The organism is Prosthecobacter sp. (genome assembly GCF_034366625.1).
Taxonomy (GTDB): domain Bacteria; phylum Verrucomicrobiota; class Verrucomicrobiia; order Verrucomicrobiales; family Verrucomicrobiaceae; genus Prosthecobacter.
On the sequence record NZ_JAXMIH010000014.1, the window covers coordinates 115,343 to 173,013 of the forward strand.

General features: G+C 59.8%; 46 protein-coding genes and 1 tRNA gene (2 of these 47 running past the window's edge). 19 read left to right on the plus strand and 28 right to left on the minus strand.

The window, feature by feature from the left end; all coding sequences use genetic code 11:
* The 3 genes in view from U1A53_RS16260 to U1A53_RS16270 are tightly spaced (at most 10 nt apart) and all read left to right on the plus strand, a layout consistent with a single transcriptional unit that may run on beyond the window.
* Positions 1-542, plus strand: partial view of an RNA polymerase sigma factor gene (locus U1A53_RS16260; protein ID WP_322282548.1) — the 3' portion only. The gene continues 34 nt to the left of window position 1, outside the view; 542 of the gene's 576 nt are visible here — the last part of the coding sequence; its start codon lies off the left edge, out of view; it ends in the stop codon at positions 540-542.
* The gene (locus tag U1A53_RS16265; protein WP_322282549.1) at positions 539-3,412 is read left to right on the plus strand and encodes a DUF1549 domain-containing protein; all 2,874 of its coding nucleotides are present in this window, start codon (positions 539-541) and stop codon (positions 3,410-3,412) included. Before U1A53_RS16260 ends, U1A53_RS16265 begins: the two co-directional genes overlap by 4 nt.
* Before the next feature lie 10 nt (positions 3,413-3,422).
* Positions 3,423-4,715 (plus strand): DUF1501 domain-containing protein, encoded by a 1,293-nt coding sequence (locus U1A53_RS16270; protein ID WP_322282551.1) that lies wholly within the window; start codon positions 3,423-3,425, stop codon positions 4,713-4,715.
* Between the two features lie 21 nt (positions 4,716-4,736).
* On the opposite strand, the gene U1A53_RS16275 is transcribed toward U1A53_RS16270, so the two are convergent.
* A complete protein-coding gene (locus U1A53_RS16275) occupies positions 4,737-5,465 on the minus strand; it encodes a metallophosphoesterase family protein (RefSeq protein WP_322282552.1) in 729 nt (242 codons plus the stop codon).
* Positions 5,466-5,566: 101 nt separating this feature from the next.
* On the opposite strand from U1A53_RS16275, the gene U1A53_RS16280 reads away from it, so the two are divergent.
* Complete coding sequence (locus U1A53_RS16280) at positions 5,567-6,157, plus strand: sigma-70 family RNA polymerase sigma factor (RefSeq protein ID WP_322282554.1); 591 nt, start codon at positions 5,567-5,569, stop codon at positions 6,155-6,157.
* A 58-nt stretch (positions 6,158-6,215) separates the two neighbouring features.
* On the opposite strand, the gene U1A53_RS16285 is transcribed toward U1A53_RS16280, so the two are convergent.
* From U1A53_RS16285 to mntR, 5 genes are all read right to left on the minus strand, one after another.
* Positions 6,216-6,719 (minus strand): hypothetical protein, encoded by a 504-nt coding sequence (locus tag U1A53_RS16285; RefSeq protein ID WP_322282556.1) that lies wholly within the window; start codon positions 6,717-6,719, stop codon positions 6,216-6,218.
* A 26-nt stretch (positions 6,720-6,745) separates the two neighbouring features.
* Entirely contained in the window at positions 6,746-10,273 is a 3,528-nt protein-coding gene (locus tag U1A53_RS16290; protein ID WP_322282558.1) for a protein kinase, read from the minus strand.
* Between the two features lie 15 nt (positions 10,274-10,288).
* On the minus strand, positions 10,289-11,572 hold the full coding sequence (locus U1A53_RS16295; protein WP_322282559.1) for an FHA domain-containing serine/threonine-protein kinase: 1,284 nt from the start codon (positions 11,570-11,572) through the stop codon (positions 10,289-10,291).
* Between the two features lie 7 nt (positions 11,573-11,579).
* A complete protein-coding gene (locus U1A53_RS16300; protein ID WP_322282561.1) occupies positions 11,580-12,416 on the minus strand; it encodes a hypothetical protein in 837 nt (278 codons plus the stop codon).
* 142 nt (positions 12,417-12,558) lie between these two features.
* Positions 12,559-13,011 carry a transcriptional regulator MntR gene (gene mntR / locus U1A53_RS16305; RefSeq protein ID WP_322282563.1) on the minus strand — a complete coding sequence of 151 codons (453 nt, stop codon included), beginning with the start codon at positions 13,009-13,011 and terminating at the stop codon, positions 12,559-12,561.
* 159 nt (positions 13,012-13,170) lie between these two features.
* Here mntR and U1A53_RS16310 point away from each other — a divergent pair, with 159 nt between their 5' ends.
* From U1A53_RS16310 to trpS, 7 genes are all read left to right on the plus strand, one after another.
* Entirely contained in the window at positions 13,171-14,031 is an 861-nt protein-coding gene (locus U1A53_RS16310; protein ID WP_322282565.1) for a transporter, read from the plus strand.
* Between the two features lie 21 nt (positions 14,032-14,052).
* A complete protein-coding gene (locus tag U1A53_RS16315) occupies positions 14,053-14,952 on the plus strand; it encodes a metal ABC transporter substrate-binding protein (RefSeq protein WP_322282567.1) in 900 nt (299 codons plus the stop codon).
* Positions 14,953-14,954: 2 nt separating this feature from the next.
* A complete protein-coding gene (locus tag U1A53_RS16320; protein ID WP_322282569.1) occupies positions 14,955-15,863 on the plus strand; it encodes a manganese/iron ABC transporter ATP-binding protein in 909 nt (302 codons plus the stop codon).
* Positions 15,864-16,005: 142 nt separating this feature from the next.
* Positions 16,006-16,857: a metal ABC transporter permease gene (locus tag U1A53_RS16325; protein ID WP_322282571.1), complete on the plus strand. Its 852-nt coding sequence runs from the start codon at positions 16,006-16,008 to the stop codon at positions 16,855-16,857.
* Entirely contained in the window at positions 16,854-17,687 is an 834-nt protein-coding gene (locus U1A53_RS16330) for a metal ABC transporter permease (protein ID WP_322282573.1), read from the plus strand. Before U1A53_RS16325 ends, U1A53_RS16330 begins: the two co-directional genes overlap by 4 nt.
* A 64-nt stretch (positions 17,688-17,751) precedes the next feature.
* Positions 17,752-21,789 (plus strand): DUF3857 domain-containing protein, encoded by a 4,038-nt coding sequence (locus tag U1A53_RS16335; RefSeq protein ID WP_322282575.1) that lies wholly within the window; start codon positions 17,752-17,754, stop codon positions 21,787-21,789.
* 181 nt (positions 21,790-21,970) lie between these two features.
* On the plus strand, positions 21,971-22,936 hold the full coding sequence (gene trpS, locus U1A53_RS16340; protein ID WP_322282576.1) for a tryptophan--tRNA ligase: 966 nt from the start codon (positions 21,971-21,973) through the stop codon (positions 22,934-22,936).
* A gap of 141 nt (positions 22,937-23,077) precedes the next feature.
* Here the strand turns inward: trpS and rnr are convergent, their stop codons facing one another.
* From rnr to prfB, 6 genes are all read right to left on the minus strand, one after another.
* Positions 23,078-25,300, minus strand: coding sequence for a ribonuclease R (gene rnr / locus U1A53_RS16345; protein ID WP_322282577.1), 2,223 nt, complete (start codon positions 25,298-25,300; stop codon positions 23,078-23,080).
* Positions 25,301-25,341: 41 nt separating this feature from the next.
* On the minus strand, positions 25,342-25,878 hold the full coding sequence (locus U1A53_RS16350; RefSeq protein ID WP_322282579.1) for a YkgJ family cysteine cluster protein: 537 nt from the start codon (positions 25,876-25,878) through the stop codon (positions 25,342-25,344).
* A 6-nt stretch (positions 25,879-25,884) separates the two neighbouring features.
* Positions 25,885-26,970, minus strand: a complete 1,086-nt coding sequence (locus tag U1A53_RS16355) for a glycosyltransferase family 4 protein (RefSeq protein ID WP_322282580.1) — start codon at positions 26,968-26,970, stop codon at positions 25,885-25,887.
* A gap of 55 nt (positions 26,971-27,025) precedes the next feature.
* Positions 27,026-27,823 carry an Hsp33 family molecular chaperone HslO gene (locus tag U1A53_RS16360; protein WP_322282582.1) on the minus strand — a complete coding sequence of 266 codons (798 nt, stop codon included), beginning with the start codon at positions 27,821-27,823 and terminating at the stop codon, positions 27,026-27,028.
* A gap of 47 nt (positions 27,824-27,870) precedes the next feature.
* Positions 27,871-28,737 carry an AraC family transcriptional regulator gene (locus U1A53_RS16365; RefSeq protein WP_322282584.1) on the minus strand — a complete coding sequence of 289 codons (867 nt, stop codon included), beginning with the start codon at positions 28,735-28,737 and terminating at the stop codon, positions 27,871-27,873.
* 98 nt (positions 28,738-28,835) lie between these two features.
* A protein-coding gene (prfB, locus tag U1A53_RS16370) for a peptide chain release factor 2 (protein ID WP_322282586.1) occupies positions 28,836-29,985 on the minus strand; the annotation gives its coding sequence in 2 pieces (ribosomal slippage) (positions 28,836-29,897 and positions 29,899-29,985; 1,149 coding nt in all).
* A 47-nt stretch (positions 29,986-30,032) separates the two neighbouring features.
* Here prfB and recO point away from each other — a divergent pair.
* Positions 30,033-30,578, plus strand: a complete 546-nt coding sequence (gene recO / locus U1A53_RS16375; RefSeq protein ID WP_322282587.1) for a DNA repair protein RecO — start codon at positions 30,033-30,035, stop codon at positions 30,576-30,578.
* Positions 30,579-30,651: 73 nt separating this feature from the next.
* Here the strand turns inward: recO and U1A53_RS16380 are convergent, their stop codons facing one another.
* Genes U1A53_RS16380 through U1A53_RS16390 form a run of 3 tightly spaced genes read right to left on the minus strand, consistent with a single transcriptional unit; the run spans position 30,652 to position 32,788 of the window.
* On the minus strand, positions 30,652-31,176 hold the full coding sequence (locus U1A53_RS16380) for a glutathione peroxidase (RefSeq protein WP_322282589.1): 525 nt from the start codon (positions 31,174-31,176) through the stop codon (positions 30,652-30,654).
* 40 nt (positions 31,177-31,216) lie between these two features.
* Positions 31,217-31,939: an ABC transporter ATP-binding protein gene (locus U1A53_RS16385; protein WP_322282591.1), complete on the minus strand. Its 723-nt coding sequence runs from the start codon at positions 31,937-31,939 to the stop codon at positions 31,217-31,219.
* Positions 31,940-31,957: 18 nt separating this feature from the next.
* Positions 31,958-32,788 carry a hypothetical protein gene (locus U1A53_RS16390; protein WP_322282592.1) on the minus strand — a complete coding sequence of 277 codons (831 nt, stop codon included), beginning with the start codon at positions 32,786-32,788 and terminating at the stop codon, positions 31,958-31,960.
* A 25-nt stretch (positions 32,789-32,813) separates the two neighbouring features.
* Between U1A53_RS16390 and U1A53_RS16395 the strand changes: the two genes are divergently transcribed.
* Complete coding sequence (locus U1A53_RS16395; protein WP_322282593.1) at positions 32,814-34,298, plus strand: sulfatase; 1,485 nt, start codon at positions 32,814-32,816, stop codon at positions 34,296-34,298.
* Positions 34,299-34,322: 24 nt separating this feature from the next.
* Here the strand turns inward: U1A53_RS16395 and U1A53_RS16400 are convergent, their stop codons facing one another.
* On the minus strand, positions 34,323-35,180 hold the full coding sequence (locus tag U1A53_RS16400) for a M48 family metallopeptidase (RefSeq protein WP_322282594.1): 858 nt from the start codon (positions 35,178-35,180) through the stop codon (positions 34,323-34,325).
* 62 nt (positions 35,181-35,242) lie between these two features.
* On the opposite strand from U1A53_RS16400, the gene U1A53_RS16405 reads away from it, so the two are divergent.
* Positions 35,243-36,430, plus strand: coding sequence for an AI-2E family transporter (locus U1A53_RS16405; RefSeq protein WP_322282596.1), 1,188 nt, complete (start codon positions 35,243-35,245; stop codon positions 36,428-36,430).
* 189 nt (positions 36,431-36,619) lie between these two features.
* Positions 36,620-39,205, plus strand: a complete 2,586-nt coding sequence (gene clpB, locus U1A53_RS16410; protein ID WP_322282597.1) for an ATP-dependent chaperone ClpB — start codon at positions 36,620-36,622, stop codon at positions 39,203-39,205.
* Between the two features lie 45 nt (positions 39,206-39,250).
* On the opposite strand, the gene U1A53_RS16415 is transcribed toward clpB, so the two are convergent.
* The 5 genes from U1A53_RS16415 to U1A53_RS16435 form a co-directional block, all read right to left on the minus strand.
* Complete coding sequence (locus U1A53_RS16415) at positions 39,251-40,585, minus strand: putative sensor domain DACNV-containing protein (protein ID WP_322282599.1); 1,335 nt, start codon at positions 40,583-40,585, stop codon at positions 39,251-39,253.
* 59 nt (positions 40,586-40,644) lie between these two features.
* Complete coding sequence (locus U1A53_RS16420; RefSeq protein ID WP_322282602.1) at positions 40,645-40,893, minus strand: hypothetical protein; 249 nt, start codon at positions 40,891-40,893, stop codon at positions 40,645-40,647.
* 100 nt (positions 40,894-40,993) lie between these two features.
* Entirely contained in the window at positions 40,994-41,557 is a 564-nt protein-coding gene (gene aac(6'), locus U1A53_RS16425) for an aminoglycoside 6'-N-acetyltransferase (protein ID WP_322282604.1), read from the minus strand.
* Positions 41,520-42,347 carry a carbon-nitrogen hydrolase family protein gene (locus U1A53_RS16430; RefSeq protein ID WP_322282606.1) on the minus strand — a complete coding sequence of 276 codons (828 nt, stop codon included), beginning with the start codon at positions 42,345-42,347 and terminating at the stop codon, positions 41,520-41,522. The genes aac(6') and U1A53_RS16430 overlap by 38 nt, the downstream gene beginning before the upstream one ends.
* A gap of 2 nt (positions 42,348-42,349) precedes the next feature.
* Entirely contained in the window at positions 42,350-43,213 is an 864-nt protein-coding gene (locus U1A53_RS16435; protein WP_322282607.1) for a hypothetical protein, read from the minus strand.
* Positions 43,214-43,288: 75 nt separating this feature from the next.
* Here U1A53_RS16435 and U1A53_RS16440 point away from each other — a divergent pair, with 75 nt between their 5' ends.
* Both U1A53_RS16440 and U1A53_RS16445 read left to right on the plus strand, forming a co-directional pair.
* Positions 43,289-44,698: a DUF1501 domain-containing protein gene (locus tag U1A53_RS16440; RefSeq protein WP_322282610.1), complete on the plus strand. Its 1,410-nt coding sequence runs from the start codon at positions 43,289-43,291 to the stop codon at positions 44,696-44,698.
* Positions 44,699-45,214: 516 nt separating this feature from the next.
* The gene (locus U1A53_RS16445; protein WP_322282612.1) at positions 45,215-46,648 is read left to right on the plus strand and encodes an arylsulfatase; all 1,434 of its coding nucleotides are present in this window, start codon (positions 45,215-45,217) and stop codon (positions 46,646-46,648) included.
* Here the strand turns inward: U1A53_RS16445 and U1A53_RS16450 are convergent.
* Positions 46,631-47,128: a DUF3592 domain-containing protein gene (locus U1A53_RS16450; RefSeq protein ID WP_322282614.1), complete on the minus strand. Its 498-nt coding sequence runs from the start codon at positions 47,126-47,128 to the stop codon at positions 46,631-46,633. The two genes, U1A53_RS16445 and U1A53_RS16450, sit on opposite strands and share 18 nt — an antisense overlap.
* A 78-nt stretch (positions 47,129-47,206) precedes the next feature.
* Between U1A53_RS16450 and recJ the strand changes: the two genes are divergently transcribed.
* Positions 47,207-48,922 carry a single-stranded-DNA-specific exonuclease RecJ gene (gene recJ / locus U1A53_RS16455; protein ID WP_322282616.1) on the plus strand — a complete coding sequence of 572 codons (1,716 nt, stop codon included), beginning with the start codon at positions 47,207-47,209 and terminating at the stop codon, positions 48,920-48,922.
* Between the two features lie 10 nt (positions 48,923-48,932).
* Here the strand turns inward: recJ and U1A53_RS16460 are convergent, their stop codons facing one another.
* Genes U1A53_RS16460 through U1A53_RS16470 form a run of 3 tightly spaced genes read right to left on the minus strand, consistent with a single transcriptional unit; the run spans position 48,933 to position 51,878 of the window.
* On the minus strand, positions 48,933-49,523 hold the full coding sequence (locus U1A53_RS16460; protein ID WP_322282617.1) for a DUF1287 domain-containing protein: 591 nt from the start codon (positions 49,521-49,523) through the stop codon (positions 48,933-48,935).
* 1 nt (position 49,524) lies between these two features.
* Entirely contained in the window at positions 49,525-50,733 is a 1,209-nt protein-coding gene (locus tag U1A53_RS16465) for an amidohydrolase family protein (RefSeq protein ID WP_322282618.1), read from the minus strand.
* A complete protein-coding gene (locus U1A53_RS16470; RefSeq protein WP_322282619.1) occupies positions 50,730-51,878 on the minus strand; it encodes a Gfo/Idh/MocA family oxidoreductase in 1,149 nt (382 codons plus the stop codon). Before U1A53_RS16470 ends, U1A53_RS16465 begins: the two co-directional genes overlap by 4 nt.
* Positions 51,879-52,059: 181 nt before the next feature.
* On the opposite strand from U1A53_RS16470, the gene U1A53_RS16475 reads away from it, so the two are divergent.
* Entirely contained in the window at positions 52,060-54,987 is a 2,928-nt protein-coding gene (locus U1A53_RS16475) for a PAS domain S-box protein (protein ID WP_322282622.1), read from the plus strand.
* Between the two features lies 1 nt (position 54,988).
* On the opposite strand, the gene U1A53_RS16480 is transcribed toward U1A53_RS16475, so the two are convergent.
* From U1A53_RS16480 to araD, 3 genes are all read right to left on the minus strand, one after another.
* Entirely contained in the window at positions 54,989-56,350 is a 1,362-nt protein-coding gene (locus U1A53_RS16480) for a response regulator (RefSeq protein ID WP_322282625.1), read from the minus strand.
* 6 nt (positions 56,351-56,356) lie between these two features.
* Positions 56,357-56,433 (minus strand) — tRNA-Pro (locus tag U1A53_RS16485).
* Positions 56,434-56,519: 86 nt separating this feature from the next.
* Positions 56,520-57,671 carry the 3' portion of an L-arabinonate dehydratase gene (gene araD, locus U1A53_RS16490; RefSeq protein WP_322282627.1) on the minus strand. 591 nt of this gene lie beyond the right edge of the window, so 1,152 of the gene's 1,743 nt are visible here — the last part of the coding sequence; its start codon lies beyond the right edge, outside the window; the stop codon is at positions 56,520-56,522.

Genomic DNA, 57,671 nt, shown 5'->3' on the forward strand with positions numbered 1-57,671 from the left:
ACGCCCAACTGGCCAGACGGGTCGAACAAGGGGATGACACAGCGTTCCGCAGGCTGATGGAGCGACATGTGCAACGGCTGCGATCCTTTCTCGCGCTGCGCGCTCCCGTTCCTGACCTCATCGACGAGGTGGCGCACGATGCCTTTGTCTTCGCGTATCAAAACCTGGGCGATTTCAACGAGGGCTCGATGCAGCCCTGGCTGCGCAGCATCGCACACAACCTGCTGCGCGACCGGCTGAAGGCCTATGCCCGGGAATCCATCAAGCATGAGCGCTACTCCGAGATGGTGCGCTGGGAAATGGCACTGGAGGCTGCGGACAAGCCGGTGAGCGACGAATCGGATCACCTTGCCGCCTGCATCGAAAAATTGCGGCATCACCAGCGCACCGTTTTGGACCTGCGCTATGAAGCACAGCTCAGCAGCGAGGAGATCGCCAAACGCACCGGACGCAGCACGCTGGCGGTGCGCACGCTGCTGATGCGCGTGCGCCAGCAACTGCGCAAGTGCATCGAATCCCAACTCCAGCAAACCCCGGCATGAAAGACGACGAAGCCATCGACAAGGCCCTGGAGGGAGTTCTTTCCAATGAAGAATGGCAGGCGCTGATGAGCGATCCTGAGACGCTCAAGGAACTGGAGCAACAACTCGGCATGGACGCGCTTCTGCGCGTAGCTCTTGAGAAGACCGGCACGCCGGAAGCGCTGACAGAAGCCATCGAAGCCAGCGTGGGCGTGTCACCCGTCGAAGATCTCATGTTCAGCATCGAAGCGGCGACGACTGGCACGCGCAAACGGCGGCGCTGGTTCACTTCATTGCCGCGCTGGACGACAGCCGCCGCAGCGGTGCTCATCGGATTCATCAGCGGCAGTTTCGCGTGGCCGGATGTGTTTCTGTGGCTCGATCTCGGCCCCACCGTCGCCCAGCGCACCGGCAAACGCGTGATCCTGCACGGCCACATCATCGCCGAGCCGCCGAAGCCCGCCCCAGTCATCACCTTCTCATTCCCATCGCCCAAACCGGCCCCGACAGCACCAGCGACCACCGAAACGCCCAAGTCGGAGCCAGTTGCGCAAGTGGTGGCAGCTCCATCACCAGCTCCGGCACCCATGGCGGCGGTGCCAAAGCCAGAACCCGAAAAGAAGCCCGCTGCCCCGCCCTCCACACCCGCGATGGCGCAATCCACGTTGCCGCCGCCGATGAATCTAGCGTCAAAACCCCCGGGCGACATGACACTGGTCATTCCCGACGCCTCCACGAAAGTCGATTTCGAAAAACATGTGCTGCCGATCCTCGAACGTTCCTGTTTCGAATGCCACAGCGGCAAACTGAAGAAGCCCAAAGGCGGCATTCGCTTCGACGACCTCGAATTGATCCGCGAAAAAAGCCGCTCGGACAATCTCGTGCTGCCGCACAAGCCGGACAAAAGCACGCTGGTGAAATCCATCTCCCTCAAGAAGGACGATGACGATCTCATGCCGCCGCCGAACGAGAGCAAGCCGCTCAGCGCGGACGAGATCGCCCTCATCCGCCGCTGGGTCGATGAAGGCGCGAATTTCGGCTACTGGACCTCGATGCGCGCGAAAGAAGTCATCATCTCGACGCAAAACGAGGCGGTGGATGTTTCCAAACTGCAGGCCGTCGCCGCGCGCATTGATCAACTTATCGAAGCCGACCTGACCAAGCACGCGCAGGAACCGCGACCACTCGCCAACGATGCCACCTGGCTGCGCCGCGTTTATCTCGATCTCGTCGGCCGCATTCCCAGCGGTGATGAGACGAAGCGCTTCTTCACCGCGAAGGAACCCGACAAGCGCGCCCGCCTGATCAACGAATTGCTCGTCTCCAACGGCCACGTCAGCCACATGTTCAACTACTGGTGCGATCTGCTGCGTGCGAAGGACGATCTCGCCGAGGGCGTGCAGGGAGATTTTTATCTCGCATGGATCAAACAGAGCGTCCGCGACAACAAACCCTTCGACGAATGGACACGCGAACTGCTCAGTCCCGAAGGCTACGGCTGGCGAGCGCCTGCGGCGGGTTATTACCTGCGCGATGGCGAAAACCGCGCCGCGAACATCGAGAGCACCGCCACGCTCTTTCTCGGCACACAAATCTCCTGCGCGCAGTGTCACGATCATCCCTACAGCCGCTGGACGCGGAAAGATTACCATCAATTCCTCGCCTGGACCTCCGGCATCAAGACCGCCTCGAAAGAGGATGCCGTCGGCACCGTCGAAGCCGAAAAAATCCGTGAAGCCGCGGAACGTTACGACCGGCTGGCGATGGCCGGCATGAGCTATGAGCGCAAACAGAAGTATGAACGCATCAAGGAAGCGCTGCTGGCCCTCCAGCGCGCGGCAGGTGGCGCAGGCATCGTGAATGACGAAGGCAGTCCCGCGATGCTGCCAGATGATTACCAATACCCAGATGGCAAGCCCGGCGATGCCATTCCCGCTGCCGTGCTGTATGGCGAACCACCCCCTGCGACCGCCCGACCGGCGGAAACACTGGCCGCGTGGGTCACTTCACCGCAAAACACGCGCTTCAGCCTCACACTCGCGAATCGTCTCTGGGCCAAACTTTTCGGCCTGCCCTTCGCCGGACGCGTCGATCAGGTGCGTGAGATTGCCGACTGCGCGAATCCCGACCTCGCGCAGTACCTCGCTCATGTCGTGCGCGAGGCGAAATACGACGTGCGGCAGATTCTGCGCATCCTCTGCCTCACCCGCGCCTACCAGCGCGAGGCAGGACTGCCGCCAGTGGATAGCGAAGTCATTTACCGCTTCCCCGGTCCCGTCGTGCGGCGTTTGAGCGCCGAGCAGGTGTGGGACTCGATGATGGCGCTCGCGGTCAAAGATCTCGATGTGAAGCTGAACTTCGATCCTCCCGGCGTCGCCGCGCTCGAATCCGCCGTCGGAGCCAAAAAAACCAGCGATGTCACCGGCGTGGCACGCAAGATGGCCGGCGAGGAGGAGCGCGAGATGAAAGCGGACCAGCGCCGCGCACGGCTGCGCAAAGAAATGGCGAAGGAATTCGCCGGTGGCGGACTGGAGCGTGCCTCCGAGCTGCCGCAGCCCGCGCCGGACGGTCATTTCCTGCGCATGTTCGGCCAGGGCAATCGTGATTTCATCGGCGACGCGTGGAGCGCCTCCACTGTGCCGCAGGCGCTGCTCATGCTGAACAGCGACTTCTTCGATCACGTCGCACGTTCCGGCAGCCCGCTTGCTGACAACCTGCGCGGCCTCAACAACATTCGCGAAGCCGCCCGTGGCGCCTTTCTCGCCGTGCTCACACGCGAACCGACGCAGGAGGAGCTCGACGCGTGTCAGGAAACGCTCGGCGACACCCGCAACGCCAAGGCCCTCGCACGCATGCTGCTCTCCACCGCCGAATTCATGTTTCAAAAATAACCGCCCCCCCATGAATCATCCCCTCAACCGACTCGACGACCTCGCACGCCGTGAATTCATCACCCGCATGGCAAAGACCTGCCTCGGCGTCAGCCTTGTTCCGCCCGTTGGTCTCGCACGAGCTCTGGAAACCAACGCGCCGAAATTCGCCGGTCACGTCATTTATCTCTACATGCGCGGCGGCATGAGCCACCTCGACACCTTTGACACGAAGCCGGATGCGCCGGCGGGCTATCAAGGCTCCACACGCACCATCAAGACGAAGTCCGAGGATTTGCAGATCTCCGGATTCTTCCCCAAACTCGCGGAGCATGGCAAAAAAGTCGCCGTCGTGCGCTCCATGCATCACACGCAGGGCGCGCATGAGCCGGGCATGTACAAAGTGCTCACCGGCTACGAAGTCTCCGCCTCGATGAAACATCCCGCGCTCGGCTCCTGGGTTGCGCGACAGGTCACGCAGGGTGCCTCCACCCTGCCCGCTTATATCCGTCTCGCTGATCTTGCCGGTCATCCAAGCAGCGGCTTCATGGACGCCCGTTTCGCGCCCGTCCCCGTGCTGGATGCCAACAAAGGCCTGGAGCACACCCAGCTTCAAAACGGCGACTCCATGACCAACCTGCGCAAACGCACCGGACTCGCCGAAAAGCTCAACAGCGACTTCCTCAAACGTTTCCCAATGGATGGAGTGAAGGCGCACTCCGATGTTTTTGCCGATGCCATCAAGCTCATGACCAGCAAGGATCTCGACGCCTTCGACATCACCCAGGAAAAAGGCAATCTCGTGAACGACTACGGGGCCAACTACTTCGGCCAGGGCGTGCTGCTGGCCCGCCGACTGGTGGAACGCGGCACCAAGTTTGTCGAGATCGAGCTCGGCGGGTGGGACACGCATTCCAACAACTTCACGCAGGTCGAGGCGCTCGCCAAAGTCGTGGATGATGCCGTGAGCACGCTGCTAGAGGATTTGGAAGCCCGCGGCCTGCTGGAAAGCACGCTGGTGGTGCTCACCACCGAGTTCGGCCGCTCGCCGAAAATCAACGGTTCCGGCCGCGATCATCATCCCATCGCCTTTTCATCGTTCATCGCCGGTGGCGGTGTCAAAGGCGGCCAAGCCTACGGCAAAACCGACGAAACCGGCACCCGTGTCATCGAAAATCCCGTCACTGTGCTCGACTTTCATGCCACCATCGGCGCGCTGATGGGCGTCTCGCCGCACGACCTCATCCCCGCCGGCAGCGGCAGCTTCAACATCTACGGCGGCACGGGAGCCAAACGCGGCGTGCCGATTGCGCCCTTCGTCTGAAGCAACTCAGTCGCTGTTTCATCACTTCCCCAGCTCCAGCCGTTGCGCAAAGTAAGCTGGCAGACCGGCCTGGATGATCGCCTGCTGCGCACCGGCAATGTCATAGGGCACGCGCCGCCACAGGATGTCCTGGGTGTCGCGACGATAGATGGCGTAGCAGGCGCGTTCGTCGCGATCACGCGGCTGGCCGACGGCTCCCACATTCACGAGGCACTTGCGGTTTGGCCTCAAAGCTTCAATCGAAGTGATGTCCACGCCAAGTTCATCGCCCTCTACCCAGAATGCAGGCGAGTGCGTATGCCCGATGAAGCAGACCATTCTTGTTTGATGCGGAAAACTCTGCGCGGCAGCGTCCGCCCTCAGCACATAAGTCCACTCGCCAGGATGATGCAGGGAGGCATGCACAGCCTCATAGTCTTCGGCCTGCATCGTCATGGGCAACGCCGTCAGCCAGCCTTTCTGCCCCGGAGTCAGCACGCCCCGTGTCCACTCGATGGACTGGCGCGTGGCGTCCTTCACGCCATCCAGTCCCGCACCGGTGGTCACCATCGCATCGTGATTGCCCTGCACACAGGGAATGCCGTACTCCATCAGAAGATCGATGCAGTCACCGGGGCTGCCGCCATAGCCCACCACGTCGCCGAGACACACACGTTCGTTGATGTCGTGGTCTGCCAAGTCTTGCAGCACGGCGCGCAGGGCATGGGCATTGCCATGGATGTCGCTGAGGATCGCCACCGAGTTGTTCATGCCCGCACCTACCGGTTACGCGGGAAATCGTCAACCCAGCAGCACAGACTCGGTGCATCCCGGCGATTGCCGAACCATGCATCCCGTGCCAGACATCGCCCATGCCCGATGCTGATACACTGTTTCGTGAGGCGCTGCCGCTGGCCGACAAGATCGCGGGCGGCTACGCGAACATTCCCGGCATGACGGCGGATGACGTGCGTGCCGTGGCGCATGCGGCGCTGCATCGGGCGGCGCTGGCGTTTGATCCGGCACGCGGGGCGTTTGCGGCGTATGCGGCGCGGGCCATTCGGAATGCGCTGAACTCGCTGCATCAAAAGGAGGCCCAACATGCCCGGCAGGTTGGGCCGGAGGCGGATCTCGCCCTCGCAGCGTTCACTACGACTGGCAGCACCGCGCCCAGCCAGCGGCTGCCGGACGAGTTTCAGGATGTGCTGAGTCAGGTCCGCTCGCAGGAAAGTCGGCGCGTGCTGGAACACCTGCTGGCCTCACTGCCTGCACGCACCCGGCAAATCCTCGCTCTTGTCGCCGAAGGACACAGCTACGCCGAGATTGGCGAGCGGCTCAACGTCTCGAAGCAAGCGGTCCACAAGGCCGCCGCTGCGGCCTTGAACAGCCTCCGGGAACAACTGGCGACACAGGGTTTCGGCGGACTCGACTCCAAAGGTTTTTTGCAGACGGCGACTGACTAACAACGCCCAAGGTATCTGAGATTCCGCAAGGCAAAGAATAGAATTGTTCATTCGGAGGCTAGATCCTGCACGCAATCCACGCATCAACAGTGAACAGCGGAGTAGGGCGCAAACTGACACATGCGGCAAAGCGGTGGTTTCCATCTAAAATGTGATAACCAAGCGAATCCTCAAGGAGGACCAATGGTGTATGCAGCCGTCCTGTGCTTTTTATGAACTGCCGAGAGCGCAGAAAACTCTCACGACCTTTTCCATTTTTAATCTTCGTTACTGGTGTGGGACGGCCATGAACATACGATAAAATGATCCAGTTTATGATCTGTTGTGAGTTTGGATGAAGGCGGCTGCCAAGCAGAGGGATTTGCTGGCTGTGCCAGACGAGATTGCTAATTGTTTGGATCGAATTGCCGCCAAAATATTGGAACCAATTCCTGTTGCTGTGTAGTGAATGGATTGACTCAAACGGCCATCCGTTGCTTTCAATCAGCGGTCGAATCCAAATGTTAAATACATCCTCGGGCATTTTTGGAAGCATTCCTTTAGCTTTCTCCAAGAGATTCATGAACCCTCTGTAGCAGTGCGTAATATTTACTCAAACTCGGAATGATACTCCCAATCCAGCTCCCAAAGACGAAGTGTGTAATCTCTCTCTGGATAACCGCCACTTCCTGACAGTGCAAAGCGGTCGTTCGGCGAAAATGCCACAGAGTTCACGCTATCGGCGTGTCCCTCGAAGACACGCAGGCATTTACCAGTCGCCACTTCCCATAATCGCAGAGTTTTGTCTTTGCCGTGACTGTGGTCTCCACTTCCAGAGAGTGCAAACCGACCATCATGCGAAAACGCGACCGAGTAAACTTGTCCTGTGTGCCCCTCGAAGGTGCGCAAGCATCGACCTGTGGCTATGTCCCATAGATGAAGCTGTTGAATTTTTTGAAAAATGTTACCGCTGCCGGAGAGCGCAAACCGGCTGTCTGGCGAGAATGCTATCGAGTTAATCCCAGTCAGACTGGCACCATCGAAAGTGCGAATGCATTTCAGGGTTTCTACATCGCATAAAAATATATCAGAAGCGCAGCCACAGAGGGTGAAATGTCCGTCAGGTGAAAACGCTACACAGTTGATCGGGCCATTATTTTCTGCATCAAAAGAGTGCAGACAGCACCCGCTGGCTATATCCCATAAACGCATGGTGTGGTCGCAATCAGCTTGATTCCTACTGTCCACACCACTCCCTGACATGACAAAGCGGCCGTCGGGCGAAAATGCTACCGAGTTTACACAGTTAGTATGGCCCAAGAAAATCCGAAGGCATTCTCCAGTAGAGACTTGCCATAGCCGTAGAGTTTTGTCGGCTGCTCCTGAAACTACGAAGCACCCATCGGGCGAGAATGCAACGGAGACAACGTATCCAGTATGCCCCTCAAAGGACCGCAAGCATCTCCCCGTTGATACGTCCCAAAGCCGAGGCATGCCGTTGCCGCCAGAAAACACGAATAGGCCGTCAGGCGAAAAACTGACAGAAGTAACATATGACGTGTGGGTCTCGAATGTGCGTTTCAACCATCCGCCACCATAGGACTTGCTGCGCACGCACGCACCGGCTCGGGCCTGGAGATTAAGGCATTCCTCACTCTTACCGAACCCTGGAATCTTTCGCGCAAGCTTCAGCGAGTTCAGCGCCTCGTGGATTTGGCCTCCATCAAGGGCAGTGTGTGCGCGAGCTAATAATGCTTCGTGTGAATTCTGACGTTGAATGGCCTCGTCAGCAGTAACGACTACCGAGTAAATCCAAGGTGCCTGACGGCGCCGCTCTATGACCGTTTCAATGTCCCACAGTCGTACCGTGTTATCCGTGCTATTATTGTTTTGACCGCTTCCTGAAATTGCAGTGCGTCCATCCGGTGCAAACGCCACACAATTGATGCCATTATCGTGCCCTTCGAATGTCCGCAAACAACGTCCGAGAACCAAATCCCATAGGCGCACCTTTTTGTCCATGCATCCAGACACGGCATAACGGCCGTCGTTCGAGTAAGATACAGAAGTGATTGCGTTCAAGTGACCATCAAACCTCCGCAAAAGACGACCAGAGTCCAGATCCCACAAACGTAACGCTTTGTCTTTGCAATCATGACTTGAACCGCTGCCAGTAAGAGCGTAGCGACCATCAGGTGAAAATGCCACTGCGCTGATTTTATCATTCAAACCATCAAATTTGAGTATGCATTGGCGGGTGGACAAATCCCACAATCGTAGCGCATTGTCACTGCTGCCAGAGAGCATGAATTTGCTGTCGGATGAAATCGCTACAGCGGTGACACAGCTCATGGGCAGCGGAAAATCATATAGCCGTCGTCCTGTCGCCATGTCCCATAGGTATAGGCCAGCACTTGAGCCACCGGTAACCACATGATGGCAATCAGGCGAGACTGCCATGCAATAAGTGTGTTGCGGGCTTTCCTCAAACGTGCGCAAACATTGGCCAGTGGCAAGATCCCAAAGACTCAGGTCCGATAAACAACCGGATGAAATGGCATGCTGACCATCAGGCAAAAATGAAACCAACGTTCCGCTACCACTCTCTCCAAAAATGAGTTCGCACTCTCCAGATTCTGTTTCCCACAGTCGAATGGGGTCCGTCTTGGAACTGAAATCCCTCCCTGCGGACAGGATGTGGCGTCCATCAGGCGAGAACGACACGGAATTAACACCGTCGTCAGTGTGCCCCTCGAAAATATTCAAACATTGCCCTGAACCAAATTGCGCTAATGCGCGAGTCTTTTCCAGAACCCCTTGAGCAGTGTCACCACCACCTAGTTTGATGGCTTCGTCGAAATGATAGAGCGCTTTTGTAAAATCCGCATTTTCATTCCTAACCCAGCCCAAGGCGCATTCCAAGTTTGTATTGTTGACGTCATCCCCTCTAATTTCTTCGAGATTCACCAACACTTCCTCATCAGTGAGCTTCCCTTCTCTCCAAAGCATGATGCTTCGGTTGTAGGTCGATGCCAGGTGGTGTTTGTCTAGATTTAGGGCTTGGATAAAAAATTTCTCTGCATCGTCGAACTTGCCCAAGTCAATCAAGGAGAGCGCTCGATTGTTGAGAGCATCTGGGGTGTCGGCGGCGGCTATTGGCTCGTGGCGTGGGTGAGGAACACCAATTTCTGCGACATAAACTTCGCGGAAAGCTATGGCACAATCCAGGAGACTTCTGGGACGCAATGCCGAATTCTGTTGTAAGCACCGCCTTAGCAAGGCCACCACTCCATCAGGCATAGAGGGTATTCCTTCTTCCGTCCCTCCATTTTCAATGAAAAACTCGAGCGCTGCACCCGCAACACTGCCTGAGTGCCATGTAACATCTCCTTGAAACATCTGGAGAACGCTGACAGCCCAAGACCAAATATCTGTGCGGCGGTCAAGCGTTTGTCCTTCGGACTGCTCTGGTGAGCAATAGGGTGGACTCATCCCGCCCGTCGAAGCCATTATGGAATTCTTGCCATATAGAGCAGCCGCAGCAGTGTTCAAAGAACCTACCGCGACCTTCGCGCCAGCAAGACCAAAATCACTTACTTTGACAGTTCCATCTTCCCACATCAATGCATTGAGTGGTTTCACGTCTTGGTGGATGACGCCTCTCTCGTGGGAATAGTGTAACCCCCAAGCGAACTGTATCGACACATCAAGAATTCGAGCCAAGGAGGTCAGCTCGTCGCCTTCATAAAGTCGTCTAGCTCGTATCCATTCTTCAAGTGTGCCTGCGTCCGCGTATTCCGAAAACACTCGCGGCAGCCCGCCGAGTTCGCGCACATAATGACAGGCGGCTATGTGTTGGTGCAGTCCCAAGTTAATCCAAGTTTGGCATTCTTTTGAGAATGAATCCTTCTGCTCTTGTGTGTTAAAAACGTGCGCACGGGGTGTTTTAACAGCCAGCTCGCGCCGCCAGGTTCTGTGGTAGACTTTGTAAACTCGGCCAAAACCTCCCTCGTGGTAGTTCTTCTGATGTGCCTCAGCGCCGAAACCCTCGGTGACGGGACACACCTCATAGAGGTCGAGAATCACATCTCCAAGCTGCCATTCTGATGGGACTTCATCTGGATCAAGGTAATTCATGGAGGCCGGATGCGGTTACAAAACTGAGCGAGCGGCTGCCAACATTTCACCCGCCGACTGACTACGCCTCTTGAGATCGACTGAAAGGGTTGCATTCAGCCACGCAGCTAATTTCGGCGAGATCGTTTTGTCACGCTTCTCAAGAGGAACGATCTCCTCGTTCAGGATGACATCAATCGGGTCGCGCTTCTCTGTAAACGGATACGGGAAAGTGCCAGTGAGCATGAAGTAGAACGTCGCTGCCATGCTCCAGACATCGGAGACGGGTTTGAGATGCTTGAAATTGATGAGCTGTTCGCGTGGCATGAACAGTGGGGTGCCAGCGTAGTTGCCGGTGACGCTGAGACCGCTGAGACCGGCCTGCTGGAAGTTCTTGGCGAGGCCGAAGTCGGAGATGCGGGCCACGCCGCAGTCGAGGAGGATGTTATGCGGCTTGAGGTCGCGGTGCACGATTCCCTGCTGATGCGCGTGGGCGAGGCCCTCCAACGCGGCGAGCATGATGGGCTGGGCGACCTTGAGCGGGAGCTTGCCGCCGTGTTTCATGATCAAGTCCCACAGGCTGCCGCCCTCGCAGTATTCCATGATGAACCATGGGATGCCGTTGCAATGGCCCTGGTCGAACAACTTGACGATGTTCGCATGGCGTAGCTGCGCAGTGATGGTCATCTCCCGCAGAAATTTTTCGATCTCGACTGGAGGAACAGCAACTCGAGGAAGCATCACCTTGATGGCGACGGTGACGCCATCAGCGATGCGCCGCGCACGGAAGACGACGCCAAAACCGCCACGGCCAAGTTCCTTCTCGATCTGATAGCCGGGGACGTCGAGCCGGGGTGCTTCGCCTTTCTTCGCGGCCTTGAGCAGGAGATCGGCAAGCTGTTTGGGATTGAGTTCATCAAAGCTGGGCACGGGAACGGCGGGCGGTGGCCCAGCCTGCTTCTCCGCCTGCGTGACGTGGACTTCGAGAGCAGTGTCGCCCACCTGGATGCGGTCACCGTGCTTGAGGGTGACTTCGGGATAGGCGCGGCGTGCGCCTTCTTCGGGTGATTCGCCTTCCTTGCGTCCGCCGACCTTGCGCCCGTTGACGTAAGTGCCATTGCGGCTGCCGAGATCGCGCACGCAGGCCTGTGGCGGGCAGGCTTCCAGAATGAAATGGTGGCGCGAGACGCAGGTGTCATCCGGCAGATGCATATGGCAGTCAGGATGCCGCCCGAGGAAGAAAGTGTCGTGCGCGGCGAAGGTGAAGACCTTGCCCTTGGCAGTGCCTTCGGTGATGCGGAGCTGGACGGAGGCGGACATGATGAATTCAGGCGCATTCTCCGCTGGTGGCAGTGTGGATGGCAAGAGCTTTGCCCACGGCATGCTCAAAAGATTGCCAAGCCTCCTGTCGCACGGCATCGTACCATGTCTGAAAGGTGGCCTGCTGTGCTGGCGTGGCATCAGGGCGTGGCACCCAGGTCATGGTGGCAAGGTTGAGGCACAGGAACCGGCGCAAGCCGGGAGGCACATGGCCGATGCTCTCGAAGCTGAGCGGGCAGCGCAGCCCGGCAACGAGCGAACGATGATGGTGCGTCGCCAGTGTCCGCAGCGCAGCGATCTCCTCGTCAGTCGGCGCTTCGCACCGCAAATGCTCCCAGAGTGGTGCAAAATCGAGGTCGCTGAACAGATCACCGCCGAAGGACTCGTCGCAGCAGTCGAAGAAACCTCTCAGGTAGCGGAGGCTGCGGCCAAACTGGTGGCACTGCGAGGCAAAGGCAGCGGCTGAGAACCACACATGCGGACTCTGCTGAAATGTCGCATGCCTGAGTGCCTGGCGGCACAGGTTCAACGCAGACAGCGGCCCCTGCACCACATTCAACGCTCGCGAGGTCTGCACGACAAGCGACACCGAATAGAACCGCATACGCTTCAAAGCCTGCATCCCCACGACGACGGCCTCTTCCGCCCGGTTCATAGCGATCAGCAAGGCGATCCTGCCCGCCGAAGCCCGGATATCCCAGCGGCCACCGGTCGGTTTGACGTCGGCATACCATTCGAGCGCAGTGACATGACGGCCGGCATTCTGAAAAGAGATGCCGTTCTCGAAGGCAATCTGGTCGTCGCCTTTGGCGGCGGATTCACGGGAGTGTTTGGCGGTTTGCATGGTGATGAAGGGTGGTTTCACCAGCACCTACGGAGTTCGTCAAAAATCGTCAACCTGCCCACGGGAAACCGGCAGCTTCAACATCTATGGCGGCACGGGAGCCAAACGCGGCGTGCCGATTGCTCCCTTCGTCTGAAGCAACTCAGTCGCTGTTTTTCGCCAGTTTTCGCTTCAGTTTGCGCAGCAGGTCGGAGTTGCCCTCCAGTTCCTCCATCAGGAGTGTCAGAACCTCCAAAGTCTGGCGGCTGATGTGATGCTCCATGCCCTCCACATCTTCGTGAACGGTTTTGGGATCGAGACCGAAACTGGCGAGCAGACGCGTGAGCACCTCATGACGGCGGGCGATCTCGGCACCGACCTTGCGGCCCTCCTCGGTCAGTACCACGCCGCGGTAGCGCTCATAGACGACAAAGCCCTCGGCATCGAGCTTCTGGATCATGTTCGTCACGCTGGCCTGCGAAATGCCGAGGTTCTGCGCGATGTCCACCACGCGCGCATAGCCCTTTCCGGCGATGAGATTATGAATCTGTTCGAGGTAGTCCTCGATGGCAGGCGAGCCGAGATGGCTGGTATGTTCCTTGCGTTTGGCGGGCATGAAGGCTGATGCCATAGCAGGAGCGCGGCACTTCTGAAAATGTTTTTTCAGAAGTGAAAAATAAAAGTTAGCCACGGCTAACTTTTTAAGTTGCGGATATGGCATTCCGATGAAATTAGGCCAGACTAATTTTAATAACCCAAGCAATAGTTCAACCTCATGCACCTCCGACCACCACCCCGCCTCGCATTCACGACGCTCATCCCCCTTTTCCTCGGCGTCATCAGTCTTCCCGCCGCGACCGAAGACAAGAGCTCCTGGCACCTGTTCAATCCCACTCCGGTCGATCAGATGCGGGAGATGGTCACAGACCGGCCTGACACGACGGAGGCCCCCTACACGGTGCCCGCCGGACATTTTCAGCTTGAGATGAGCTTCTTCGACTACAGCCGTGATCTCAGTCCTGACCTCACAAGCAGCATCCGCAACCAGGCGTGGATCTACGGTCAGATGAACTTCAAGGCAGGCCTGTCGCACGATGTGGATCTCCAGATCATGTTCGACACCTACACGCAGGGACGGTCCACGACCGACGAAGTCACGGACAAGCTGTCCGGTTTCAGCGATGTCACCCTGCGCTTGAAGATGAACGTCTGGGGAAACGACGAGGGCATCACGGCCCTGGCCATCATGCCGTATGTGAAAATTCCCACCGGCACACGCCTGAGCAACAACGAATGGGAGGGCGGCTTGATCGTTCCTTTGTCGGTCACGCTCAGTGATCGTGTGAGCCTGGGATTGATGACTCAAATGGATCTGGTGAGCGATGCAAACACAGGCGGCTACGACCTGGAGTGGCTGCATTCCGTCACCATCGGCGTCAGCCTCACCGAAAAGCTGGGCATGTATGTGGAACTGGTCGGCGTCGCGGGTGCCTCGACGGACTTCCGGGCGCTGCTGGACGGCGGCCTGACTTTCGCTGTCACGGACAATCTGGTATTCGACGCCGGGGTGCGCATTGGCCTGAACCGCGCCGCCGAGGACATCGGCGTCTTCAGCGGCATGAGTTTTCGTTATTAAAAATCACCAAGACCACACACGATGAAAACACGTCTTTCCCTCGCCATTCTATGCGTCGCATTGGTCGCATGCGGCCCGTCGGCTGAAAAATCCAAAACAGGCCCGAAGCGCATTCTGACCACCTTCACCATCATCCAGGACATTGCGCAGAATGTCGCGGGCACAGCGGCCATCGTGGAATCCATCACGAAGCCGGGTGCAGAGATTCACGACTATGAGCCGACGCCACTCGATCTCGTGAAGGCGCAGGACGCCGATCTCGTGCTCTGGAACGGCCTGGGGCTGGAGCGCTGGTTTGAAAAATTCCTCCAGCAGGTGAAGGACGTGCCCAGCGTGGTGCTGACCGAAGGCGTCGAGCCAATGGGCATCGGCGAGGGGCCTTACACGGGCAAGCCGAACCCGCATTCCTGGATGTCTCCCGCAAATGCGATCATCTACGTGGAAAACATCCGCAAAGCGCTGGTGAAACTGGACCCCGCCAACGAGGCCACCTACACGAAGAACGCCGCCGCCTACACCGCCGAACTCCGCGCTGTGGATGAACCCGTGCGCAAGGCGCTGGAGGCCATTCCTGCGGACCAGCGCTGGCTCGTGAGCTGCGAAGGCGCGTTTTCCTATCTGACACGCAACTACGCCATGAAGGAGCTTTATCTCTGGCCCATCAACGCGGACCAGGAGGGCACGCCGCAGCAGGTGCAGAAGGTCGTGGACACCGTGCGCTCAAACAAAATCCCGGTCGTGTTCTCGGAAAGCACGATCAGCGACAAGGCCATGCTGCAAGTGGCGAAGGAAACCGGTGCGCGTTACGGCGGTGTGCTGTATGTGGACTCGCTCACCAGCGACGACGGCCCCGCGCCGACGTATCTGAAGCTGCTGCAATACAACGCCGACACCATCGTGAAGGCGTTCGCCAATCCCTGACAATGCACGACACCGCCCCGCCGCTCTCCATTGAAGTCGCCGATGTCACCGTGGCGTACACCAACGGTCACATCGCGCTGCGGGACGCCTCATTCACGCTCGGAGCTGGCACCATCTGCGCCCTGGTCGGCGTGAACGGCAGCGGCAAGAGCACGCTTTTCAAAGCCATCATGGGCTTCCTCCGCCCGGCGAAAGGCAGTGTGAGCATTGCGGGGCTCACAGTCGAAGCTTCACGGAAACGCAAACTCGTCGCCTATGTGCCGCAAAGCGAGGAGGTGGACTGGACTTTCCCCGTCAGCGTCTGGGACGTGGTGATGATGGGCCGCTACGGCCACATGAGCTTCATGCGGATCCCGCGTGTCGAGGACAAACGCATCGCGCAAGAGTGCCTCGAACGTGTGGGCATGAGCGACTTCACCGACCGCCAGATCGGCGAACTCTCCGGCGGGCAGAAGAAACGCGTCTTCCTCGCCCGAGCCCTGGCTCAACGTGGCCGCATCATGCTGCTAGACGAGCCTTTCACCGGCGTGGATGTGCAGACGGAGTCCGCCATCATCGAACTGCTGCGCGACTTGCGCGAGGAAGGCCACATCATCCTCGTTTCAACCCACAACCTCGGCAGCGTGCCCGAGTTCTGCGACCAAGTCGTGCTCGTGAACCGCACCGTGCTCGCCTTCGGGCCCACGGAGCAGGTGTTCACGGAGGACAACCTCTCCCGCGCCTTCGGCGGCGTGCTGCGGCAGTTCCGCTTCGAGCAATCGACCATCCAGGAGCACGATGGCAGAACCGTGAAGCTGCTCACCGACGATGAACGCCCGCTGGTCTTCGGCAAAGACGGACATTTGGAGTACACGGATCGCCACGGCAGGGAGAAACTGGTGAAGGAGCGGGAGAAGGAGGTGGGCGAGTGAACAATGACGAAATCCGAATGACGAATGACGAATGTCCAGACAAAGGCATTCAGGCACTTCAATGCTTTAGAACATCGTCATTCGGACTTCATCATTCTTTCGTCATTCGTCATTCGTCATTCGTCATTCCAAGGAGGTTCTCATGTCCAGCCTCCTGACACCCTTTGAATACGAATACATGCTCAAGGCCATCGTCGTGAGCGGCCTCATCGGCGGCGTGTGCGCGTTCTTGTCGTGTTTCATCACGCTGAAAGGCTGGTCGCTGATGGGCGATGCGCTGTCTCATGCAGTGGTACCCGGCGTCTCGCTGGCGTGGCTTCTGGGGCTGCCGTTTTCCGTGGGGGCCTTCGTCGCAGGCATTTTGGCGGCGCTGAGCATGGGCTGGGTGAAGAACCACTCACGTCTGCGCGAGGACGCGGTGATCGGCGTGGTTTTCACCAGCTTTTTTGCGCTCGGCCTGCTGTTACTCTCGCTGTTTCCGAGCAATCTCAACCTGCGCACGATCATCTTTGGCAACATCCTCGCCATCTCCGACCCGGACATCCTGCAGGTGCTCATCATCTCCGCGCTGTCCATCCTCGTGCTCAGCGTGAAGTGGCGCGACCTGCTGCTCTACTGCTTCGATGAAAGTCACGCGCGCAGCCTTGGCCTGAACACACGCTTCCTGCACTTCCTGCTGCTCGCGCTGCTCTCCGCCACGGCGGTCGCGGCCTTGCAAACCGTGGGCGCATGCTTGGTGGTGGCCATGCTCGTCACACCGGGTGCCACAGCCTACCTGCTCACGGATCGTTTTGGCAAAATGCTCGTCATCGCCACCGTCACCGGTGTGGTGTGTGGTGTGGTGGGCGCGTATGCCAGCTACTTCCTGAACGGCTCCACCGGCGGCTGCATCGTGGTTTTACAAACACTCGTCTTCCTCGTCGCACTCGTGCTCGCCCCGAAACACGGCCTTCTCGCCGCACGCACTCAGCGCCGCGCCGCCGCCATGTCATGAACCTGCTCGCCCCCTTCCAATACAGCTTCATGATCGAAGCGCTGCTCGTCGGCGCTCTCGTCGGAGCCGTGTGCGCGGTGCTGTCTTGCTATTTGGTTCTCAAAGGCTGGTCGCTGATGGGTGACGCCATCTCCCACGCTGTGCTGCCCGGCGTGGTCGGCGCCTACATGCTCGGTCTGCCACTGGCCGTGGGCGCGTTTGCCTCCGGCCTGTTCTGCGCCACGGCCACCGGTTGGATCAAATCCAACACCCGCATCAAAGAAGACACCGTCATGGGCATCGTCTTCACCGGACTGTTCGCCTTCGGCCTCGTGCTCTTCACGAAAGTAGAGACCGAGGCACACCTCAACCACATCCTGTTCGGCAACATCCTCGGCATTGAGCGTGCTGACATGATCCAGACCATCACGGCCTCGCTGCTGACACTGGTGGTCATCCTGTTCATGCGCAAAGACCTGCTGCTGTTCTGCTTCGACGCCGCCCATGCGCGCGCCATCGGCCTGAACACCAATCTGCTCTACTATGTGCTGCTCGCCCTGCTCGCGGCTACCATCGTTGCCTCGCTCCAGGCCGTCGGCATCATCCTCGTCGTGGCCATGCTCATCACCCCCGGCTGCACCGCCCGGCTGCTCACCGACCGCTTCGACCACATGCTCATAATCGCCGCCAGTTCCTCCGTGCTGGCAAGCTGCCTCGGCGTCTATGTCAGCTTCTTCATCAACGGCGCCACCGGCGCCTGCATCGTCCTCGCGCAGGCCGCATTGTTCGTGCTGGCCTTTATTTTTGGCCCGAAACACGGGCTGATCGCGGCCCGCAAACGGCTGGCTTGAAGACTCGTCTTTGCCGCCTTTTCGATTGCCAGAAACACGCGCCATGCCCTAAAAGCATGCGCGTATGATTTTTAACACACTCGCGGACGCCAGTTCGGACGCCTACCAGTCGGGACAAGCCGTTGGACTTTTCATCATCGTGCTTCCCACGCTGATCGGCATCGTCAAATGCCTCAGCATGCTCAAGCGCCCGACCACCAGCAAACTCTGCGTCATCGCGCTGACACTCATGCTGGCCGGCTGGCTCGGCGCGGCTCTCGGTCAAGGTGTGGGTCTCTTTATGCCTGCTTGGGCAGGCATCGCGGGAACCATCGCGGGACTGATCGCCGCATTCTTGTTTCTCGGCGCCTTCGTGCTCGCGATTGTCGGCCTGGCCTGCTATGACCGCACCCGTCTCACACAAGGACGTGCCCAGGCCGTCTGGACGCTGGTCATCGGCGGCATTTTTTTGCTGATCGCCGGCGCTGGTGCCGTGGTGGCGCTGCGCACCCGGATCCTGGCTGAAGAACTGGCGGCCCAAAATTCACCGGACAAAACCGCCACCAGCGAAGAGTTCAACTGCTCGCTGACCTGTCCGCCGCGCTGGGTGAAGATGAACGCCACCTCGCTCAACAAACTCGCCTGCATCGCTTTCCGTCGTTCCGCGCCCGAAGGCTACGTCATGGTGCTCGGCGAGCATCTGGAGTCGGACATGACCGTCGAGGATCTGATGGACGCAGTGAAGGCAAACCTCGCCTCCGCCGCCACCAGCGTTGAGGATGACAAGACGGAAAAACTCACCCTCAACGGGACCGACTTCATGCGCCGCACCTGCATCGTGCGCACGGCGGAATCACTGGGCATTCCGATGTATTTCGACCAGTGGGTCACAACACGTCCCGGCTTTTCCTGGCAGATCACCTGCTGGGGGCCGTCCGCAGGCCGGGAACGGCTCGCGCCGGAGTTCCGCACGTTGATGGAATCATTCAAGGTGCTCGATGAAAAGCGCATCGGTTCGCCCAGTGCGGTCATTGCGAATGTGACGCGGCCCGCCTGGGGTTACCGCACGCAGCTTCCGGTCAACGACTGGAAACAATGGCCCGCCCATGGCCAGGCGCTCGCCGATTTCGCCGCGCTGCGCCCGCTGGAGGCACTGCTGGTCATTCCCTTCGACCTCGGTGAGAAAGCCCCGGACCTCGAATCCGTCGCCACCGCTCTGCTGGATCGCCTGGACATTCCGTATCCTTCTGATGAAGGCTGGGTCGCCAAACCCTGGCCTTGCGCCTGGGGTGACGGGTTGGAAATCACCGGCAGCCGAACCGTTGACGATGCCGAGTACGACTATGTCCTGCGTGTGGCCGTGAAGGATCGTTTGGCTCACCTGCATGCCGGCTGGGCGACAAAAAAGAAAGGTGACATCACCCGCGTACGCACTGCGCTTGATGCCATTGAGCTGCTGCCTCCCCAGGGCCAGCCGCCCACGCTACAGTCATCCCAGCGTCAGGATGCTGGACTCGTCCTCAATGACATCGGCATCGCCCTCTACCAGCGTGACCAGTTCAAGGAAGCTGCGCCGTGGTTCAAACGCAGCTTTCAGCAGACCTCCAAGGACGCCGCCATTCTCGGCAACGTCGCCGACGCCATGGAGCAGGCCGGGCAGTTTAAGGAGGCACTGCAATTCCTCACCCCGCACCTGCCGGCCTTTCCCAAGAGTCCCACCCTGCACCTGCGCCACGCCTACATTCTCTCAGGCAACAACGACGACGATGCCGCCAACACCGCCTTCCAGCAGGCCGTCAGCACCGGTCTCAAAGATGAAAACAAAGTCCTCGAATGGCTCCAGCACCTCAATACGAAGGAAAAGTACCAGCTTGCGATGCAGGCCGCCGAAGCGTGGATGAAAAAGTTTCCCGGCGTCACCTCCCGCCGCTGGCACGCACAGACCGTCTCCTCCGCCGGGGATGCCAAGCGCGGCATCCAGTTGTTCGAAGAACTCGCCGCCGAGTTCCCCGACGACCGTCGCGTCAGCTACGACTTCGGCGAAGCGCTCAACGACGCCGACGAGCATGCGCGTGCCGCCGCCGTGGCTGAAAAACTCCTCGCAGATGGCAAAGATGCGCCACGCGCCCTCATGATCCTCGGCTGGAGCCAGATGGGGCGGAAATGGTACCGCGAAGCCAAGCTCACCTTTGAAAAAGTCGCCAAGAAAGACCCCGACAACGAAACCGTGCAGGACGCCGTGCGCCGCGCCTCCGCCATGCTCGGCCAGGGCAACAACTCTGACATCAAGACGCCTGTCGAGGCCGTCGCCCTGCCCGCTGCCGTGCAGCAGGCGCTCACGGCGCATCCCGCCGCCAAAGATTACGGCAGTGATCAGCCCTGCGCGTGGCTGCTCACCACCAAAGGCTACCACTTCGACCCCGCCAAACCTATGCGCCGCACCTGGCACCGCCGGGCGCGCATCTACACCACCGAAGGTGCCAACGACCTCAGCAGCATCGAGTTTACCTTCGATCCTCTCAACGAGCGCATCTTCATCAACCGCGTCGAGGTGCGCGATGAGAACGGCAAGATCATTGGTTCCGTGCCCGGTGACTCCTATGTGATGGACATCGACAATGGCAGCGCCTCTCACCGCAAGAAGCTCCATTTCCAGATTCCCGGCCTGCGTCCCGGCTGCACTGTCGAATACCAGGTGAGCATCGAGGATTTCGGCAAAACCGAGGAGTTCACCTTTGAACGAAAGCTCTTTGGCGACAGCGCGGCGGACATCGTCTTCGTCACGGGTGCCATCGACAAAGTACAAACCGCCACCGCTCGAACCGAAACGCTGCAAACCGTGCGGGAGAAAAACCTGCTCGCCTGGATGGGCTTCAACCTGCCCTTCGACCCCGATGAATCCATGAGCGGATTCTACGAGGATCGTGTCCCCGGAGTGTGCCTTGGGGGCATGGAAGGCACTTGGGCCGAGGTTGGCGAGAAGTTTCTCAAAGACCTTCAGGAACGCTTCAAACCAGAACCCCAAGTCGCTGCGCTCGCCGCGCAGCTCACCGGCGGCATGAAAACACCGCGCGAAAAAATCGCCGTCCTCGCGGGCCATGTGCAGAAAGAGATTAGTTACACCGCCATCGAGTTCGGCACTCGCGCCCGCCGTCCAAACCCCGCCGCCCAGACGCTTCAGCAGCAGTATGGAGACTGCAAAGACCAGGCGCTGCTCCTGCATCAACTTCTCGCTGCCGCCGGCATCGAAAGCCATCTCGCCCTCGTGAACACCAACTGGCGCACCCAGCCCGCGCTGCCCACACTCGACCAGTTCAACCACATGGTCGTGCATGTGCCCTCCCTCGGTTCCGGATGGTTGATCGACACCACCAACAAAAACCTCCCCTCTGACGCCTGGCATGCCGACGACCTGTGGCATTCGCACGCCCTGATCCTGCAGCCCGGCAAGGTGCGTCTCGGCGCGCCGCAGGCAGAACCTGCGGCGGACAGTTGCCACGTGGCCAGCCGCCGCATCATCCGCCCGGAAGGCGACGCATGGCATGTCGAGGAAACGCTCACGTTGCACGGCTACTACGCTGCCGGGATGCGCAGCGCCTTTACCGGCCTGGATGCCGCGGCGCAGTTGCGCAAGGCACAGAGCATTCTCGAAAAAAATGCGCGCGTGCAGGTGCACGGCTTCACCTTCGACACCCTGGCCAACAACGCCGACCCGGCCCGCCTTACAATCAGCTACGATGTGCCAGACCGCTTGCATGATGAAGGGGGTCTTCACCGGGCCGTACTGCCCGCCCTATGGGAAAACGACTACCTCGTCACCACTTTCGTCAAAGCACGCCAGACGCCCTTCCTTGTGCGTTATCCATTCCGTTTTCGCTCGGAAGTCATTGTTGAAAACATCCAGGGTATCACTTCCGCTTCCTTGCAAGCCATGAACCAATCCGCCACCGGCTCTCACACGCGATGGCAGCTTAGCACCGCCGCTGACAGCAAAACCGCCACCATCCGTTTTGAGTTTGATTCCACTCCCGGCACGCATCCCGCTGCCAGCTACCAGAAATGGCACAATGAGTGGAACGCCGCTCTCAAAGCCTGGGATCGCCCACTGGTCTGGAAACCGTAGACACATACATGCACGCAGGCATTTATCCTTGGCCTCAAGCACGGCCTGATCGCCGCGCGCTGACGACTGGCGTGACCCGTAACGCGGGAAAAGGACTGGAAGCCGGCCTCTCATTCGGCATTCGACATTCCGCATTCGTCATTCAAACTCCGCCTCCATCTTCAAGCCTTTTTTCACGACCATGCGCATCCTTTCCGGCCTTCAACCCAGCGGCAGACTCCACATCGGCAATTACTTCGGCATGATGGAGCCGGCGCTCAAATTGCAGCACGAGGGCGACGCCTACTACTTCATCGCCGACTACCATTCCCTCACCTCCGTCCACGATGGCAAGGCGCTGCGTGGCTATGTGCGCGAACTCGCCGTCGATTTCCTCGCCTGCGGCCTTGATCCTAGCAAATGCGTGTTCTTCCGCCAAAGCGATGTGCCGGAGCACACCGAGCTGGCCTGGATTCTCAGCACCGTCACGCCGATGGGCCTGCTGGAGCGCTGCCACAGCTACAAGGACAAGATCGCCAACGGCATCAGCGCCTCGCACGGCCTGTTCGCCTATCCCGTGCTCATGGCAGCGGACATCCTGCTGTATGAGAGCGATGTCGTTCCCGTCGGCCGCGATCAGAAGCAGCATGTCGAGGTCACGCGCGACATCGCCATCAAGATGAACGAGACCTTTGGTGCCGGCCTGTTCAAGCTGCCCAATCCGCGCATCCAGGAATCCACCGCCGTCGTCCCCGGCCTCGACGGCCAGAAGATGAGCAAGAGCTACGACAACACCATCCCGCTGTTTGAAGAGCCGGGACCGCTAAAAAAGAAGATCATGGGCATCAAGACCGACTCCACGCCCGTCGAAGCCCCGAAACCCGTCGAAGGCAGCAACATCCTCGCCCTCTACAAGCTCGTCGCCTCGCAGGCCGACTATGACACCATGGTCGCCGATCATCTCAACGGTGGTGTCGGCTACGGCGACTTCAAAAAACGCCTCCTGCAAGGCGTCACCGACTACTTCGCCCCCTACCGCACCCGCCGCGATGAAATCCTCGCCGACAAGGGCTACGTGGACCAAGTCCTCGCCGAAGGAGCCGAGAAAGCCCGCGCCGTCGCTCGCAAGACGCTCAACCGTGTGCGTGAGGCCGTGGGTCTGGGTTGAACGGAGCGCGAGTATGGCGAACGTGTCCGCCGTAGCCTTGGCGAAGGTGGAAGCCTACTCGCCATTTTGAAAGGTGATTCGTGAACGCTGGGCCAGAAAAGTGGCGAGTGGTCTGCGACACACTCGCGTTCCACCAAAGCGCTACTTCCGCCGCTTCTGCGCCTGCTTATGCCCGTGACCCGGCTTGCGCGGAGCCGGTGCCGGACGGGATTCGCGATGGGGCGGGCCGCGGCGTTCCGGCCGCTCCGAGCGATCCTGGCGTGTCGGACGGTCGCGTGAGGGCACGAGCATGAAATCCACCTGCTTTTTGAAGCTGTCCACCTTGTAGATCTGCACGACGAGGTTGTCGCCGAGACGGATCACGCGGCGTGTGTGGCGGCCGGTGAGTTCGCGGGTGGCGGGATCGAAGATGAAGAAGTCATCGGGGATTGCGGAGAGCGGCACGACGCCGCTGAGGCCGAGATCGGGCACATCGACGAAGAAGCCGAAGTTCCGCACGTCGGTGACGAGCGCGGCATAAGGTTGCGGTTTTTTCGAGGTAATCTGCGCTTTGAGGTAGGCATAGAGCTTCACCTCCTTGCTGTCGCGTTCGGCATCGGACGAGTTCTTTTCCGTGGTGCTGATGTGATCGGCGATCTGCTTCGCGATGCCTACCTGCAGCTCCACTTTGTCGAATAACGAGCGATGCACGACGAGATCGGCGTAACGACGAATCGGTGACGTGAAGTGCGTGTACTTCGTCTTGGCGAGGCCGTAATGGCCGAGTGGTTCCACGGCGTAACGCGCGCGCATCAGCGAGCGCAGGAAGCCTATCTTCAACGCCGGGCCAATCGGCAGCGTGCCGAGCTTGCTGAGCAGTTTCTGCACCTCGGGCCGATGATTGAGGTTCCCGCACGGCACCCGATGGCTCAGCACGCTCTCACGGTAGTCGTTGAGCCGCTGTTCTTTCGGTGATTCATGAATGCGATACACAGAGGGCCGGTCCAGGCCCATGAGACGGCCTGCGACGGCTTCATTGGCCAGCAGCATGAATTCTTCGATCAACTGATGCGAGACATCGTTCTCGATGCGTTCGATGCGCAGCACTTTGCCCTGCTCATCAAGCCGGATCTTGTTCTCTGGGAAATCGAGATCAAGCGAGCCGTTCTTGAAGCGATGATGCCGTACCTTCTGAGCCATGGCATGCGCATCGTGCAGCATCTGCTCGGTTTCATTCGCTGGCGGCACCTGAATGGCCGCAAACGCTTCCTTGTAGGTGAAACGGCGTTTCGACCGGATCACGGCGGCATAAAACTTCGAGCTGATCACCTTCCCGTCCTTCGACATCACGAACTCCACGCACTTCGTTAAACGATCCACGTTCGGCTTCAGCGAACACAGCTCATTGCTCAGCGCCTCCGGCAGCATCGGGATCACGCGATCCACGAGGTAGGTGGAATTGCCTCGCTTCCTGGCCTCGACATCCAACGCGCTGCCCGGCAGCACGTAATGCGACACATCGGCGATGTGAACCCATAACTGCCACTGATCGCCGTGCTTTTGAATGCAGATCGCATCATCGAAGTCCTTCGCGTCATCAGGATCAATCGTGATGACGTTGTGTGGCCGGCAATCGACGCGGTTGGCGCATTCCTGCGCGCTCGGCTGGTTGTCGGGCCGCGATTTGGCGATCGTCTGCGCCTCATGCAGCACGTTCTTCGGAAAATGCAGCGGCAGATCATAATGCCGCAGTACCGAGAGCATATCGACCCCTTCCTCATCCGGCGGACCGAGCACTTCGATGATCTCGCCCTCCGGCGCGGTCTGCTTGGATTCCCACTGCGTGATTTCCACGACCACCTTGTCCCCCACGTTCGGCTTGCGGCCCACATCGCGTGGCTCTGACACATAAATCGCGCCCGGCAATCGTGGATCATCCGGCGTGACATGCAGGAACTGCTTCGAGCGCTGCAAGGTGCCGACAAACTGCGTGCGCTTGCGTTCCAGCACGCGCACCACGCTGCCGCTGTTGTCCGTCTGCCCGGGTTTCACATCCAGACGCACCAGCACACGGTCGCCATGCATCGCGGTGCCAGTGTCTCTATCCGAAATGCTGATCTCCGTGATGCCCGCCTCGTCCGGCTGCACAAAACCGCGCCCGCCGCGTGTGATCTGGATCACGCCGGGGACCAAGTCCGCCTCTTTCGCCACGATGTAGCGGTTGCCCTTCGTGCGGATGATTTTGCCCTGTTTCTCCAGGGTTTTGAGCAGGCTTTGCAGCACCTGCTGTTGATTGGGCTTCATGCCCAGTTGAGAAAGCAGCTCCGGCACATTCGAGGGCACATAGTCCTCACTGCCGAGCAGCTTCAATATTTTCAGTTCCATCCTCCAGCATGGCACCAAACGGCCAAAAGACGAATCATTCGTCATTCCGCCCCCGGTGGCGGCCGGAACTCGCGGTTGATCCGCATGCGCAGTTTTTGCATCGCATTTCCCAGATCCTCACGCACCGCCGCCATCTCCGGTTCCAGCTTCACATCCACCGGAGTCGCCATCACACGCTCGAACCGCTCCGGCAGCGCCTGCCCGTCCTCCCTCAACCCGCTTTGCTCGATCAAACCGCGCACACACTCCACCAGCTCACGCGTTTCCACGATCATCGCCGTGGCCTCCGATTCCGTGGCATCGCCGGTCTCCACACGCCGCAGTTGCTGGCAGTGAAACAACCGGCAACGCGTCGGGCGCTTCTCATAAATCGTGCATTTCATTTCTTTGAGCGCAGAGCACGGCTGCTCCATGAAAAATTCTCCGTCCCGGCAGCGAATCTTCAAACCCAGCCTGCCCAGTTCCGCCGCCGAATCCCCCGGCTGCATGCGCACGATCTGAAACATCGTCCCGTCACAGCACATCCCGCACGCCGCGCACAGACGTGAGGCGATGGCGGTGCTGTCTTCCACGTTCATGGTCAGTCACGAGTTTTGGGCTGCCAGTTCCAGCACCCGCAGCGTATGCCGCACGTTGAGGTCCAGATCCAACGGCTGTTGTGTTTTGACCGGGCCTGCGTTGCCACGCACGCGCCAGTGGTTGATGCACATGCCCAGCGTGGCAAAGTCACGCGGATCATCAAGGACGTGACCATTGACGCCAGGGTCGATCAGTTCACTGGCACCGTTGAAGGCGGTGGTGATGACGGGAATACCCGCAGCCAGCGCCTCGCTCACCACATTGGAGCATGGCTCGTAAATCGGTAAAAAGGTGAGCACGTCGGCCGCGGCGTAGGCAGCTTCGACATCGGGCAGTGGCCCGGCCAGAATGACGTTCGGCGGCACCTTGCCGCGCATGCGATCCCGGGTGACGACGAGCAGTTTGAGCTTCGGGTCATCGCTGCGACCGGCCATGAACTTGAGCAGCCATGGCAGTCCTTTTCGATCCCAGCCGGAACCGACGAAGACGAGGACGAAATCATCGTCAGCGAGGCCGAAACGGCGACGTGCGCCGCCTCGATCCGCGTTTTGAAAACGCTTCACCTCCACACCATTGCGCACGAGATGAACACGCTCCTGTGGAAAGGCGGGAAAGTGCTGCTCGATCTCACCGCGAACCATCTCTGAGTTCACGATGACATGCCTGGTGTTCGCTGAGTCAAAGGTGCGCGCTTCTAGCGCCATCATGTTGCGATGGAAGGCCCCCAGGCCGATGAGCGGCCGCTTCCACCACGGCGCGAACTGTTTGCGGCGCTCCAGCCATACACGATGCAGTCCATCGCCCGCGCGATACACGTCCTGCTTCAGCGTGCGCTCCAGGCTGAACACGCAGTCGAACTTCTCTTGCAGTAACGCTGCATTCACACCTGCGGCGAAGCGTAACGGGCGTTCAGATCGTGATGCATCGACATTGATAGTGTGAAACTGCACACCCGCAGCCTGGCCCTGCCACTTTTCGGCAAACAGATGAGTCTCATGCCCCGCAGCGGTCAAAGCACCCAACAGGCGCTGCACATACAACTCCGCGCCTCCGGTGGCGGAGAACTGGCGGCGGATGAGAGCGAGCTTCATGCGGGAAAGTAGTGCAAGCGTCCCGCTTGCCAAGGGAGCAAGCGGGACGTTTGCGCTACGACTGTTTCTGCCGCCACTCTTCAAAACTTGTCTTCGCGGTGCGATAGACCGAACCACAACGCGGACAGGTGATCTGGGCGACGCCGTCTTCGAAAATATGATCAAGATCGTCCTTCGGCAGGCGCATGATGATGGGCATCAGGCGCTCGATGGAGCAGCCGCAGTCAAAAACGTAGCCGCGGGTCTCCAGCAGCGTCAGATGCTCGGTCGTTTCGATTTCGAGCACATTCTCCAGTGCCAGTTCGGAAAGCCAGATTTCGTCGCAGTCGGGTTCAGCGGAGATTTGTACGAACTCCTCATCGTCCAGGCGGAAAAAGCGGGTGAGACGCTGCTCGCTGGTGGTATAAAACTGCTCCACGGCCTTTAGCATGTCGCTGCCTTGGAATTCAATCATGCTCTGGCGCGGCTGATGATCCGGGCGCGTGGTTTGCGCTATGAACATCGCCTCGCCCTCCTGGCGCACGTCCTCGGTGAAAACGCGGCCTGTCACACGACCGGGCCGCGTGCTGCCGGTGACGAAGACATTCGCCCGCTGCGGTTCCTTCACATGGATCGTCCAGGCGCAGCTTTCATCTTGCGGTCGCGAGCAGAGATGCAGCGCCAGCGCGGCCAGGGCATCCTTGAGCATCTGATCCAGCGGTTCGGCATTCTGCAAGGCATGCTGCATCAGATGCAGGTAGTAATCGAGATACAACGGGCTGAAACGGCCACGCACGAGCAAGGCGTTACGCTTCCGCACAAAGTAGGAGCGGAGGTCCACCACGGAAAGGTCCGGTTCAAGCATCTGACTCATGGCACTGCTATCTCATTGGAAGCAGCCGCGTGCAAGTGGCTGGGGCGTCACTTCCCGGCCATGCCGCGAAACTTCTGCCGATAGGCGCTGGGCGTGGTGTCCATGACTTCGCGGAAGCGGCGGTTGAAGTTCGCGAGATTGCGATAGCCGCAGTCCATCGCGATGTCGGTGATGTTCGACACATCCTCCGCCAGCATGCCGCAGGCACGGCCAATGCGCACCTCGTTCACATACTGCGGCACCGTTTTGCCGGTGCGTGAATGGAAGAAGCGACTGAAGGCCCCAAGACTGAGATGGGCGAGCTTGGCGAGGCGTTCGCGGTCGATTTCCTCGGTCAAATGGGTGTGGATGAAGTCACACACACGTTCCATGCGCCCTTGGTCGGCGGATTCGAGCTTCGGCTCGAAGTTGGCGCTCGCCAACGGCTTCAAATCTTCCGACTTCGCCAGCACATCGAGAATCGCGAGCAGTTCGATCACACGCGCGAGACCGTCGCTCTGTGCGAGACGTTTCATGTGCTCGGCGATGATGTCATGCGATGCTCCGCGCACCTCCAGACCGCGTGCAGCGCGTTGCAGCAGCCGTTTCACCGGTTCCATCTCCGGCAGCGCCATGAAATCGCGACCAAGGAAGGCTTCATCAAACCGCACGATGATCGCATGCACCTGCCGCGTTTTCGCCCCCGTGTCCTGATGCCACACATGCGGCAGATTGGAGCCAATGAGTACGATATCGCCATCGATGAGTGGTTTGATGCTGTCTCCCACCACTCGATGACCGCGACTCTCAATCGCCAGCGTGAGCTGATACTCGGGATGGAAATGCCAGCGCGTACCGTAGTCCGGCCCACGCACCACCTCGCAGTGGAACGACTCCCACTGGCGTTTGGGTACTTTCTCGAAGACAGGCTTCATGGGGAAGTTTGCGCTGGTTGGCGGTTGTTGGCAGTGGTTTGCGATTGTTCAACCATTGCCAACGATAGCAAACAATCGCCAGCAACGGCAAACCTCTTCTACACGTCTTCATCCTTGTCATTGTCGCCGGCCTTCCGGCCGCGCAGCTTGGCTTCCATGAAGGCGTCGAGGTCGCCGTCCATCACGGCCTGGACGCTGCTGGTTTTTTCGCCAGTGCGGTGGTCTTTGACCATCTGGTAGGGCTGGAAGACATAGCTGCGAATCTGGCTGCCCCAGCCGATGTCGCTTTTCTCGCCGTACTGGCGGTCGATTTCGGCCTGACGCTTGTCTTCCTCAATCTGGAAGAGCTTCGCCTTCAACATCGCCATCGCCTTGGCGCGGTTCTTGGGCTGGCTGCGTTCGATCTGGCAGGCGACGATGACGCCGCTGGGAATGTGCGTGAGGCGCACGGCAGTTTCGACCTTGTTCACGTTCTGACCGCCTTTGCCGCCGGCACGGTAAGTATCCACGCGCAGGTCTTCATCCCGCACGACGATGTCGATCTCTTCCTCGGAGTCCGGCGTGACATCAATCGAGGCAAAACTCGTGTGACGCTTCTTCGCCGCGTCGAAGGGCGAAATGCGCACGAGGCGATGCACGCCGCGCTCGGTTTGCAGGAATCCGAAGGCGTTTTCGCCGATGATTTCGAGCGTGGCGGAGCGTGTGCCGACATCGTCACCCGATTCGTGGTCGATCAGCTCGACCTTGTAGCCACGGCGTTGGCACCAGCGTTGATACATGCGCATCAGCATGTCCGCCCAGTCACAGGCCTCCGTGCCACCGGCGCCAGAGTGGATGGTGATGAAGGCATTGCCACGATCAAACGGCCCGCTGAGAAGCTGGCTGAGTTCAAAGGCGCTCACATCGTCTTCGAGCTTCGTGTGCTCCTGATCAACTTCGCGCCAGGTGTCCATGTCGCCTGCTTCTTTCGCAAGGTCGATGAGCCCGTCGAAATCGGCGGCACGCAGCTCCAGTTCCTGAAGAGGTCCGATTTTCTTTTTGATGACATTCGTGCGGTCGATCGTCTTCCGCGCCGCATTCGCATCATCCCAGAAGCCGGGAGCGCCCATGCGGTCCTCCAGCATGGCCAGCTCGTCTTTTAATTTCGGGACGTCAAAGATACCTCCGGAGCTCGCCAAGACGGGCCTTCAGAGCGGCGGTGTCGAGGGATTGGAGGTCGGTGAGGATGGTCTTGCTGGTCTTTTCCATGCAGCGTAGATAGCGGCTGGGCGCGCGAGTTCAACGCCTTTGTCATCATGGAAAAAACCGAGGCCATCCTCATCGGACGCACGCGTTACGCGGAGTCGAGCCTCATCGTGCAGTGGTGCTCGCCCGAGATCGGTCTGTTCAGAACGATGGCCAAGGGCGCACTGCGGCCCAAATCGCCGCTCAATGGCGTGCTGGACCTCTTCGTCTCCGCCGAACTGCGCTTCGTGCGCAGCAAGTCCGGCGACCTGCACACGCTGGCCGAGGCACGCTGGACGAATCCACGCCTCGGCCTGCGCGAAAGCTACGGGCGCGTGCTCGCCGCCACCTACGTCGTCAAATTGATCACCCTCGTCGCCGAAACCGGCTCACCAATCCCGGAGATTCACGAACTGCTCGTCAAAGCGCTCGACTACCTCGCGGCGAAAGACCCCGTGCCCGCCCTGATCACACGCTTCGAACAACGCCTCGGCGAAATCCTCGGCATCATCCCCGAAGGTGAAACCGGCATGGCCGCCGCAGCGATTGAAGACAGTTTTCATCGCAAACTGCCCGTGCAGCGACGGCAGTTGGTGGATTGGATGGCGAAGCATTGAGCCGTAGCCGCATTCGCCAGAATGCGAAAGCCGCTCCCGCAAATACGCGCCATCCACGCTCTGGCGAGCGTGGCTACTTCAGCGCCGCCTCAATCGCCGCCAGCAACTCCGGCGAATCCGGCTCCACATCGGAACCGAAGCGCTTCAAGACCTTGCCATCCTTGCCGACAAGGAACTTTTCAAAGTTCCAACCCACCTCGGCACCAGCACCGGATTGCAGGGCGGCGTAGAGCGGGTGCTTGGCATCGCCTTTGATGGCGACCTTGGAGAACATCGGGAAGGTCACCTTGTAGTTCTCGGTGCAGAAGGTCTTGATGACCGCCTCGCTGCCGGGCTCCTGGCCGCCGAAGTCGTTGCAGGGGAAACCGAGCACGGCCACGCCCTTCTCTGCCATCTTCTCATGCAAGGCCTGCAAACCAGCATACTGCCCGGTGTAACCGCACTCGGAAGCGACATTGACGATGAGCATTACCTTGCCGGCATAAGCTTTGAGCGTGGTGTCCTTGCCTTCGATGTCTTTGACCGCGATGTCGTGAACGTTGGAATCGGCGGCGAAGGCGACGAAAGTCATCAGGAGCGAGAGGAGAAGGTGTTTCATGGCGGTGAAGGAACGCGTAAGCGCCCGGCTTGGTTTCAGCTCATTCTTCCACCATGCTCAGGAAGATGTCCTCCAGGCGCTGGCCACGCTGCTCATGCTGCGCACGCAGTTCCGCCAAGGTGCCGAGGGCGATGAGTTTGCCGTGGTGGATGATGCCAATGCGGTCGGCGAGTTCCTCTGCGATGTTGAGCAGATGCGTGCTCATGAGCACCGTCGTGCCGCTCTGGCTGCGTTCCTTGATCTCGCGCTTCACGGTGCGGGCATGGATGGGATCAAGGCCGACCATCGGCTCGTCGATCACAAAGACCTTCGGGTCATGCAGCAACGCGCTGGCGATGGCGAGACGCTGGCGCGTGCCGTGGCTGAGGTTCTCGATGCGCTGCCGGGTGTGCTCGTGGAGGGCGAACTTGGTGAACAACGCGTTCGTTTGTGCCGCCGCATGCGCGTGGTCCATCTCAAACAACTCGGCGATGAACTCCATGAACTCGACGGGCGTGAGCTTCTCATAAAACACCGCCACGTCCGGCACATAACCGAGCAGCGTCTTCGCCTGCATCGCCTCCAGTTGCACATCGTGCCCGCAGAGCCGCACACGGCCGGCATCGGGCTTCACCAGGCCAGTGAGCAGTTTCATGGCGGTGGTTTTTCCAGCGCCATTCGGACCGAGGAAGGCAAACAGCTCGCCTGGCTGGATCGTAAGGTTCAAACCGTCGAGCGCCCGCAGGTCGCCGTAGTTCATCGTGAGGTTCTCGATCTCGATCATGGTAAAAACAGGTTCAAATCAGCGCGCTCCATCCTGCAGACCATGGATCGTCGGTTCCAGCAGCGAATAACCGTCCGGCAGGTCGATGCGTGCCAGTTCACCGGCCTCGGTGAAGATCATTTTCATCTCATGCTGGCCAAAAATCGCCAGCGTGAGCACAAAGCACTTCCGCTCCCGGCCTGCGAGCATCATCAGCCCCTCACGTGCCTGCAACTGTGTCGCGCCCGGTTGCGTGGCAGTTTTCGGCACACCGGCCCCGAGCAGCGAGAGCATGGACAGCGCGCCGTCTGTGCCGGAACCGAGGAGCAGCTTCACGTCCTGCGAATTGATGACCACGCGCTTCCCCTGCTTCACGACAACTTCGGGCGCGGACTCGTTTTCATTCCAAACCATCTTCAAGCTGGCCTCGCGCTGCGGAAACTGCGCTTCGAGCTTCAGATGCTGCCAGCGCTCGGCATCGGCGAGAATGCAGCCCACGGCCCACACCGCCACGATGCGAGGGCGATCCAGTTCATCCGGCTGTTCCACCACACCACGGGCGAGCAAGTCATAGACAGTCGCATGGTTGGGTTTGACGCGGCGGTCGATCTGAAAACTGGCGTGGCCGATCCTCTCGCGATGATGGTAGAGATGCAGGTTGCTGCCGAAGGACTCCGACTGCCGCAAAAACAGATCCACCACCATGCGCGGCGGCACGATGGCAAAACGGGACGCCTCAGGAAAATAGACGTCACGCACCAGCAGTCCGGACATCACCGCCCAGAAAAGCACCGCGAGAATTGCCGCCGCACGCCAGATCATTGCCGGATTCTTGTCAGGAAACGCCTGTCGTGGCAAGCACTGCGGCATTTCGGTGCAAAACTTTCTCGCCAGCATGCGCTGGCTTTGCCACGATGCGGGCATGCGCCTGCTGTTTGCCCTGATTCTCGTCACACTCACCATTTCCGCCGCCGGACAACGGCCGCCGAATGTCGTGCTCATTCTCGCTGACGATCTCGGTTACGCCGATCTCGGCTGCTTCGGCGCTGAGAAGATCAAGACGCCTCATCTGGATCGACTGGCGGCGGAGGGGACGAAGTTCACGAGTTTTTATGTGGCGCAGGCCGTGTGCAGCGCGTCACGCGCGGCGTTGATGACGGGATGCTACGCAAACCGGGTCGGCATGCAGGGTGCTTTGAACCACACGAGCAAGGAGGGCATCCATCCCGATGAGCTGCTGCTGCCTGAGATGTGCAAAGCAGCGGGCTACACCACCGGCATGTTCGGCAAATGGCACCTTGGCACGTATCCGATGTTCAACCCGCTGCGGCATGGCTTCGATGAATTTCTCGGCATCCCGTATTCGAACGACAACAGCAAGTTCCACCCCTCGCTGGCCAAGGAGATGCCGCCCCTGCCCTTTTACGACGGCCTGAAGGTCATCGAGACTGATCCTGATCAAAGCCAGTTCACCCGCCGCTTCACCGAGCGGGCGACGAGTTTCATCGAGCGCAACAAAGGCCGCCCCTTCTTCCTCTACCTGCCGCACGTCATGCCGCATGTGCCGATCTTTGCCTCCGACGCGTTTCGCGGGAAATCCGCCGCTGGTTTGTATGGCGATGTCGTGGAGGAGCTCGACTGGTCGGTGGGCCAGATTCTGGATGCGATCAAACGTTGCGGCATCGAGCGCGACACACTGGTGATCTTCTTTTCCGACAACGGCCCCTTCCTCAGCTACGGCAATCACGCTGGCAGCGCGAAGCCGTTGCGCGAGGGCAAGCTGACGACGTTCGAGGGTGGTGTGCGCGTTCCCTTCATCGCCCGCTGGCCGGACCGGGTGCCGAAAGGCGGCACGTGCGATGAGCCGGTCATGGAAATCGACCTGCTGCCCACTTTGGCGGCTCTGACCGGCGCGAAGCTGCCGGAGAAGAAGATCGACGGCCAGAACGTGCTTGATCTGCTCGAAGGCAAAGCAGGCGCGAAATCACCGCATGAAGCGCTGGTGTTTTACGGCGGCAGCGAGCTGCAGGCGGTGCGCAGCGGCGAGTGGAAGCTGCATTTCCCGCATCCTTACATCACCGTCGATGGTGAACCAGGCCGCGATGGCAAACCCGCGAAATTTGGACAGATGAAACCGAAGTCGATCACGCAAAGCGGCGTCGAGGGCATCGCGTCACGGCATGGCTATCGCGTGGAAAAGATTGGCTTGTCGTTGTTCAATTTGAAGGGCGATCCGGGCGAGACACGCGATGTGGCGAAGGAGCAGCCGGAGATCGTGGAGCGATTGCAAAAACTGGCGGAGCCGATGCGGAAGGAGCTGGGAGATGCGCTGCTGAAAGTGAAGGGCACCGAAAACCGACCGCTGGGGATGGCTCCGTGAGCCTGAACGAGCCAAAGCTCGGGACTACTTTCTTTCGCGGGCAATCGCCTCGCGAATCTTCTCGATGCGGTTGTCGGGACTCGGATGCGAACTCATGAAATCCGAACCGCTGGAGCCGCCGCTGGCCTCGGCGAGGATTTCCATCACACCGATGAGCGCTTCGGGATTGTAGCCGGCCTGGAGCATGAAGCGCACGCCGAGGGCATCGGATTCGAGCTCGTCATCGCGGCTGAACTTCATCACTTTGTACTGCGCGACCATGTGCGCGATGTGAGCACCGGTGTTGTTGTAGCCATCGGAGGTGAGCACACCGATGCCTTGCGCCAGGCCGCTCCAGAGCCGCGAATTCGCCATCTGCTCGTTGGAATGACGCCCCACGACATGCCCCATCTCATGGCCGAGGACGCCCGCGAGCTGATCCTCCGACTTGAAGCGGCGGAACAACGCCTCGGTGATGAAAATCTGGCCGCCAGGCAGTGCAAAGGCGTTCACCGTCCGCGCGTCGGCCAGCAGGTGGAATTTGAACTGATACGTGGTCTGCTTTGCCGCCGTGGAGGCGATCAAACGCGCGCCCACCGCATCGACTTTGGCACGAGCGGCAGGATCGCGGGAAAGACCGCCCATCTCGCGAATCATCTGCGGCGCGGACTGCAAGCCGAGGGCGATCTCCTCCTGCGGCGTCGCCAACGCAAGCTTCTGCTCACGTCCGGTGAACTCGTTCTGATAAGTTGTCGTCCCAAACCAATGATAAACCAAGGTGCCGCCGATGATGAGCAGCGCCAGCATCACGCGTGGATGGAAGGCGCAGCCGCGGCGTCCACGCGAATCGCCATAGATGAAAACATGCCCTGCATGCACCAGTCGTTGAAGCGTTGGGATCATGCTTCGCCCTATACCGCATGGAAAAATCTTGAGCCAGCGGGTATTTTGCGGCATTGCAGACCATGTCGATGTTTCAGGAGCATGATCGGACGGTGGACTGGGGGCGCAAAGGCTCCCAGGCGGTCGTGACGCTGGCGTGCCTGTTCATCGTGCTCACGGGCATGAAGGTCGCCGCCGGGGTGCTGGTGCCGGTGGTGTATGCGTTTTTCCTCGCGGTGCTCAGTTATCCGCTGGTGAGCTGGATGCGGCGGCACCGCGTGCCCGCCGGTCTGGCGCTGGGCATCACGATGCTCATGAATCTGGGCGTGCTGGCCGGGTTGATCACTGTGGGCGTGCGCTTGCTGGTCAGTTTCTGGGCGGACCTGCCGCGTTACTTGCGCGGGCTGGAAAAGTACTCGAACGATGTCGGTGCCTGGCTGGAAACGAAAGGTGTCGAGGGCGCCAAGGAAACACTGGGCGGTGTGTTCGACTGGAACACCCTGGTCGGCTACGCCACCCAGCAGGACGTGATGAGCAACCTCGGCGGACTGGTGGGCAGCACCTTCGGCACGCTGGCAACGTTGTTCGGCAGCTTGGTGATGGTGCTGATTTTGATGCTCTTCATCCTGCTGGAGGCACGCGGCACGCGGAGCCGCCTTCAGGCCGTGAATCTCTCCGGCGGGCCGGACTTCAGCGGCCTGATGCGCAGCGCGAGCGACATCCAGAAGTATCTCGGCGTGAAAACACTCATCAGCGCGCTGACCGGACTGCTGGCCGGTTTCTGGTGCTGGTTCTTCGATCTGCATTACCCGCTGCTATGGGCGCTGCTGGCCTTCCTGTTCAATTTCATCCCTGCCGTGGGGTCAGCCGCCGCCTGCATTCCTGCGGTGATCGAAGCCCTCGTGCAGCACGGCCCGGGAACGGCGATCTTCGTCGCCATCGGTTACGGCGGCATCAATTTCTGCCTCGATACCTTCGTGCAGCCCACGATGCTCGGAAACCGCTTCGGCATCTCGCCGCTGGTGGTCATTCTCTCCGTCATCTTCTGGGGCTGGCTGTGGGGGCCGCTGGGCATGTTTCTGGCTGTGCCGCTCACGATGGTGCTCAAGGTGCTGCTCGACAACAGCGCTGAGTTCAAATGGATCTCCGTCGCCATGGCGAAAAAGAAAGTGCGCCGCGGCGAAGTGGCGGTGGCAGGCTATGACCTGCACCTCAACGAGGGCGAAACCATCGGCAGCGGGGCCAGCACGGAAATTCCGGGGCGGGAGTGACGCAACTGCTCAGAGCGGCAGCACATTTGTGCCATCACGCCACTTCGCAGCGTGACCTGCCAGACCTTCAAAACACGCCCCAGCCTACGCAAATCAAGCGTAGCGGCGCAGGGCAGACCTGTGGCATGGTTTGAGCAGAGACATTCGTCATTCTGATTTCATCATTCGTCATTTCTTTCCCCAACCACCATGTCCCCCGAAAAATTCACCGTCAAACTCCAGGAAGCCTTCAACGCCTCCCAGTCCATCGCCACGCGGCACGGGCATCAGGAGCTGAAGCCCTCGCATCTTCTCCTCGCCTTGCTTGAGCAGGAAGGCGGCATAGCGGTGCCGTTGTTTGAGAAGGCCGCTGTTAATCCAGCCGCAGCCCAAGGCCTGAAGTCTGGCATTGAGGCATTGCTCGCCAAGCAGCCAAAGGTCAGCGGCGGCACCAGCGGACTGCATCTGTCCAATGAGCTGCGTGAACTCATGACGAAGGCCGAGGACGAGCAGAAGAAGCTCAAGGACGAGTATCTCAGCGTCGAGCACATCATCCTGGCACTCTTCAAAACGAAGACAGAGCTGTCCGATGTGCTGAAACAGGCTGGGCTGAGCTACGACACCGTTTCCAAAGGCCTCACCGCCGTGCGTGGCTCGCAGCGTGTGGTGGATCAGGATCCTGAGGGCAAATACCAGACGCTGGAGAAATACGGCACCGATCTCACCGCCCGCGCGAAGCAGGGCAAGATCGACCCCGTCATCGGTCGTGATGAGGAGATCCGCCGCGTCATGCAGGTGCTCAGCCGCCGCACGAAAAACAACCCCGTGCTCATCGGCGAGCCCGGCGTAGGCAAGACCGCCATCGCAGAAGGACTCGCGCGACGCATCGTCGCCGGAGACGTGCCGGATTCGCTCAAAGGCAAAAAGCTCATCAGCATGGACCTCGGCGGCATGATGGCTGGGGCGAAGTTTCGTGGCGAGTTTGAGGAGCGCCTCAAGGCCTTCCTCAAAGAGGTCACCAGCAGCGAGGGCGAGATCATTCTCTTCATCGACGAACTGCACACCATCGTCGGCGCGGGCAAAGGCGAGGGCGCGATGGATGCGGGCAATCTTTTGAAGCCGCAGCTCGCACGCGGTGAGCTGCGCTGCATCGGCGCGACCACGCTGGATGAGTATCGCAAGCACATCGAAAAAGATCCCGCGTTGGAGCGTCGCTTCCAACCGGTGAAAGTCGGCGAGCCGAGTGTGGAGGATACCATCGCCATCCTGCGTGGCCTCAAAGAACGCTACGAAGTCCATCACGGCGTGCGCATTCAAGACAACGCCATCATTGCCGCCGCCACGCTGAGCAATCGCTACATCACCGACCGCTTCCTGCCGGACAAAGCCATCGACCTCGTCGATGAAGCCGCCAGCCGCATCAAGATCGAGCTCGACTCCATGCCCACGGAGATCGACGTCATTGAGCGCCAAGTCATGATGGGCGAGATGGAGCGTCAGGCTTTGAAGAAAGAAAAGGACGCGGCTTCCAAAGCCCGCATTGAAAAGCTCGACAAAGAGATCGCTGACCTCAAAGAAAGCTCCTCCGCATTGAAAGCGCAGTGGATGAAGGAAAAGGAATCCGTCCAAGCCGGTCGCAAGATGAAGGAGGAACTCGAACGCCTCCGCACTGAGCAGGAGCAGGCGCAGCGCCGTGGCGACTTCGGTCGTGCCGGTGAGATTCAATACGGTCTCATCCCTGATCTCGAAAAGAAACTCGCGGCCTCGTCCTCAGAAAACAAAGAACCACGCGCCGCACACACCTTGCTGCGCGAAGAAGTCACCGAAGAAGACATCGCCCGCGTCGTGGCGAACTGGACAGGCATTCCCGTTTCACGCCTGCAAGAAGGCGAGCGCTCGAAGCTCGTGAAGATGGAGGAGCGCCTCGGCAAACGCGTCATCGGCCAGAAGGACGCTATCACCGCCGTCAGCAATGCCGTGCGCCGTGCGCGTGCGGGCATTCAGGATGAGAACCGCCCGATTGGCAGCTTCCTCTTCCTCGGCCCCACCGGCGTCGGCAAGACGGAGCTTTGCAAAGCCCTCGCCGAGTTCCTTTTCGACGACGACAGCGCCATGACGCGCATCGACATGAGCGAATACATGGAGAAGCACAGCGTCAGCCGCCTCATCGGAGCGCCTCCCGGCTACGTCGGTTATGAAGAAGGCGGCCAGCTCAGCGAAACCGTGCGTCGGCGGCCTTACAGCGTCGTCTTGTTCGACGAAGTCGAAAAAGCGCACCCCGACGTCTTCAACGTCCTGCTCCAGGTGCTCGATGATGGCCGCATCACCGACGGCCAGGGCCGCACGGTCGATTTCAAGAACACGGTCCTCATCATGACCAGCAACATCGGCAGCAACGTCATCCAGGACGTGTCCAACGCCGAGCAGCGCGACGCTTTGGTGCGCGACAGCCTGAAGCAGTTCTTCCGCCCCGAGTTCCTCAACCGCATCGACGAGATCGTCATCTTCGACCGTCTCGACGCCGCGCAGCTCGACCAGATCGTCAAAATTCAGCTCCAGCGCGTCATCGACCGCCTCGCCAAGCAGAACATCCACCTCACCGTCACCGACGACACCACCCGCTACCTCGCCGACGCCGGCTTCGATCCCGTCTTCGGCGCCCGCCCCCTCAAACGCGCCATCCAGAAACACCTCCTCGATCCGCTCAGCTTGGCGGTCCTCGAAGGCGGCTTCAAAGACGGCGATCACATCACGGCGGTGATGAAAGGCGGGAAGCCGGTGTTTGAGAAGAGGTAACGGAGCGAGGAATTTAGTCTGGAGCAGGTCGTCGAAGCCGATACCTCAAGCGAGTATCATGTTCATATTTGTCGTGGTAATTCCCGACTTAAAATAAACATCGCCATTTTTGCTCCACACCAAACTGACGCCACCATCTTGTGAGACAACGAAGGTTGCAAGATTCGGTTCCGCCCCGCAGAGGCGTATAGCAGAACGATGTCGCATGCCCATTTGTTCAGTATCAAGCTCGCATAATCCTTCGCACTGCATGGGATTGTCTACCTCGAAAGCCTTGGCTGGCTTTACTTTGTCGAGAACGATTTCGGCACCGAAACCTTCGACACTCAAATCGGTTCTCAGAACGATAGCCCCATCAGTTCCCGCGAAGCCTCCAATAAATGTGCATGCTTGAGCGACCTTCTGCTGAAGGCCTTGAAGGGGAAATGAAGCCAAGGCCATTTCCTGTTCGCTAGGTGCCGCATTTTTCTTCCACTCAGATAACCAAACCATGTCCCCGTGGCGATGCCGCGCATTCATAAAGTTGACGAAATGGTCCTTTAAACTATCTGCCCCTGCCGCCAGCCCATACTTGATCCTCACACAACCTGATCCAACAAGGTCACAAGAATGTTTCTTCAAAATCAGAGCCCCACCGTGACCGGCAAGTTGCATCCCGTTAAGGACGGCCAGAATGCAGTTCACATATGCAAGCCACTCGAACTCATGCCACTCACTCGCATGCTCATGAGTCGGCGTGGTTATTAACTCTCGGAGCGCGGCGTGACCCTCCTTAAACAAAGGATATGCGCCAAGCAAATCCAACGAGGCAATTCTCGTGCTCGCCACTTCAAGTCTTCCACTCGACAATGAGGCCATGCGGTAACCGCTCTGATAAACGGCCATTCGCCCTGGCGCAGTAACGCGCACCATTAAAGCATGAGGCAGCGATTCGTAATGATAAGAGAATGCATTCCTGGCAACAGACCAAGATCTTCCAAGATTCACCAGTCCACGAATCATCAGCTTTCCGGATTCTTCGCTAGAAGATCGAACCCAAATAGCTGACGAATCGATATCAGTGACCGCCGCAAGTCGTCGGATCTCTTGGGTATTGAATGGTCGCTCTGAAGCAAATTCCAAGGGCTTGATTGGCTCTGCTCCCTCCCGATGGGGTATGTCATTGGAGCCGCAAGAACAGCAGAGCATAAATCGCAATGGTCGTGCCTCGTCAGTTTCCATTCCGGCCAAATAAGCCACTTCCAAGAGTTCTTTTAGCTGAATGGGCGATGGTAGTGGGGGTGGAAAATAGTCCCCACCTATTAGGTAGCCCCACCCTTCGCTAACCATTGCAGCTAGATCGGCGGCGAATGCCCGCTGTGGCTGTATTTCAGTCGTCATAATCTAATCTCTACTTCAATCACACACATTACCTGCCTCGCCTTGTCGGGTCGCCCTGCCTACCTCCAGCGTTTCAGAAAATCCCAAATGCGGATGATCACGTAGATCCCGCCGTAGAACACCACGCCCATCACGATGAACGCGATGACGGTCTCGCCGAAAGACCCGCCTCCCGACCCACCGGGCGGAGGATACGGATAAGCCGGTCCTGATCCCCCAGAGGGGCGTGAAGGCGGCACCACCTGGGCGTGGGCCATGCGGCTTAACAGGAGCAGTCCGGCAGTGAGGCATGGGGAGATCTTCATCATGGGGGTGCCTGGTGTTTCTTACGTGGATCAAGGATGGGGCATGATCGGCCCTGAGTCCCGCTGATTTTTCGGGAGCAGCGGGCTTTCATCTCTTCGCGATTCACAACCTCTTGATGAAGGCCACCGCACGCTCCACCTCCGTGAAGCCGCAAGCCTGATGAAGCGAGATGCTCGCTTCATTGGACAGTTCGGTGTCGCTGGCCAGTTCCGCACAGCCCTGCTCCATCGCCCAAACCTCCGCTGCCTCGATCAACTGGCGCGCAACACCCTTCTTGCGGAGTGACGGCAGCACGAACAATCCCTCAAGATAGGCCACTGGAGTGGTGGTGGCACCCTCGACGTATTCACGCCGGACGGACAGTTCGGCAAAACCACCGAGCATTCCTCCGGGTGATTCGGCCACGAGAGTGATGCCGGGCACGGGCATCCCCTTCTGGAAGTAACGCGTCACGTCAGCCGAGCTGGAGGCCTCAGGCCACAAGAGGCAACGCAGCTCGATCCACTGTTCGCTGTCGGATATGGTTACAGGGCGCACCAGCATGATGATTGGCTCCTTGGGCAACGTTGAAGCCGGCGAACACATTTCAAGGCTTGCCAGCAGCGCAGAGACTTTCATGGCAACCTCATCAGGCAAGTTCGCGAACCTGTGCTGTGCAGCTTCCATCTCCACGCAATGGTTGCGCGCTCAGTTCGATGTCCACAAGCAGCAAACCGTCGGCATCAACGCCATAGGGGCCGCTCAACGCCGGTTTGCCATCGGGAGCCATCACCAGCGAGCAGCCGATGCACTTGTGGCCGGACCATTCACCTTCACTGACCAGACCGACATTGCTCGCTCCGGCGATCCACAGGCCGAACTCCTTCGCCACCACGCCGTAGTGGTCGAGCCAGAGCTGGCCGTAGGGTTCTTTAACATTGTCGTGATCCGGCGGCACGGCCCAGGCACACGGAGACAGAATGATCTGCGCGCCCATCATGCCAAGCGCGCGGCTGATGGACTGCCCGGGCGCAAAACCATCGGCGCAAATCATGAGGCCGAGAGTGCCGAGCGGTGTGTGCGCGACAGCGAGGCAATCACCACAGGCATACAAGTGATGCGCCATGGCGAGTTCGTTGAGTTTGCGATGATGCAGCAACACCTCGCCTTCCGGGGAGATGAGCACGGCGCTGTTGAAGAGCTGATCGTCCGCGCGCTCGATCAATCCTGCGCATACATGGATGTGATGGCTCTTTGCAGCTTCGCGGAGGCGCAGGCAGGCATTGCCATCGGGAATGGAACCGGCAGCAGCGAGCGCTGATGAATGACACCAGCCGCAATCCAGCGCCTCGGGCAGCAGAACGATGGCAGCACCTGCGGCAGCGGCTTGCGCGATGGATTGCGACGCGCAGCGCAGATTCTCCTCCACCCGGCCGCCGATGACGGGCATCTGCGCGAGCGCGAGCTTGAAGGGCATGCTCATCTGGCCTTCACACCGCTGAGGGGATGCTGTGTGACGGCGTCCCAGGAGAGTTTTTGGAGAAGCGCGTTGAGTTTTTCCGCCTCAGGCAGTTTGGCGATGGCAGCAGGCATGGGCAGTCCGACGGGGCTGCGACCATAAATGACGGCGAAGTGGCAGTAGGTGGCGATGGCTTTGACGTGATCGCGCGGATGGCCGATGGCGTCGGTGAAGAGATCGCTCTGCTTCGCGATGCCGGGTGCCTTGCCTTCGATGATGAGGCGGCGCAGTTCCATCACGGCCTGGCCGATGGGGACGACGAAGACGGCGGGCTTGTCCTTGGCGTACTTTGCATTCAGCTCGCGCACGTGGTCGTCCATGCTCTTGAAGTAGTCATCATGCGCCACGTGGAGGTCGGCCATCGTCTTGCTGTCGCGGTCAACCGGTCCACGCTGCTTCCCCGGGCCCCAGAGCGCCTGATCATCGTAGGTCATCCAGAACTCCTGCACGGTGATGCGCATCTTCGGATTGTGCTCCAGGCCGAGCTTCACGAAGTTTTCGATGCCCGCGTCAGGCAGGAAGATGGGCGAAAGCGTGAGCACGTCCGCCTTTCCTTCCATGAGCACCGGTTTGATCTTCTGCTTGTCGCCTTGCGCGTCCCAATGCTGGATCGTGCGCGAGCCGCCGATGGAGGAGAGGCCGACTTGAGTGTGGCCGGTGATGCCAGCGTTCTTCGTCGCCTCAATGAGCAGTCCGGGCAGCCACACATGGAAGCTGTGGCCGGCAGTGAGGATGCGGAGTCCGGCGGGTGGCGCTTCCGCCCGAAGCATGGTGGAGAGGCAAAGGAGAGCGAGGATGGCCCGACGGGTGGATTTTGGTTTCATGTTGTGTGAATACGCCCTTCGTGGCGTTGCTTTGGCTTCTTGCGCAGATAAACCTGAACAAGCATCGTCTTTCCCATGCATCCCCTCACCCGCCGACAGATTCTCCAGCACAGCGGAGCCGGTTTCGGCTCGCTGGCGCTGCAATCGCTGCTCGACGCTGATGGCGTGCTGTCATCGACGAACCCGCTGGCGCCACGCGCGCCGCATTTCGCGCCGAAGGCAAAGTCGGTGATCTTCCTCTTCATGTATGGCGGCCCGTCGCATGTGGATTTGCTCGATCCGAAGCCGGAGTTGGAGAAATGGCACGGCAAGGCCATCCCGGTGTGGAAGCCGGAGGATGCGTTCATGGGCCGGAAGACGAAAAACGTGGCGATGCAGAGCTACTACCGCTTTGCGAAGCACGGACAGGCTGGCATCGACATGGCGGAGACGTTTCCGAATCTCGCCCGGCATGCGGATGACCTCTGCGTGATCCGCAGCATGCACGCGGAGAGCAACAATCACGGCCCCGCGATCTTCCAGATGAACACGGGCTTCATCCTGCCCGGCAGGCCGTGCATGGGCTCGTGGGTGACGTATGGTCTCGGCTCCGAGAGTGAGAATCTGCCGGCCTTCGTCGTGCTACTGGATCATCAGGGCGCACCGGTGAACGGTGCGCTCAACTGGTCGAACGGTTTCATGCCCGCCTCATATCAGGGCGTGCCGTTCCGCAGCAGCGGCGAGCCGATTGCGTATCTGACGCCGCCGAAAAGCGTGTCGCAAAGCCAGCAGCGCGCGCGGCTTGACCTGCTGAAGCAATGGAACACCGAATTCGCCGCCGCGAACCCGGCGGAGACGCAGCTCGCCGCCCGCATCAACACCTACGAGCTGGCCTACCGTATGCAGATGAGCGCCAGCGAATGCACCGACTTCAGCCGCGAGCCGGAGTGTGTGCGGAAGATGTACGGCCTCGACAACAAGGTCACCGCGCACTTTGGCAAAAATTGCCTGCTCGCACGTCGCCTCGTTGAGCGCGGCGTGCGCTTCGTGCAGGTGTACAGCGGTGGCAATGAAGGCCCGAAGGCCTGGGACGCTCACGACGACCTCAAAAAGAACCACGACCTCCACTGCGCGGAGACGGATGGTCCCATCGCCGCGCTGCTCGATGATTTGAAGATCAGCGGCATGCTCGACAGCACGCTCGTTGTGTGGGGCGGCGAGTTTGGCCGCTCGCCTGTCGCCGAGAACGGCAAGGGCCGAGATCATCATCCCAAAGGCTTCACCATGTGGATGGCCGGCGGCGGCATCAAAGGCGGCCAGATTTACGGCGCGACGGATGAATTCGGTTACAGCGCCATCGAGAACAAAGTCTCCGTGCCCGATCTGCACGCAACGATGCTGCATCAGCTCGGCCTCGATCACGAACAGCTCACCTATCGCTTCACAGGGCGGGATTATCGGCTGACGGATGTGAGCGGCGAGGTGGTGAAGGCGCTGCTGGCCTGACAATCAGCCAAATTTGATCACCCCTAGCTGTGATGATAATCCGATCCCTCATACTGCCGGAACACTTTGTAGATTGCATCAAGCGCGAGACATTGCGTCGTAGAATGGGTTCGTGGAAACTATTATCCAATTTCGATGGATACGGTAACCCGATCGAGACGGAAATCGGCGAGATCTACCATACGGCCACAGAAATCGAGGCAGAATCTGCACTCTTGCCTCAATATTTTCCTCCGACTGTCTCAACAGCAGTTGATGACCTTTTTGTGGAACCTGGATTCATTCCATACATCAATTATTTTGATTTGATTCTTACGTTCGGCATCTCGAGCGACGGAGCGCCATTCTGTTTCGACTATCGTGACGGAGATGCACCGTCGGTAATTTGGTGGGACGATGTTTATTGGCGAAGAGTCGCTCCAAATTTCACAAGCTTCGTGGAACTTTTCGACATGACTCAATAAACTGGTTTTGTTTTCATGAAGCAAGACGCGAGTTGCTGCGTTTCGTTCGACCATGAAGTCACTTTTCATTCTCACCCTGGTTTTTATCGGCACTTTGGCTTGCGCGGCGGACAAGCCGAACATCATTTACATTCTCGTCGATGATCTGGGCTACGGCGATCTGGGCTGCTACGGGCAGAAGATGCTCACGACGCCGAATCTCGACCGCATGGCGGCGGAGGGGATGAAGTTCACGCGGCATTACTCGGGCAGCACGGTGTGCGCACCGTCGCGCTGTGTGCTGATGACGGGTCTGCACACGGGGCACTGCCGGGTGCGTGGGAATGATCCGTGGATCATCCCGGATGGCGATGTGACGGTGCCATCGCTGCTGAAGACGGCGGGCTATCACACGGCGTGCATCGGCAAATTCGGTCTCGGCAAGCCGCTGCCACTGGATGATCCGCAGCGGAAGGGGTTCGATGAGTTCTTTGGTTATGTGGGCACGAGCCACGCGCACAATTTCTACACGAAGGCGCTGATTCGAAACGGAGCGGTCGTGGAACTGCCGAACATGGTAATCGAAGGCTCGTTCAAGAACGCGCAGGACTACAAGGACAGTGATCTCGTGGGCACGGGCGTGGCGCCGCTGGACGGACGCAAGGCCTGGGTGCCGCAACTGCTGGCGGACGATGTGCAGCGCTATCTTGGCGAGCGTGCGAAGGCAAAGGCCCCCTTCTTTCTCTACTACGCTATGAACGTGCCGCACACGAACAACGAGGCGGGCAAGAACTCGCCGCTTGGCCATGGCATGGAGTGCCCGGACTACGGCGAGTTCAAAGACAAGGACTGGCCGGACGCAGAGAAAGGTTTTGCGGCGTTGATCCGCTTTCTGGACAACGAGGTGGGCCGCATCACGACGCGGTTGAAGGAACTCGGTATCGACAAGAACACACTGGTGATGTTCTCCAGCGACAACGGGCCTCATCACGAGGGCGGGCATGACAGCGATTTCTTCAACAGCAACGGTGACTTCAAAGGCACGAAGCGCGACATGACTGACGGCGGCATTCGTGTGCCGCTCATTGCATGGTGGCCTGGAAAGGTGAAATCAGGTGAGGTGAGCGAGCATGTGAGCGGATTTCAGGATCTGCTGCCCACCGTGGCCGAATTGAGCGGTGCGAAGCTGACGGCAGAAACGGACGGTATCTCGTTTGTGCCGACGCTGCTGGGCAACGACGGTCAGAAGCAGCACACGCATCTGTTTTGGGACTTCAACGAGCAAGGCGGGAAACGCGCGGTGCTGAAATGGCCGTGGAAGCTGATTCACCTCAACACGGGCACGGCTCAGAAAGCGCCGAAAGGCAAGGCAAAGGGCAAAGCGCTCGAAAAGCTGCTCCACAATCTCGAAACGGACATTGGCGAGGAGAAGAATCTGGCGGCGGAGAAGCCGGAGATCGTGGCGGAGCTGGAAAAGCTCATGCAGCAATCATGGCGCACGCCGTAAGGCTCCGCACAGCATGCCGCCGCCGCCGACAACAAAGAGCAGCGGGAACCAGATCGAATACAACGCCGCGCGTGAAGCATGCTCCAGCACGGCTTCATCGGGAACAGCGGGATTCACCAAGCAGGTTTGCGATGATCCCGGCGGATAGTTGAGCTGCTTTTCGAGTGCTTTGTCGAGATGCTGGGTCGGTGCGGCCTCCACCCGGCGGATGCGCGTGCCTGCATGCTTCACGCCGTTGATCTCATACTCGTAGCGCACTTCAACGCGATGAGCGGGCGATGAGTTCGGTGTTGGCCGTTCGCTGACGACGCGTGATGAGATGATGCGGCATGGCACCTGCGTCCAGCTTCGCGTGATCTGCGCTTTTTCATACGAGAGCCACATGCGCCAGGCAAAGAACGATCCGACAAGCATGAGCAGAACACCCAGCGAACAAAGCCACCAGCGGCCTGATTGAGATGCAACTTGATTCTGCGACATGGACGAGGGGGAAGCAGGCTTTGACTACGCTTCACATGTGTTCCATACAAGAGATGCCGCGCTCGCGCAAACCTCCTCATGTCCGAACCCTCTTCCATCTCGATACGTCCACCACGCTGGCTGCTGAAGCCCGCCGTGGAGGGCGCGGCCGAGCTGGCGGCGGACATGAGCGTGTCTCCGCTCATGGCGCAGCTTCTGGTGCAGCGCGGCATCACCACGGTGGAGCAGGCGCGTGATTTCCTGGTGCCGAAACTCGCCACGCTCGGCGATCCCACGGTGCTGCCGGAGATGAACCTCGCGGTGGAGCGCATCCTGAGCGCGGTGGACCACAAGGAGAGCGTCGTGCTCTACGGCGACTACGATGTCGATGGCGTGACCTCGATGGCGCTGATGCACCTCATCTTGAAGGCCTACGGCCTCGACACGCATCTGTTCCTGCCCACCCGCATGGAGGAAGGCTACGGATTGAGCCGTGACGGCATCGCCAAGTGCTACGAGCAGTTTGGAAAACCGAATCTGCTCATCGCGCTCGACTGCGGCACGACCTCGCTGGCTGAAGTGGCGAAACTGAAAGCGGATGGCGTGGACTGCGTGATCATCGACCACCACGAGCTGTCGCCGCATGGCCGGCCAGACTGTCTGGCGCTGGTGAATCCGAAGCTCAGTGACCATCATCATTACTTCTGCACGGCGGGCCTCATGTTCAAAGTCTCGCATGCGCTGCTGAAAGCGCGGATGATCGAGAGCTATGATTTGAAGGAGACGCTCGATCTGGTGGCGCTCGGCACCGTCGCCGATCTGGTGCCGCTCATTGATGAAAACCGGCTGCTGGTGCGGCGCGGACTCGAAGCACTGGCACAGACAGCGCGTCATGGATTGAAGGCCCTGAAACAAATCGCCGGAGTCGAGGGCCTGGTGCAGACGCATCATGTCGGCTACCGCCTGGGACCGCGTTTGAACGCCGCCGGCCGCCTGGACACTGCGGCGACGGCATTGCAGCTTCTGCTTTCAACCGATCCTGAGGAAGGCGCGGAACTCGCGACGCTGCTCGAAGCGCACAACAAGGACCGGCAGAACGTCGAACAGCAGGTGCATGTGGAGGCCGAGGCGATGCTCGCCGGCATCGGCGACATTGAAAAAGTCTCCGCCATCGTGCTCGGATCACGCAATTGGCATCCGGGCGTGATCGGCATCGTGGCCTCGCGCATCTCGCGGCTGTGCCATCGCCCGACGATTCTGGTGTCGATTGACGAAAACGGCATCGGCAAAGGCAGCGGACGCAGCATTCCCGGGTTTTCACTCGTCGCGGCCATTGAGACGTGCAGCAAGCATCTGCTCGGTGGCGGCGGGCATGCGATGGCGGCGGGCATTTCCGTCAAAGAAGAAAACCTGGATGCTTTCCGCACCGCCTTCCAAAACGCGGCACGCGAGGCCTTGAGCAAAGAAGAGATGACCGCCGTGCTCGAACTCGATGCCGAGGTGCGGCTGCGCGATCTGTCGTTGAACTTCTTCGAGAGCTACAAGCTGCTGGAGCCCTTTGGGCAAAAGAACACCGAGCCTTTGTTCCTCTGCCGCAGTGTGAACCCGCGCCTGCCAGGGCGCACGATGAAGGAAAAACATCTGCGCATCATGCTCACGCAGGACGGCGCGTCGATGGAGGCACGCTGGTTCAACGCGCCCATTGGAAAGCTGCCCCCTGCCCCGTGGGATGTGGCGATGCGCATCCAGCGCGGCTGGTTCCGTGGCACGGAGCAATGGCAGCTCACATTGGAAGCGGTGCGCACAGCGGAGTGATCTCCCGCACCTAGTCCGTGCGCGGATGAAACCGGTAGTGGCCGGTGAGAGGGAACTCGAAGAGTCGGTTCTCGCATTTCGGCCCCTGACCGATGTTGTGAACAATCCAGGGCGTGGCACCGCCATCGGGCGCGGGAACGACAATCGCAATGTGCGGAAGATTGACGGGAACGGTGCAGGTGATGAGATCGCCCGGGCGATAGTCGGCGGCGTTTTGTGTGACCGGCAATGAAGCACCGCGCCGCTTGAAAAAGGTCTGCAAATTTGGTACACGGCGGTGGTCGATATTCTTGTCGGTGGAGCTGAGGCCCCAGCGCTTCGGATAGGCGGCAAAGGCGCGCTTCATGTCCTCATGGACGAGTTTTTGCAGGTCGATGCCCAGCTTGCGGTAGCTGCGGATGATTTCATCGGTGCAGACGCCAGTGTCAGCGGGAACATCGCCACCAGGATAATCCAGCCGCACATAGGCGGGATCGTAGCGCACCGTGTGCCTGGTGCGCTCCATCGCGGCCTGCACGAGGCGCTCCGCAAAGGACGGCGCGCTCGTTTGCGCATAACCGACGCCGATGAAGGCGAGAAGAAGGCAGCAGCGGCGGAGCATGTCAGTCACGCGGAACTTCGACACCGGAGATGAAGGTGCGTTGAACTTCCAGACGGCGGTTGAGCACGAGCACGTCGGCCTGCTTGCCTTTTTCGAGGCTGCCGCAGGTTTTGGCGATGCCGGCGCGTTCGGCGGGCGTAAGGCTGGCCATGCGAACGGCCTGTGGCAGCGTGGCAGAGGTGCTTTTTTTCATGTGACGCATCATGTGGTCCATGCCGACGACGGAACTGGCAAGCCCTTGACCGGGCACGAAGCCGACCAGGCCGTCGCTCTCGAAAAAGGAGCCGTCATCGTCGGAACCGAAGCGGTAGCGGCCCGGCGGCATGTCGAGCGCACGGTTGCAGTCGGTGACGAGGCACAAGCGCTCCGCGCCTTTCATGCGGAAGGCGAAATCGAGCAGCTCAGGCGCGAGATGCATGCCATCGGCGATGACCTCGGTGCTCATCTCAGCGGTGGCGAGCACGAACTGCTCCATGGAAGCCTGCATGGGCGTGCCGAAACGCGTGCGCAGCGAAGTGACGGAGCTCATGGCGCACCAGAAGTGATCGACATGGCGCATGCCGGCCTTGAAGGCGCGCTCCATCTCCGTCCAGTTCGCGTTTGAGTGGCCGCAGGTGATGAGGCAGCGGTGTTTGCGCGCGGTTTGGTAAAATTCCTCCGCGCCGGGCAGTTCGGCCGCGCAGGTGGCGATGCGGACAAGATCATCGCGGAACCATCTCGCGTATTCGATGGCATCAGGAGCACGACGGCCGGTGCGGGAATGGCAGCCGACCTTGTCGGCGGCGAAGTAAGGACCATACACATGCACTCCGGCGATGCGTGAGCCATGCTCGACCTCCCAGGTGCGTTTTGCCTCGCGGCAGGCCATCAACATGCCCATGATCTGTGGCGGCGAGCCGGTCGTGGTGGTGGGAAAGATCGTCGTCGTGCCATGCAGCGCATGCGCTTTCAAGACGGTGCGCACCGCAGGCACCGTGGCATCCATGAAATCGGCTCCAGCACCGCCATGAACGTGAATGTCGATGAACCCAGGGCTGATGTAACCGCCCTTGGCATCGACCACGACCGTGTTCTTCGGCGTGGTGACGTGTTTGCCAATGGCGGTGATTTTGCCGCGTTCACACAGCACCGAGCTTTCCTCAATCAATTTGTCCGGCAGGATGAGCGTGCCGTTTTGAATGAGGAGCGGCGGAACGGGCGGTGTTTTCATAGCATGGTGAGCGGATTGACGCGGGTTTGCAGCGGGAAGGTGACGCGCTGACTGCTGAGGCGATGCGATTCGAAGACGGCGGCGATCATTTCGGTGATCTGGCGGCCGTGCGCGGCATCGCAGAGCGGTGCGCGGTTTTCCTGGATGGCGGCAATGAGGTCGAGGCCGGGGATTTCGTGGCTGGAGACTTTTTTGGCGATGACTTTGTCCTCCAGCACGGGTCTGCGCGCTTCCTTGCCAGTTTGAATCCACGCGAAGGGCTCCTGATCCATGCGAAAGTCGATCACGCCCTCGTTGCCGAAGATTTGGAGGCCAAACGAAGCTGGATCGTCATAGGCGGGCTTTTTCAGGCGGCCGTCCTTGATGCTGTCGAAGAAGAACGGGATGCCGTTTTCCATCTCGAAGCGCGCGTGGACTTCATCGCCCGCGAGCGGGCCGATTCCCTCGTCGCCGTCCTTCACATCGGCCTTGGTGACGGGCTTTCCATCCTGGTAAACGCCCGCGGTGCAGGCACGCGGCGCGCCAGCGAGCGCGATGGCGACGCCCATGACGTGCGAGCCGAGCACCCACATGTCGAGGCTGCCGCCGCGCGGGTCTTCCTTGCCGCGTCCGCGCATTTCCAACACGCGGCCGATGACTCCATCGGCGATCAATTTGGCCACGATGGGCAAGACAGGGTGGTAGCGGTTGCGGTGAGCGATGGCGATTTTCGTGCCGGATTTTTCGGCGGCGGCGATGACTTCATCGGCCTCGGCAGGGCTGCGGACGAAGGGTTTTTCGATGTAGATGCCCTTCACGCCATTTTGAATCGCGGCAAGCATCATGTCGCGATGCTGGTCGATCTGCCGGGGGCCGATGGCGACGATGTCGGGCTTCACTTCGGCGAGCATAGCCTTGTAATCAGCGAAGCCTTTGCCAGTGCCGAGCTTTTTGAGCTCATCGGCGAGACCTTTGGCATCCGCATCGGCCACAGCGACGATTTCGGTGGTGGGGATGGCCTTCCACATGGTGTCGAGACCATGACCATAGTTGCCGCGTCCGGTGTGACCGATGATGGCGACGCGGAATTTTTGATCCGTCCCGGCGGCGAAACTGGAAGCGGCGAAGGCGGCGGGCAGCGAGGCAAGGAGTCGGCGGCGGTTCATGGCAGGAGTATGAACGCATCCACGCTCTCCAAACAAGCATTCAGATCGTGTTTGAGGCAATTCACATGCCAATGAATCCCTCACTTTGATGCTCTGAATCAACCTTTTGAGTTTGTTTACGCCAAATTGTGTCTATTCATCTCCGCCGTCCGCTCCCAACCGCCCGAGGACGCCCCAACCCATGTCAGAAACCCATGAGCACGCCGCAGGCGACTCCGTGCCGGAGTTGAAGCAGCGCATCCAGGAATTGGAGAGCCAGCTACAGGCCTGCCGCGAGTGTCTGCCAAATGCCTCTCCAGACGCAGGACGAGGACTGACGGAAGGCGAGGAACGTTTCGCATTGGAACGGCAGTTGATCGAGACAGCGCGTCTGCAACGAGCGATCCTGGACAGCGCGAACTTCACCATCATTTCAACCCGGCCTGACGGGATCATTCAAACACTCAACGCCGGCGCCCTGCGGGAACTCGGCTACAAGCCCGAGGAGGTGATTGGCAAGACGACCCCCGCTCTCATCCATGATCCGAAGGAAGTGGCGCGACGCGCGAAAGAGCTGAGCGAGGAACTGGGCAGGCCTGTGGAGCCGGGTTTCGAGGCGTTTGTGGCGAAAGCCCGCCTCGGCCAGGCGGATGAGAACGAGTGGACCTACATCCGCAAGGACGGCACGCGGTACCCCGTCCTGCTGTCTGTCACGGCGCTCCGTGATGAACGCGGCGACATCACCGGCTTCCTTGGAGTCGGCAGCAACATATCCGAGCGCAAGCAGATTGAGCGCGCCCGCGCGGAGACCGAGGCGCGGCTGAAGGCCATTCTCGACAACACCACGGCGGTTGTTTTCATGAAGGATCTGAAGGGCCGCTACCTTCTGGTCAACAAACGCTGGGCGAAACTGTTCCACACCACGCCGGAAGAAACAGTCGGCAAGTTTGACCACGACATTTTCCCGCCGGACATGGCGAGTGCGTTCCGCGAGAACGACACGAGGGTGATCGCAGCCGGCGAGCCCCTGCAACTGGAGGAGGTGGCACCGCACGACGACGGGCCGCACACGTATCTCAGCGTGAAGTTCCCGCTGCGTGATGCCGCTGGCCGGGTCCACGCCGTGGGAGGCATCGCCACGGACATCACCGAGCAAAAGGCATCCATCCGCGCCCTGGAACAAAGTGAGGAGCGCTTTGCGCTGGCGGTGCGCGGCACGAACGACGGCATCTGGGACTGGGACATCCGCACGAATGAAGTGTACTTTTCTCCTCGATGGAAGAGCATGGTCGGCTACGAGGAGAACGAGCTGCCGGATGATTTCTCCGCCTTCGAGAAACTGCTGCATCCTGATGACCACGACCGCGTGATGAGCGAGCTGGATGATTATCTGAACAGCCGCATCCAGCGCTATTCCGTGGAGTTCCGCTTCCGCCACAAGGACGGCTCCTGGCGGTGGATCCTCGCCCGTGGCCGTGCGTTGCGCGATGGCGAGGGCAAACCCTATCGCATGGCCGGCTCACACACCGACGTGACCGAGCGCAAGCATGACGAAGAGGAGCTGCACAAGGCACGGCAGGCCGCCGAGGCCGCGAACAGCGCCAAGAGCGTCTTCCTGGCGAACATGAGCCATGAGATCCGCACGCCGATGAACGGCGTCATCGGCATGGGCGAGCTGTTGCTCGGCACGACGCTCGACGACACGCAGCGTGAGTACCTGGAAATGCTCAAGCATTCCGCCGACTCGCTGCTCGAACTGCTCAACGACATCCTCGACTTCTCCAAGATCGAGGCCGGGAAGATGGAGCTGGACTCCCATGAGTTCGACCTGAACGAGATCGTCACCGAAATCGCCCAGGCCATGGACATCCGCGCCTTCCAGAAGCGGCTCGTGCTTCTGCATCACATCAGTCCGGACATTCCTGCACGCCTGCTCGGCGACGACGGCAGACTGCGGCAGATTCTCATCAACCTCATCGGCAACGCGATCAAATTCACCCACAAGGGCGGCGTCACCATCGAAGTGGGCGTGGAGTCCGAAACGGCGGACCTGATCACGCTGCACTTCAAAATCAACGACACCGGCATCGGCATCGCCAGGAACATGCACGAGAGCATCTTCGAGGCATTCACCCAGGCGGAAAGCTCCACCACGCGGCGTTACGGCGGCACCGGTCTCGGTCTCGCCATCTGCCGTGATCTGGTCGCGCTCATGCACGGCCGCATCTGGGTGGAGAGCAGGCCTGACGTCGGCAGCACCTTCCACTTCACCGCCGCCTTCGGGCGCACCAGCGGCATCTCGATCAAACCCAGGTCGCCGCGGACCGAACCCGTCGTCACCGCTCATGCCTCCATGAAGGTGCTGGTCGCTGAAGACGGCCATGTCAACCAGCTCGTCAGTTCCCGCATGCTCGAAAAACGCGGCCACATCGTCACGCTGGCCTCCAACGGCCAGGAGGCCATCGACTTCTTCAAGAGCGAGTCTTTTGACGCCATTCTCATGGACGTGCACATGCCTGGCATCAATGGCTACGAAGCCACCATCGCCATCCGGGAAATCGAGCAGACCACTGGCGGACATGTTCCCATCATCGCCATGACGGCCAACGCCATGAAAGGCGACCGCGAACGCTGTCTCTCCGCTGGCATGGATGACTACATCGCCAAACCACTGCGCTCCGCTGAGCTGTTTCAGATCGTGGAGCAATTCGCTCTCCGCCCAGCGGCCCAGGGGCCTGCCAGGGCTGCCGGCACGTCAGAACCAGCGGCACCACATCCGCCCGTCGAGGCTGCTCCGTTCGACCTCGCCTTGTTCCGCGAATCCACAGGCGATGAAAAGCTCATCCGCAAGCTCATCGCCATCTTCCCCGAAGACACGCAAAAATACCTGCGCAAAGCCGAAAAGGCCCTCGCCGGCGGCAAAACCAAGCCGTTGTATGAAGCCGCGCACTCGCTCAAGGGCATGATCGGTGTTTACGCCGCCCCAAAAGCCTTCCGCCTCGCCTCCGAACTCTGCGAATACGCCCACGCTGGAGACCTGAAGGGTGCGCGACTCATGCTCGACCAATTGAAAAAAGAATGCGACTTGCTGGGCGAGGCCCTGGCGGGTGCTTTCGCCCCCAGCATCTGAGTCAGCGGTACTCGGCCAGGCCGTCGTAAGCGTGAACGAGATCAATCGGGTGGCCGATTTCACGCAAAATCTGGCGGGTCAGGTTCAGCTTCGATTGCAGCGCCAGGTCGTCGTGATCGGGATCGTGATGCACCACGATCCATTTCTTTGCACCGACCAGCTTGGTCAGCGCACAGGCGGTGGCGAGGTTGGAATGCCCCCAGCCGATGCGTTTCGGATAATCGGCCGGCAAATACTGTGCCTCGTGAACCAACAGATCCACGCCGTCGAGGAATTTCAGGATCGGTTCATATGGCACCACCAGATTCGCGTCACGCGTCAACAACGCCGGCGAGCCGGTGTAACCCTGGAGGAATTCATTGTCGGGAATGAGCGCCACGCTCCAGCCGTCATGCGTCACCTTGAAGCCTACCGTCGCCCCCGGATGCTGGGTGAACTCACGCGTCACCGTCACCTCGCCGATCTTCACTGGCTCATCGTCCAGAAACACAAAATTGATCTTCGCACGCAGGTCCTCGCGCTGGATCGGGAAATAGTCCCGGTCCATCTGGCCGCAGAGCAGGGATTCGATGTTCTTGCCGAAGCCACGCTCGCCGTAAACCGTGATCTCAAAACCCGGCACATAGATCGGCGTGAAAAACGGGAAGCCCTGGATGTGATCCCAGTGCGTGTGCGTGATGAACAGATGAATGTGGCACGGACCACCGGCCAGAAACGACTGCCCCGCATCCCGCAGGCCGGAACCCGCATCAAACATGATGCGCTCCTTGCCGGTGTTGTATTCGAAGCATGTCGTGTTCCCGCCATGCTGCGCGTAACGCGCACCACAGACCGGAATCGAACCACGGGTGCCCCATAGCTTCACATGCGGACGCTTCGTGTCCAAAATTGGCGCGTACTGCTCCGCTGCGGCCGGAATGTGGTCACGATGCGTCACCCCCTTCGCGGAAGGCAGCTCATGGAAATGCTGCCGCAACTTTTCCAGCAGCAGTTCAGGGTCGAAAGGCTTGATCAGCACGTCCACCGGCCCGGTCTGCTGGATGTGCTTCAGTTCAGTGGAGTAATCCTTCGCCGTGCAGACAATCACCGGTAGCTGCTGCGTCGCCTGCTGCGCCCGCAGATGTCGCAGCACCTCCAGACCGTTCATCTTCGGCATGATCAGGTCCAGCACCAGCAGGTCCGGCTTGAACACCTCGATTTGCTCCAGACACTCCTCCCCGTCCTCCGCCACGCGCACCGTGTAACCGTGCTGCTCCAGTGCATGGGACATCCGCAGTGAGATGGCGCGCACATCCTCGGCCAGAAGGATTCTTTTCGGTTGGGTTGGTATCGCCATGTCTTGCCTCTGTACTAATACGCGCATGGTCCTTGGTCGGGCTGGCGGGATTCGAACCCACGACCTCTTCGTCCCGAACGAAGCGCTCTACCAGGCTGAGCCACAGCCCGCCGTTGTCATCGCTGACAGTTGCGGAAACTCACAGGCGAACCCGCGAGCGGGACGGATTGGTAGCCTCTCAAAAGAATGACGCAAGTTAGAAGATGTCTGGTTCAGGCACCGCTGGCCCATGCTGGAGGAAGTCGAAGTCGGCTCCCTGATCCGCCTGGGTGACGTGCTCGACGAACAGCTTCGCGTAGCCGCGATGGTAGCGCTGTGGAGCGGGTTTCCAGTCGGCTCGGCGCTTTTCCAGCTCCTCATCACTCACATGCAGGTGCAGTTTGCGGTTCGGCACGTCGAGTTCGATGAGGTCTCCGGTCTTCACGAGCGCCAGCGGACCGCCGACGGCGCTCTCCGGGGCGATGTGGAGCACGCAGGCACCGTAGCTGGTGCCGCTCATGCGGCAGTCGGTCAGGCGCACCATGTCGCGGATACCTTGCATGATGAGTTTCTTCGGAATGGGGAGCTGACCCCACTCAGGCATGCCGGGAGCACCCACGGGGCCCGCACCGCGCAGGATGAGCACGGTATCCTTCGTCACGTCGAGATTCATGTCGTCGATACAGGCCTTCATGGCCGGATAGCTGTCAAAAACGAGCGCGGGGCCGGTGTGCGTGCAGAGTTCCTTCGTGGCGGCGGCGTGTTTGATCACCGCGCCGTTTGGGCAAAGATTGCCGCGCAGGATAGCGGTGCCGCCATCGGGCTGGAGCGGGTTTTTCGGCGTGCGGATGACGTCTTCGTTGTGGATGATCGCCTCGGCGATGTCTTCGCCGAGCGTTTTGCCCGTGATGGTGGGCACGTCGGTGTGCAAAAGCTCGCGCATGCCGTTGAGCAGCGCCTGGAGGCCGCCAGCCAGATAAAACTCCTCCATCAAGTATTTGCCCGCAGGCCGCATATTCGCCAACAGCGGTACTTTGCGGCTGATTTCATCGAATTTCTCCAGCGGCAGCTTGATGCCGAGTCGTCCCGCCATCGCCACGAGATGCACGATGGCGTTCGTGCTGCCGCCGAGGGCCATATCGACCGCGATGGCGTTTTCAAACGAGCGCTCGCTGACGATGCCGGACGGCTTGCGGTCCAGCCACACGTTCTCGATGATCTGTCGGCCCGCAGCCGCCGCGATGCGCGTGTGAGCACTGTCCACGGCCGGAATCGAAGACGCGCCTGGCATGCAAAGGCCAAGCGTCTCCGCCAGAGCGGTCAGCGTGCTCGCGGTGCCCATCGTCATGCAGTGGCCGGGGCTGCGGGC

Bases quoted from the DNA above. Each gene is read 5' to 3' on its own strand.
- U1A53_RS16265 (WP_322282549.1), top strand. From the start codon at position 539: ATGAAAGACGACGAAGCCATCGACAAGGCCCTGGAGGGAGTTCTTTCC.
- U1A53_RS16270 (WP_322282551.1), top strand. From the start codon at position 3,423: ATGAATCATCCCCTCAACCGACTCGACGACCTCGCACGCCGTGAATTC.
- U1A53_RS16275 (WP_322282552.1), bottom strand. From the start codon at position 5,465: ATGAACAACTCGGTGGCGATCCTCAGCGACATCCATGGCAATGCCCAT.
- U1A53_RS16280 (WP_322282554.1), top strand. From the start codon at position 5,567: ATGCCCGATGCTGATACACTGTTTCGTGAGGCGCTGCCGCTGGCCGAC.
- U1A53_RS16285 (WP_322282556.1), bottom strand. From the start codon at position 6,719: ATGAATCTCTTGGAGAAAGCTAAAGGAATGCTTCCAAAAATGCCCGAG.
- U1A53_RS16290 (WP_322282558.1), bottom strand. From the start codon at position 10,273: ATGAATTACCTTGATCCAGATGAAGTCCCATCAGAATGGCAGCTTGGA.
- U1A53_RS16295 (WP_322282559.1), bottom strand. From the start codon at position 11,572: ATGTCCGCCTCCGTCCAGCTCCGCATCACCGAAGGCACTGCCAAGGGC.
- U1A53_RS16300 (WP_322282561.1), bottom strand. From the start codon at position 12,416: ATGCAAACCGCCAAACACTCCCGTGAATCCGCCGCCAAAGGCGACGAC.
- mntR (WP_322282563.1), bottom strand. From the start codon at position 13,011: ATGCCCGCCAAACGCAAGGAACATACCAGCCATCTCGGCTCGCCTGCC.
- U1A53_RS16310 (WP_322282565.1), top strand. From the start codon at position 13,171: ATGCACCTCCGACCACCACCCCGCCTCGCATTCACGACGCTCATCCCC.
- U1A53_RS16315 (WP_322282567.1), top strand. From the start codon at position 14,053: ATGAAAACACGTCTTTCCCTCGCCATTCTATGCGTCGCATTGGTCGCA.
- U1A53_RS16320 (WP_322282569.1), top strand. From the start codon at position 14,955: ATGCACGACACCGCCCCGCCGCTCTCCATTGAAGTCGCCGATGTCACC.
- U1A53_RS16325 (WP_322282571.1), top strand. From the start codon at position 16,006: ATGTCCAGCCTCCTGACACCCTTTGAATACGAATACATGCTCAAGGCC.
- U1A53_RS16330 (WP_322282573.1), top strand. From the start codon at position 16,854: ATGAACCTGCTCGCCCCCTTCCAATACAGCTTCATGATCGAAGCGCTG.
- U1A53_RS16335 (WP_322282575.1), top strand. From the start codon at position 17,752: ATGATTTTTAACACACTCGCGGACGCCAGTTCGGACGCCTACCAGTCG.
- trpS (WP_322282576.1), top strand. From the start codon at position 21,971: ATGCGCATCCTTTCCGGCCTTCAACCCAGCGGCAGACTCCACATCGGC.
- rnr (WP_322282577.1), bottom strand. From the start codon at position 25,300: ATGGAACTGAAAATATTGAAGCTGCTCGGCAGTGAGGACTATGTGCCC.
- U1A53_RS16350 (WP_322282579.1), bottom strand. From the start codon at position 25,878: ATGAACGTGGAAGACAGCACCGCCATCGCCTCACGTCTGTGCGCGGCG.
- U1A53_RS16355 (WP_322282580.1), bottom strand. From the start codon at position 26,970: ATGAAGCTCGCTCTCATCCGCCGCCAGTTCTCCGCCACCGGAGGCGCG.
- U1A53_RS16360 (WP_322282582.1), bottom strand. From the start codon at position 27,823: ATGAGTCAGATGCTTGAACCGGACCTTTCCGTGGTGGACCTCCGCTCC.
- U1A53_RS16365 (WP_322282584.1), bottom strand. From the start codon at position 28,737: ATGAAGCCTGTCTTCGAGAAAGTACCCAAACGCCAGTGGGAGTCGTTC.
- recO (WP_322282587.1), top strand. From the start codon at position 30,033: ATGGAAAAAACCGAGGCCATCCTCATCGGACGCACGCGTTACGCGGAG.
- U1A53_RS16380 (WP_322282589.1), bottom strand. From the start codon at position 31,176: ATGAAACACCTTCTCCTCTCGCTCCTGATGACTTTCGTCGCCTTCGCC.
- U1A53_RS16385 (WP_322282591.1), bottom strand. From the start codon at position 31,939: ATGATCGAGATCGAGAACCTCACGATGAACTACGGCGACCTGCGGGCG.
- U1A53_RS16390 (WP_322282592.1), bottom strand. From the start codon at position 32,788: ATGCCGCAGTGCTTGCCACGACAGGCGTTTCCTGACAAGAATCCGGCA.
- U1A53_RS16395 (WP_322282593.1), top strand. From the start codon at position 32,814: ATGCGCTGGCTTTGCCACGATGCGGGCATGCGCCTGCTGTTTGCCCTG.
- U1A53_RS16400 (WP_322282594.1), bottom strand. From the start codon at position 35,180: ATGATCCCAACGCTTCAACGACTGGTGCATGCAGGGCATGTTTTCATC.
- U1A53_RS16405 (WP_322282596.1), top strand. From the start codon at position 35,243: ATGTCGATGTTTCAGGAGCATGATCGGACGGTGGACTGGGGGCGCAAA.
- clpB (WP_322282597.1), top strand. From the start codon at position 36,620: ATGTCCCCCGAAAAATTCACCGTCAAACTCCAGGAAGCCTTCAACGCC.
- U1A53_RS16415 (WP_322282599.1), bottom strand. From the start codon at position 40,585: ATGACGACTGAAATACAGCCACAGCGGGCATTCGCCGCCGATCTAGCT.
- U1A53_RS16420 (WP_322282602.1), bottom strand. From the start codon at position 40,893: ATGATGAAGATCTCCCCATGCCTCACTGCCGGACTGCTCCTGTTAAGC.
- U1A53_RS16430 (WP_322282606.1), bottom strand. From the start codon at position 42,347: ATGCCCTTCAAGCTCGCGCTCGCGCAGATGCCCGTCATCGGCGGCCGG.
- U1A53_RS16435 (WP_322282607.1), bottom strand. From the start codon at position 43,213: ATGAAACCAAAATCCACCCGTCGGGCCATCCTCGCTCTCCTTTGCCTC.
- U1A53_RS16440 (WP_322282610.1), top strand. From the start codon at position 43,289: ATGCATCCCCTCACCCGCCGACAGATTCTCCAGCACAGCGGAGCCGGT.
- U1A53_RS16445 (WP_322282612.1), top strand. From the start codon at position 45,215: ATGAAGTCACTTTTCATTCTCACCCTGGTTTTTATCGGCACTTTGGCT.
- U1A53_RS16450 (WP_322282614.1), bottom strand. From the start codon at position 47,128: ATGTCGCAGAATCAAGTTGCATCTCAATCAGGCCGCTGGTGGCTTTGT.
- recJ (WP_322282616.1), top strand. From the start codon at position 47,207: ATGTCCGAACCCTCTTCCATCTCGATACGTCCACCACGCTGGCTGCTG.
- U1A53_RS16460 (WP_322282617.1), bottom strand. From the start codon at position 49,523: ATGCTCCGCCGCTGCTGCCTTCTTCTCGCCTTCATCGGCGTCGGTTAT.
- U1A53_RS16465 (WP_322282618.1), bottom strand. From the start codon at position 50,733: ATGAAAACACCGCCCGTTCCGCCGCTCCTCATTCAAAACGGCACGCTC.
- U1A53_RS16470 (WP_322282619.1), bottom strand. From the start codon at position 51,878: ATGAACCGCCGCCGACTCCTTGCCTCGCTGCCCGCCGCCTTCGCCGCT.
- U1A53_RS16475 (WP_322282622.1), top strand. From the start codon at position 52,060: ATGTCAGAAACCCATGAGCACGCCGCAGGCGACTCCGTGCCGGAGTTG.
- U1A53_RS16480 (WP_322282625.1), bottom strand. From the start codon at position 56,350: ATGCGCGTATTAGTACAGAGGCAAGACATGGCGATACCAACCCAACCG.